The 57,671-nt window shown below is 64.8% G+C and carries 47 protein-coding genes and 3 pseudogenes; 26 read left to right on the top strand and 24 right to left on the bottom strand.

The features are described from left to right. Positions 1–9 precede the first annotated feature (9 nt). From AC5RV1_RS09530 to AC5RV1_RS09510, 5 genes and pseudogenes are all read left to right on the top strand, one after another. Positions 10–522 (top strand): hypothetical protein, encoded by a 513-nt coding sequence (locus AC5RV1_RS09530; protein ID WP_493994347.1) that lies wholly within the window; start codon positions 10–12, stop codon positions 520–522. Between the two features lie 124 nt (positions 523–646). Beyond that, complete coding sequence (locus AC5RV1_RS09525) at positions 647–2,254, top strand: multicopper oxidase family protein (RefSeq protein WP_493994346.1); 1,608 nt, start codon at positions 647–649, stop codon at positions 2,252–2,254. A gap of 104 nt (positions 2,255–2,358) precedes the next feature. Beyond that, the gene (gene lepB, locus AC5RV1_RS09520) at positions 2,359–2,811 is read left to right on the top strand and encodes a signal peptidase I (RefSeq protein WP_493994345.1); all 453 of its coding nucleotides are present in this window, start codon (positions 2,359–2,361) and stop codon (positions 2,809–2,811) included. A 66-nt stretch (positions 2,812–2,877) separates the two neighbouring features. Continuing rightward, a pseudogene (locus tag AC5RV1_RS09515) lies at positions 2,878–3,012 on the top strand (transcriptional regulator); the annotation flags it as partial. Positions 3,013–3,026: 14 nt separating this feature from the next. Continuing rightward, positions 3,027–3,307, top strand: a pseudogene (locus tag AC5RV1_RS09510) (cation transporter); the annotation flags it as partial. A gap of 161 nt (positions 3,308–3,468) precedes the next feature. On the opposite strand, the gene AC5RV1_RS09505 reads toward AC5RV1_RS09510, so the two are convergent. From AC5RV1_RS09505 to AC5RV1_RS09490, 4 genes are all read right to left on the bottom strand, one after another. Further along, on the bottom strand, positions 3,469–8,505 hold the full coding sequence (locus tag AC5RV1_RS09505; protein ID WP_493994344.1) for a peroxidase family protein: 5,037 nt from the start codon (positions 8,503–8,505) through the stop codon (positions 3,469–3,471). 202 nt (positions 8,506–8,707) lie between these two features. Further along, the gene (locus AC5RV1_RS09500) at positions 8,708–9,220 is read right to left on the bottom strand and encodes a hypothetical protein (protein WP_493994343.1); all 513 of its coding nucleotides are present in this window, start codon (positions 9,218–9,220) and stop codon (positions 8,708–8,710) included. 77 nt (positions 9,221–9,297) lie between these two features. After that, on the bottom strand, positions 9,298–9,996 hold the full coding sequence (locus tag AC5RV1_RS09495; RefSeq protein ID WP_493946936.1) for a response regulator transcription factor: 699 nt from the start codon (positions 9,994–9,996) through the stop codon (positions 9,298–9,300). Then, entirely contained in the window at positions 9,993–11,537 is a 1,545-nt protein-coding gene (locus AC5RV1_RS09490; RefSeq protein WP_493994342.1) for a sensor histidine kinase, read from the bottom strand. Before AC5RV1_RS09490 ends, AC5RV1_RS09495 begins: the two co-directional genes overlap by 4 nt. 337 nt (positions 11,538–11,874) lie before the next feature. On the opposite strand from AC5RV1_RS09490, the gene AC5RV1_RS09485 reads away from it, so the two are divergent. Both AC5RV1_RS09485 and AC5RV1_RS09480 read left to right on the top strand, forming a co-directional pair. Then, positions 11,875–13,221, top strand: coding sequence for a BTAD domain-containing putative transcriptional regulator (locus AC5RV1_RS09485; RefSeq protein WP_493994341.1), 1,347 nt, complete (start codon positions 11,875–11,877; stop codon positions 13,219–13,221). A gap of 16 nt (positions 13,222–13,237) precedes the next feature. Beyond that, complete coding sequence (locus tag AC5RV1_RS09480) at positions 13,238–14,656, top strand: sensor histidine kinase (protein WP_493994340.1); 1,419 nt, start codon at positions 13,238–13,240, stop codon at positions 14,654–14,656. Between the two features lie 632 nt (positions 14,657–15,288). Here AC5RV1_RS09480 and AC5RV1_RS09475 read toward each other — a convergent pair. From AC5RV1_RS09475 to AC5RV1_RS09465, 3 genes are all read right to left on the bottom strand, one after another. After that, the gene (locus tag AC5RV1_RS09475) at positions 15,289–17,583 is read right to left on the bottom strand and encodes a fibronectin type III domain-containing protein (RefSeq protein ID WP_493994339.1); all 2,295 of its coding nucleotides are present in this window, start codon (positions 17,581–17,583) and stop codon (positions 15,289–15,291) included. Positions 17,584–17,837: 254 nt separating this feature from the next. Then, positions 17,838–18,572 carry a YcnI family copper-binding membrane protein gene (locus AC5RV1_RS09470; RefSeq protein ID WP_493994338.1) on the bottom strand — a complete coding sequence of 245 codons (735 nt, stop codon included), beginning with the start codon at positions 18,570–18,572 and terminating at the stop codon, positions 17,838–17,840. Positions 18,573–18,661: 89 nt separating this feature from the next. Next, entirely contained in the window at positions 18,662–20,590 is a 1,929-nt protein-coding gene (locus AC5RV1_RS09465) for a bifunctional copper resistance protein CopD/cytochrome c oxidase assembly protein (RefSeq protein ID WP_493994337.1), read from the bottom strand. 162 nt (positions 20,591–20,752) lie between these two features. Between AC5RV1_RS09465 and AC5RV1_RS09460 the strand changes: the two genes are divergently transcribed. From AC5RV1_RS09460 to AC5RV1_RS09445, 4 genes and pseudogenes are all read left to right on the top strand, one after another. Then, on the top strand, positions 20,753–22,771 hold the full coding sequence (locus AC5RV1_RS09460) for a multicopper oxidase family protein (protein WP_493994336.1): 2,019 nt from the start codon (positions 20,753–20,755) through the stop codon (positions 22,769–22,771). Between the two features lie 75 nt (positions 22,772–22,846). After that, positions 22,847–23,683 carry an alpha/beta fold hydrolase gene (locus AC5RV1_RS09455; protein WP_493994335.1) on the top strand — a complete coding sequence of 279 codons (837 nt, stop codon included), beginning with the start codon at positions 22,847–22,849 and terminating at the stop codon, positions 23,681–23,683. Further along, positions 23,680–24,615: pseudogene (locus AC5RV1_RS09450) on the top strand (PAS domain-containing protein); the annotation flags it as partial. The gene AC5RV1_RS09455 and the pseudogene AC5RV1_RS09450, both read left to right, overlap by 4 nt. A gap of 39 nt (positions 24,616–24,654) precedes the next feature. Beyond that, on the top strand, positions 24,655–25,437 hold the full coding sequence (locus tag AC5RV1_RS09445; RefSeq protein ID WP_493994389.1) for a putative bifunctional diguanylate cyclase/phosphodiesterase: 783 nt from the start codon (positions 24,655–24,657) through the stop codon (positions 25,435–25,437). 157 nt (positions 25,438–25,594) lie between these two features. On the opposite strand, the gene AC5RV1_RS09440 is transcribed toward AC5RV1_RS09445, so the two are convergent. Together AC5RV1_RS09440 and AC5RV1_RS09435 are read right to left on the bottom strand one after the other, a co-directional pair. Continuing rightward, positions 25,595–25,921, bottom strand: coding sequence for a hypothetical protein (locus AC5RV1_RS09440; protein ID WP_493994334.1), 327 nt, complete (start codon positions 25,919–25,921; stop codon positions 25,595–25,597). A 242-nt stretch (positions 25,922–26,163) separates the two neighbouring features. After that, positions 26,164–26,508, bottom strand: coding sequence for a thioredoxin domain-containing protein (locus AC5RV1_RS09435; protein WP_493946924.1), 345 nt, complete (start codon positions 26,506–26,508; stop codon positions 26,164–26,166). Positions 26,509–26,642: 134 nt separating this feature from the next. Between AC5RV1_RS09435 and AC5RV1_RS09430 the strand changes: the two genes are divergently transcribed. The 3 genes from AC5RV1_RS09430 to AC5RV1_RS09420 all read left to right on the top strand — a co-directional run bounded on the left by AC5RV1_RS09430 (position 26,643) and on the right by AC5RV1_RS09420 (position 29,586). Further along, the gene (locus AC5RV1_RS09430) at positions 26,643–27,860 is read left to right on the top strand and encodes an MFS transporter (RefSeq protein ID WP_493994333.1); all 1,218 of its coding nucleotides are present in this window, start codon (positions 26,643–26,645) and stop codon (positions 27,858–27,860) included. A 20-nt stretch (positions 27,861–27,880) separates the two neighbouring features. Then, positions 27,881–28,582 carry an esterase/lipase family protein gene (locus tag AC5RV1_RS09425; protein WP_493946922.1) on the top strand — a complete coding sequence of 234 codons (702 nt, stop codon included), beginning with the start codon at positions 27,881–27,883 and terminating at the stop codon, positions 28,580–28,582. Positions 28,583–28,668: 86 nt separating this feature from the next. Beyond that, on the top strand, positions 28,669–29,586 hold the full coding sequence (locus AC5RV1_RS09420; protein WP_493994332.1) for an LssY C-terminal domain-containing protein: 918 nt from the start codon (positions 28,669–28,671) through the stop codon (positions 29,584–29,586). 51 nt (positions 29,587–29,637) lie between these two features. On the opposite strand, the gene AC5RV1_RS09415 is transcribed toward AC5RV1_RS09420, so the two are convergent. The 3 genes from AC5RV1_RS09415 to AC5RV1_RS09405 all read right to left on the bottom strand — a co-directional run bounded on the left by AC5RV1_RS09415 (position 29,638) and on the right by AC5RV1_RS09405 (position 32,382). After that, entirely contained in the window at positions 29,638–30,333 is a 696-nt protein-coding gene (locus AC5RV1_RS09415; RefSeq protein WP_493946920.1) for a class I SAM-dependent methyltransferase, read from the bottom strand. 45 nt (positions 30,334–30,378) lie between these two features. Continuing rightward, positions 30,379–31,800, bottom strand: a complete 1,422-nt coding sequence (locus AC5RV1_RS09410; protein ID WP_493994331.1) for a hypothetical protein — start codon at positions 31,798–31,800, stop codon at positions 30,379–30,381. Between the two features lie 105 nt (positions 31,801–31,905). Then, on the bottom strand, positions 31,906–32,382 hold the full coding sequence (locus AC5RV1_RS09405; protein WP_493994330.1) for a hypothetical protein: 477 nt from the start codon (positions 32,380–32,382) through the stop codon (positions 31,906–31,908). A 250-nt stretch (positions 32,383–32,632) separates the two neighbouring features. On the opposite strand from AC5RV1_RS09405, the gene AC5RV1_RS09400 reads away from it, so the two are divergent. The 4 genes from AC5RV1_RS09400 to AC5RV1_RS09385 all read left to right on the top strand — a co-directional run bounded on the left by AC5RV1_RS09400 (position 32,633) and on the right by AC5RV1_RS09385 (position 37,575). Next, a complete protein-coding gene (locus tag AC5RV1_RS09400) occupies positions 32,633–33,433 on the top strand; it encodes a carbon-nitrogen hydrolase family protein (RefSeq protein ID WP_493994329.1) in 801 nt (266 codons plus the stop codon). A 107-nt stretch (positions 33,434–33,540) separates the two neighbouring features. After that, positions 33,541–34,359, top strand: coding sequence for a gamma-glutamyl-gamma-aminobutyrate hydrolase family protein (locus AC5RV1_RS09395; RefSeq protein ID WP_493994328.1), 819 nt, complete (start codon positions 33,541–33,543; stop codon positions 34,357–34,359). A 276-nt stretch (positions 34,360–34,635) separates the two neighbouring features. Next, the gene (locus tag AC5RV1_RS09390; protein ID WP_493994327.1) at positions 34,636–35,769 is read left to right on the top strand and encodes a glutamate--cysteine ligase; all 1,134 of its coding nucleotides are present in this window, start codon (positions 34,636–34,638) and stop codon (positions 35,767–35,769) included. Between the two features lie 27 nt (positions 35,770–35,796). After that, positions 35,797–37,575, top strand: coding sequence for an N-acetylglutaminylglutamine amidotransferase (locus AC5RV1_RS09385; protein ID WP_493994326.1), 1,779 nt, complete (start codon positions 35,797–35,799; stop codon positions 37,573–37,575). A gap of 12 nt (positions 37,576–37,587) precedes the next feature. Here AC5RV1_RS09385 and AC5RV1_RS09380 read toward each other — a convergent pair whose 3' ends face one another. The 3 genes from AC5RV1_RS09380 to AC5RV1_RS09370 all read right to left on the bottom strand — a co-directional run bounded on the left by AC5RV1_RS09380 (position 37,588) and on the right by AC5RV1_RS09370 (position 39,425). Beyond that, positions 37,588–38,493, bottom strand: a complete 906-nt coding sequence (locus AC5RV1_RS09380) for a phosphatase PAP2 family protein (RefSeq protein ID WP_493946912.1) — start codon at positions 38,491–38,493, stop codon at positions 37,588–37,590. A gap of 78 nt (positions 38,494–38,571) precedes the next feature. Then, entirely contained in the window at positions 38,572–39,072 is a 501-nt protein-coding gene (locus tag AC5RV1_RS09375; protein ID WP_493994325.1) for an SRPBCC family protein, read from the bottom strand. 11 nt (positions 39,073–39,083) lie between these two features. Beyond that, a complete protein-coding gene (locus AC5RV1_RS09370; protein WP_493994324.1) occupies positions 39,084–39,425 on the bottom strand; it encodes an ArsR/SmtB family transcription factor in 342 nt (113 codons plus the stop codon). A 70-nt stretch (positions 39,426–39,495) separates the two neighbouring features. On the opposite strand from AC5RV1_RS09370, the gene AC5RV1_RS09365 reads away from it, so the two are divergent. The 3 genes from AC5RV1_RS09365 to menD all read left to right on the top strand — a co-directional run bounded on the left by AC5RV1_RS09365 (position 39,496) and on the right by menD (position 44,803). Further along, positions 39,496–40,497 carry an o-succinylbenzoate synthase gene (locus tag AC5RV1_RS09365; protein WP_493994323.1) on the top strand — a complete coding sequence of 334 codons (1,002 nt, stop codon included), beginning with the start codon at positions 39,496–39,498 and terminating at the stop codon, positions 40,495–40,497. Between the two features lie 218 nt (positions 40,498–40,715). Then, positions 40,716–42,785, top strand: coding sequence for a PhoX family protein (locus AC5RV1_RS09360; protein ID WP_493994322.1), 2,070 nt, complete (start codon positions 40,716–40,718; stop codon positions 42,783–42,785). Positions 42,786–42,973: 188 nt separating this feature from the next. Next, positions 42,974–44,803, top strand: coding sequence for a 2-succinyl-5-enolpyruvyl-6-hydroxy-3-cyclohexene-1-carboxylic-acid synthase (menD, locus tag AC5RV1_RS09355; RefSeq protein ID WP_493994321.1), 1,830 nt, complete (start codon positions 42,974–42,976; stop codon positions 44,801–44,803). Between the two features lie 27 nt (positions 44,804–44,830). Here the strand turns inward: menD and AC5RV1_RS09350 are convergent, their stop codons facing one another. The 6 genes from AC5RV1_RS09350 to AC5RV1_RS09325 all read right to left on the bottom strand — a co-directional run bounded on the left by AC5RV1_RS09350 (position 44,831) and on the right by AC5RV1_RS09325 (position 51,262). Continuing rightward, positions 44,831–45,655 (bottom strand): VOC family protein, encoded by an 825-nt coding sequence (locus AC5RV1_RS09350; protein ID WP_493994320.1) that lies wholly within the window; start codon positions 45,653–45,655, stop codon positions 44,831–44,833. Beyond that, on the bottom strand, positions 45,652–46,878 hold the full coding sequence (locus AC5RV1_RS09345; RefSeq protein ID WP_493994319.1) for an aminotransferase class I/II-fold pyridoxal phosphate-dependent enzyme: 1,227 nt from the start codon (positions 46,876–46,878) through the stop codon (positions 45,652–45,654). The genes AC5RV1_RS09350 and AC5RV1_RS09345 overlap by 4 nt, the downstream gene beginning before the upstream one ends. 254 nt (positions 46,879–47,132) lie before the next feature. Further along, positions 47,133–47,936: an amino acid ABC transporter ATP-binding protein gene (locus tag AC5RV1_RS09340; protein ID WP_256248153.1), complete on the bottom strand. Its 804-nt coding sequence runs from the start codon at positions 47,934–47,936 to the stop codon at positions 47,133–47,135. A gap of 12 nt (positions 47,937–47,948) precedes the next feature. Beyond that, entirely contained in the window at positions 47,949–48,740 is a 792-nt protein-coding gene (locus AC5RV1_RS09335) for an amino acid ABC transporter permease (protein WP_493946905.1), read from the bottom strand. A 150-nt stretch (positions 48,741–48,890) separates the two neighbouring features. Next, positions 48,891–49,694 carry an ABC transporter substrate-binding protein gene (locus AC5RV1_RS09330; protein ID WP_493946904.1) on the bottom strand — a complete coding sequence of 268 codons (804 nt, stop codon included), beginning with the start codon at positions 49,692–49,694 and terminating at the stop codon, positions 48,891–48,893. A gap of 179 nt (positions 49,695–49,873) precedes the next feature. Then, the gene (locus AC5RV1_RS09325) at positions 49,874–51,262 is read right to left on the bottom strand and encodes an isochorismate synthase (RefSeq protein WP_493994318.1); all 1,389 of its coding nucleotides are present in this window, start codon (positions 51,260–51,262) and stop codon (positions 49,874–49,876) included. A 100-nt stretch (positions 51,263–51,362) separates the two neighbouring features. On the opposite strand from AC5RV1_RS09325, the gene AC5RV1_RS09320 reads away from it, so the two are divergent. The 4 genes from AC5RV1_RS09320 (at position 51,363) to AC5RV1_RS09305 (ending at position 55,433) form a co-directional block, all read left to right on the top strand. Further along, positions 51,363–52,148, top strand: a complete 786-nt coding sequence (locus AC5RV1_RS09320; protein ID WP_493994317.1) for an alpha/beta fold hydrolase — start codon at positions 51,363–51,365, stop codon at positions 52,146–52,148. 76 nt (positions 52,149–52,224) lie between these two features. Further along, positions 52,225–53,001: a demethylmenaquinone methyltransferase gene (locus AC5RV1_RS09315; RefSeq protein WP_493947192.1), complete on the top strand. Its 777-nt coding sequence runs from the start codon at positions 52,225–52,227 to the stop codon at positions 52,999–53,001. Between the two features lie 3 nt (positions 53,002–53,004). After that, positions 53,005–54,336: a geranylgeranyl reductase family protein gene (locus AC5RV1_RS09310; protein WP_493994316.1), complete on the top strand. Its 1,332-nt coding sequence runs from the start codon at positions 53,005–53,007 to the stop codon at positions 54,334–54,336. Beyond that, on the top strand, positions 54,333–55,433 hold the full coding sequence (locus tag AC5RV1_RS09305) for a polyprenyl synthetase family protein (protein ID WP_493946900.1): 1,101 nt from the start codon (positions 54,333–54,335) through the stop codon (positions 55,431–55,433). Before AC5RV1_RS09310 ends, AC5RV1_RS09305 begins: the two co-directional genes overlap by 4 nt. A gap of 494 nt (positions 55,434–55,927) precedes the next feature. Here the strand turns inward: AC5RV1_RS09305 and AC5RV1_RS09300 are convergent, their stop codons facing one another. The 3 genes from AC5RV1_RS09300 to AC5RV1_RS09290 form a co-directional block, all read right to left on the bottom strand. Then, positions 55,928–56,098: a hypothetical protein gene (locus AC5RV1_RS09300; protein WP_493994315.1), complete on the bottom strand. Its 171-nt coding sequence runs from the start codon at positions 56,096–56,098 to the stop codon at positions 55,928–55,930. Between the two features lie 99 nt (positions 56,099–56,197). Then, positions 56,198–56,623 carry an SMI1/KNR4 family protein gene (locus tag AC5RV1_RS09295; protein WP_163161658.1) on the bottom strand — a complete coding sequence of 142 codons (426 nt, stop codon included), beginning with the start codon at positions 56,621–56,623 and terminating at the stop codon, positions 56,198–56,200. A 14-nt stretch (positions 56,624–56,637) separates the two neighbouring features. Further along, positions 56,638–57,309: a trimeric intracellular cation channel family protein gene (locus AC5RV1_RS09290; RefSeq protein WP_458781336.1), complete on the bottom strand. Its 672-nt coding sequence runs from the start codon at positions 57,307–57,309 to the stop codon at positions 56,638–56,640. A 61-nt stretch (positions 57,310–57,370) separates the two neighbouring features. Between AC5RV1_RS09290 and AC5RV1_RS09285 the strand changes: the two genes are divergently transcribed. Beyond that, positions 57,371–57,671, top strand: a 301-nt coding sequence (locus AC5RV1_RS09285) for a sirohydrochlorin chelatase (RefSeq protein ID WP_493994314.1), incomplete at its 3' end; no start/stop codon positions are given.

The following is a 57,671-nucleotide window of genomic DNA, read 5'->3' as shown; positions in this document are numbered from 1 at the left end:
ACTGCTGCTATGGCATCGACTGCATTGCTCAAGGGCACGAAGTTTCTTGTTCCGGCGGTTTTGCTCGCCCTGGCAGGGGCCCTTGTTTTCAGCATCCTCACGGCCGCCCCGCGGACGCCTCCTGCCATGCTGGGTGCGTCAGCCAGCCTCGATGGAGGACTTGCACGCATCCACGGGGTTATCCCCCTCGAAGTGGACGGCTGGACGCCACCCGCACCTTCCGCGGCGCTCGCCAATCCACCGGGGAAAGAGCTCCACCGTGTCCGCATACTGGTGGAGCTGACTGCGATGGAGCGGGACGGCCTGTCCTTTGACCCGTCCCGGTATGCCGTCTCGTCCTTGGGCTCAGGAACCTGGAAGCCGGTCTGGTTTTCTCCAGCCCCTGCGACGGCGAGCCAGGGGGAAAGCATCAACGCCACACTCGTGTTTGAACTGCCGGACCGCGCGATAGATCTGACCCTGGAGCTGCCGGGAGGGCCAGGCCTGTCCCTCGGTGCGGGACACCACCGGGGCGGCAGATAGAAGTGGCCGTCCGATTCCCGGCAACAGATCCCGTTTCAATGTTTCTCCAAGCATTGGGGAATCCTTCAGGAAATCCACAAGCTGAGTACGGAACAGTCGAGGAATCCAGCAAAGGAGACCGACCATGACAATTTCACGCCGTCAGGTTCTGTTGATCGGGGGACTCGGAGTCCTCGGAGCAGGTGGCGCCTTGTTGCCCACGGGATCGGTGGAGGCCAAGTCGGCCAGCCGTCTGAGCGACAGGGAGATGCCGCGGCCGTTCCAGGCACCTTTTGTCCAGGCTCCTATCCTCGAGCCGTATTCCACAGGCATTGATCCGGCGGACGGTTTGCCCGTGAACTACTACCGGGTGACGGAAAAGGCCGCTACCGCCAATATCCTGCCTCGCCTGACCACGCCGATTCTCGGTTATAACGGATTGTTCCCCGGGCCCACCATCAGCCTCGAGCAGGGCACAAAAGCCGTACTAAGGGTCCGCAACCAGCTCCCGGCGCAGCATGCCCTGGACGGTCACGCCCTGTCCACCTCAACCCACCTGCACGGGTCCGCGTCACTGCCGCAATATGACGGTTACGCAAGCGACATCACGCACCCGGGGTTCTACAAGGACTATCGCTTCCCCAACTTCCAGCCGGCCCGCACATTGTGGTACCACGACCACGGCGTCCACTTCACCGCCCTGAACGCCTATTCCGGCCTCGCAGCGCAGTACCACATGCACGATCCCATCGAGCGGCAGCTGCTTCCGCAGGGACGCTACGACGTTGCGCTGACCGTCAGCGATGCAATGTTTGCCGAAAACGGGTCCCTGGGCTACGACGACAACAGCCACTCCGGCCTGTGGGGTGACGTGATCCTGGTCAACGGAAAGCCTTGGCCGGTCATGAAGGTGCAGAAGCGCGTATACCGCTTCCGGATCCTGAACTGCTCCATCTCCCGCTCCCTGCGGCCGGCGCTCAGCACCGGGGATCCCTTGGTGGTGGTGGCCACGGACGGCGGCCTGATGCCGGCCGCCCAAAGCGTGGCGAACTACCGCCACGCCGGGGCGGAGCGGTATGAAGTCCTGATCGATTTCCGGAAGTACAGGACGGGGCAGCGGATTGAACTCCGGAACCTGTCCAACAAAAACAACGTGGACTACGACTTCACCAATAAGATCATGGCGTTTGATGTGACGGACGAACCGGTGGACACCTCAGACCCCACTTGGAACCGGATCCCGACCACCCTGACCGGCAGCGAAACGATGTCGCTGACCGCGGCGCAATCCGTAAAAACACGCAGGTTCCGGGTCAAACGCAACGACACCACCAATCTTTGGACCATCAACGAGGACAGTTGGCAGGACGTCATTGCCAGCGGTTACAAGAAAGTGGTTGCCGATCCCGCGCTCAACTCGGTGGAAATCTGGGAATTCGAGAACCGGTCGGGCGGCTGGTTCCACCCGCTGCACATCCACCTGGTGGATTTCCAGATCATCAGCCGCAACGGAAGGGCGCCCTTTCCCTACGAGCGGGGCCCGAAGGACGTGGTGTACATAGGTGAAGACGAGACTGTCAGGCTCCTGATGAAGTTCACCCCCCACAAGGGTGTTTACATGATGCACTGCCACAACCTGCCGCACGAAGACCACGACATGATGGTCCAATTCCGGGTGGGCCTCCGGGAGACCGACGTGGACAACAACGATCCCATGACAGCGGCCAAAGCTGAATGGGACGACGACGATTGAGCACGGCACAAGTAAAGCGCCACGGCCGGCGGAGGCTCCCGAGGCGCCGGCTGCCATGGCCGAAGGTGCGGCTCATAAGAGGACGCCGGCATCGGCTCCTTGCGGTGGCGCTGATTTCTCTCCTGGTCATTCTGGCGGTCCGCACGTGGCTCGTGGAACCTTTCACCGTGTCGTCGGACAGCATGGAGCCCACCATTCCCTCGGGCGCCGTCGTTCTCCTGTACAAGCCGGCCGCGGCGGCAGGCTGGATTAAGAACGGCGTAGTGGTCGCATTCACCAGTCCCGATGACGGACACACTGCCATCAAGCGCGTCATTGCGGGGGAGGGGCAGACTGTTGCCATCCGCGACGCGGAACTGTACGTCGACGACGTGGCCGTTCCAGAGCCCTTTATCGATCACAGCCGTATCGACGCAACATACTTCGGCCCCCTGAAGGTGCCCGCCGGAAGCGTGTTTGTGCTGGGCGATAACCGCGGTGTGTCCATCGATTCCAGGGACTTCGGGGCTGTGCCCTTGACGGCGATCCACGGCACCCTGCTGAGCGGTCAGAAATAGGTTCAAGGCTCCCTGGGCCTCAGTTCAGGATTGCCTGTACACCGGCGGATGTATCGTCCGAGGCATGCCGTCCCCGACGGACGTCGTACGCGGTATGAACTCGCCGATGCCCGGCTGGGCCATGCAATCAATGATCTGATTGGCGTGGTCCTCGCCGTCCATCCGGCCTGCTGCGCTCCGGACGGGACGTGCTTCGCATGACCGCCCTGCTGCAAGCTCCTTCTGCCGAGCGCCGCGCTGTCCTGTCCCGCAGGATCCGGCCATCTCCTTCTTCGCCCTGGCCGCGGTCGTGGACGTCGACGCCGTCCGGTCCCTGACCGGTGGAGGCGAAGCACAGCACTCCACCCCTGGGATTGTCATCGCAGCGTTGAGCTTGGTGATCATGCCGGTTCTGTCCTGGGCACAGCGCCGGGCGGGCCGCGAGTTGGGTTCCCGCACCGCCGTCGCTGATTCCAAGTACACCTTGCTGTTTACCTACCTCTCGGCGGTCCTGCTGCCGGTTCCTGCTGTTCCGGGTGCCAAGCATCAAGAAGACTTCCACGGGCTTGATCTGGCCCATGAGGACATTGCGCAAGCCAAAGGGTGGCCTACCCCCCTGACTGGGGGTAGGCCACCCTTTGGCATATGGCAGCACGCTGATGGCGTACTTTCGGTTACTCAGGCATTGGTGGAAGTCCTGGCCTCCTCGGACAGTGCTTTCCTGGCGTTAGCCCGGAAGCGGAACAGTTTGAACGCCAGCAGGGCGCAGGCAGCCAGGAGGCCACCTGTGGTGATGGCAAGGGTCGCGCTGCCCGGATCCGTGACGAGGTACTCGGCCAAGGCCGCCAAGGTGACTGCCGTAGCGGTACCGAGGGGCCCCCCGAAGAGTCCTGCTGCGGGTACCTGTGCCAGCGGTTGATCCGCTACGGGTCCTGCTTCCGCCGGCCCCGCCACATCCTCGTTGAAGGCACGGCGCTCGTCTTCCGTGGCACCGGGGACAACAGGTTCGCTCAGTTCGGAGAACTGGGGTTCGCTGCCGCCGTCGGCGGGGGCAACCTGGAATTGGTAAGCGGCCCCGTTCTCCAGGCCACGAACAACCACTCTCGTGGCACCGGGTTCTGAAGTCAGGATCTCTCCGAACTGGGCCCCCGTGGAATTAACGGTCCGGACCAAGAAGCCGCCGGTTACTGGGGCCGACACCGGCACTTGGGCTGGGTCGACTGGTGCCGGGTTGGCAGGTGCCTGGTCCACTGGTGCCGGGTTCGCAGGTGCCTGGTCCACGGGTGCGGGGTTGGCAGGTGCGGGGTTTGCAGGTGCCTGGTCCACTGGGGCAGTGTCCGGAACAGGCTGGGTGCCCGGCGTCGGCGGGACAACCACGATGACCTCGCCATCGCCCGGGATGACTTCATCGATCCCGTCATCGACTTCTTCGCCGGCGCCGTCTTCGACTTCATCCACGTCATCCTCAACCTCATCCACCTCGTCCTCACCGTCGTCGACTCCGTCGGTTCCGTCGCCGAAGACGAGCTGTTCGATGTTGCGCAGGGTGTCGGTGCCGTCATCGCCGTTGATGTGCTGGACGGTGGTGACAGCTCCGGGCGAGCCCATGGTGCCGTCTCCGCCGGTTGTGGTGATGGTGTAGTTGAATTCGAAGTCCGAGAAGGCCGCGGTATCGGTTCCTTCGGAGGATGCCAGGATTTCCCGGACGACGATGATGTTGCCGGGGTCGACGCTGCCTGCGAATACCGCCTGCTGGAGGGTCGGGCCGGTCAGTGTACCGTCGGAATTGCGCTGGTACTGGGCGTTCATTCCCGTGGCGCTGCCGATCTCAGTGGCCGCGTTGTTGGGGTCCGTACGGACGCTCAGGCGGACGTTGAGGTACCGGTCGCCGTCGATGATGTCATCGCCGCCGCGGCCCTCGATGAGGTCGTTGCCGCCGCCGCCCAGCAGGATGTTGCCTTCGCCCCATACCTGGGGGCCGCTCAGCACGGGGCATTCCTTGGACGCCGATGCGTTGATGACATCAGCAAGGGGAGTCGGCAGTGATGTGATGAGCTGGCCGAGTCCGGTGATGCGGTCAACACCTGCCTGGTCCAGGGCATCGCAGCCGATGAAGCCTCCGCCACCCATTTCCTTGGGAATGCTGTCGTCGCCCCGCAGCTTGTCGTCGAAGGGACCGCCGGAGAGCGCCTCGACTTCGTTGTACCGGTCGCGGACGCCCACCTGCAGGATGTCCAGCGGTTCGATCGGAAGTTCCAGGTCTGCGTCCTGCGGCTGGGGATCGTAGACGCCGATTTCCCAGTCGTAGCCGGATGCGCCGGCCACTTTCTCCACGCCGGGTCCGGCGATGCCGATGTCGTCCCCGCCTTCCATGTCGTAGTCGTCATCGCCGCCCTGGCCCACAAGGACATCGTTGCCGGGCTTCTGTGAGTCGTCCAGGAAGAACAGGTTGCTCGAGTCGCCGATCAGCAGGTCGGGGCCGTCGCCGCCTTCTGCCCAGTCGTTCCCGCCACCGCCGAATACGGCGTCCAGCCCTTCACCGGCGATCACAAAGTCGTCGTCTTCGCCGGAGAAGGTCTCGTTGGAGTTCGCGCCTCCGTTGATGAAGTCCTTTCCGTCGCCGCCGAGGAGGAGGTCCAGGCCCGGGCCGCCGTCGATCGCGTCGTTGTCCGGTCCGCCCTTCAAGATGTCGTCTCCGGCTGAGTCGGTGATGATGTCGTTTCCGTCGCCGCCCAGGACTGTATCGGCGCCGTCGTTGCCTTCGATGACGTCCTTGCCCAGGCCGCCCCACATGGTGTCGTTGTCCACGCCGCCATGGATGCGGTCGGCGTTGACGGATCCGTTGTACACGGCCTGGCCGTTGATGCCGGCCGGGTCCACCGAGTTGGAAGCCCGGTACTTGATGGTGCCGTCGGGCATCCGGATCAGCAGCGCGGATTCGTTGCACTCCGAGGCGGGGTCGTCGGCGACGGCGTTGCCTGTGGAGGCGAAGCCCTGCACCGTTCCGTTGAGGTTCTTCAGCTCGAACTTGCAGTCAGCCGTGGCGAACGCATCGGCCTTCAGTGCCTGGGCGTTGGTGTTGCGCATCATCATCTCCGCGAAGGAGTTTCCTTCAAGCTGCGCCATCAGGTTCATGCCGGGCGTGCGGGCCAGGTAGTACAGCCGGTCACCGTTCTGCAGATCCGTCATCTGGCTTTCGAAAACGTAGTTGAAGGTGCTGCCGAGGAGTCCGCCGAACAGGTTGGTCCGTTCAGCGAGGCCACCCATCCACAGGTCGATGTCATCCAGTCCCGTGATCGATGAGTTTCCCTTGTTGGCCCAGGCATCCGTGCTGTTCATGAAGGCCACGGCGTCCTCGGGAGCAACCTCGCCGGCCAGCGCGTCCGGACTCACGATCAGCCTGGCTGCTTTGCGCTTGGCCTCCAGCGTGGTGGCTTCCAGGATGGAGGGGTGCTTGCCGTAGGCGGCCACGAAATTGACCAGGGACTTGGGGTGCTTGATGTTTTCGCCGAAGTCGATCCAGTTGGTGTACGGCTTCAGCTGGCCATCGTTGGTTGCACCGTGAATTTCCCGGCGCAGGTTGTTCAGCGTGGGCAGGCCTTCCGACCGGGCCCGGGTCAGGTTGATCGCCGCGAGGTCCATGGGCAGTCCCAGCAGCTTGTTCCGGAGCGTATCGGTGACGAACTCGTCCAGTTCGCTGCCCACCTGGTCCGACATTCCCATGATGATGCTGCCGGCAGCTTCCTCCGAAGTCAGGGGGCCGGCGGGACCGCCGTCTGTGTAGGCGGGCGGATTCAGGAAGCCCTCGAGGAGGGACACGTCATTCTGGGAGCCCCTGACGTCGTCGGACGTTCCAAACATGTTGTCCGTGCCCGGGCTGTCCTCGTTGCGGCGGGAAATGGTTTCCGTGAGCATCGAGTGGCCAAAGCGGTACACGGCGTGGGCGAATTCGGCGCTGACCGCCGGGTTGATGTCCGTCTGGGAGAAGGCGAAAGGCTCGAAAATGTTGAGGGCAGGCTGGATCTTCCGGGCGAACTCCTCAAACACCAGGTGCTGGTATTGCATTTCCGTGACGAACCGTGCGGCCTGGAAGAGCCGTTCGCCGTTCCAGCCCTCGGCGCCTTCAGCCAGCTTCCACTCTGGGAGGGCGGCAGCGCCCCTCGCCGAGGTGTCGTTGCTGAGGACCCGCTTGATGTCCGCGACAAGGCGGTCGTGTTCTGAGTGGAACACCTGATGGATGGCGGTCAACCCGATGTTCTCGTTAACCCTGCCGTCGCCGGCGATGAAGTGCGCGTTGAGCATCTCGTCGTCGTAGGTGCCGGGGGCCTGGCGCATGAAATCGGCGGAAGCGGTCTTGTCCGCGTCCGGGGCCGGGGCGGCCGGCGGTGTGGCCGGATTGTGGTCTGCGTCCTGGGGTGACGGGTCGGCGTTGTGCGCGATGTCTGTCAGGAAAGGAGTGCTGAAGTACAGCACGTCCTGGGGCACGAGCGTTCCCCGCCCCTCGTCCGCGGTGCGGTCGGCTTCTACCAGGCCGGACTTGGTAACAAACTGCGGAAGCCCGTTTTTCGGCCCGGGAATGAACTTGCCGTAGGCGTCGGCGGCGAGCATCGGGACATGCAAAGCGTCCTTGTCCAGCAGCTGGATGCCCAGCAACTCCCGGGCCTGCTTCTTGGTGTCAGCCCAGGTGGCCATGCCGCCCGCCATGGGGGTACCTTCCGCACCGCCGAGCATCTTGCCCGTCGACACCGGCCGCCCCGAGGCGTTGTTGGCGTACTCGCGCAGGAACACCTGGTGCGAGGAGTGCGATGAGTAGGTTTGGCTCTGGTCCACCCACGGCGAATTGGTGTTCAGGGCATCCTGGACATCGTCTGCCGTTCCCAGGACACCGTCCTGGCCGGGCTGGTTCTGGCCGCGGGTCAGGACCATAAAGCGCATCCTCGGATTGAGGTCATCGGCGTTGCCGAAGACATGGTCCGGTCCTGCGATCAGCGGGTCATCAGCCTTGAGCGGCACATAGACCGTGCCGCCGCCCTTGACGGTCTGGTCGATGCCGTGGTCAAAGAACTGGCCGAAGAGGGTGAACAGAGAGTTGTAGGGCGGTGACAGTCCGACGTCGGTAGTCACGTTGGGGATGAAGAGCGTGTTGTGCGAGGGGACGCAGCCGTCGGGCTCGGCTGCGACCGGGGGAGTCGCCTCAGGGTCAGGGTCCGTGGTGCAGGGCACCACGCCCTCGTTGCCCTGCGTCCGGGCCGGGAAGCCGGCCGCGGCGACAGCGGCCGGGTTGGTGGACGTCTGATCGGCGATCAGGTTGCTGATGGTGCGCGGCCGCGAATCGAAGACGCTTCCCGATTTCTGGGTGTAGCTCGTGGCCATGGGCGGTCCGCCGAAGGACCCGCTCTCGGCGGCACCGAAGGACTTGGATCCCAGCCTCGGGAACACCTGGTCCGATGCGCCGAAGGTCTCCTGGCCGGGCTGAAGGTTGTTGCAGCTTCCGTCAACCGTGCGCAGCCCGTGGGACAGCAGGGGGCTGGCAAGCTGGTTCGGTCCGGTACCCACGAGTGCTCCGCAAGGGCCGGTTTCTGACGTGGTGTTGGCTACGTGCGCTTCGGCGATCTTGATCTGCTTCAGGATAAAGGACAAGTCGGCAGGCGTTACGGTGAAGCCGGCGCCGACCGGTGCCTGCACTGCGTTGGCGGCGATGGGCGGCAAGCCCATGGACGCGGCCAAAGCCACTGCCCCCGATGCGGCCAGGAACCGGAGGCGTGGGCGAGTGCCGGTTTTTTGTGTTGGTTTACGCGATGACGCCTTCATCCTGCAATCTGCTCCCCATGTAGGGCCAACTCCCCAGTAGAGTCGGCGAAACAAGGCAATGCTGCAGGGGCGTCCTAGGGAAAACCTTGGTGCGGACCGTCAGGGGCTACCGGTCGCCGCCTTTATCGTCGCCTGGCTCGTCATCGGAATCGTTGTCGTCCCTGAGCCCGCCTTTGTCGTCGCCGGGCGGGTCGTCAGAAAGGTTGTCGTCCCTGAGGCCGCCTTTGTCGTCGCCGGGCGGGTCGTCGGAAACGTTGTCGTCCCTGAGGCCGCCTTTGTCGTCGCCGGGCGGGTCGTCAGAAAGGTTGTCGTCCCTGAGCCCGCCCTTATCGTCGAACTGATCGTGGGTGGGGCTGTCAGATGGCACCGCTGCGAAAGTTTGCGGTTCTGCAGTGACGAGCTGCGTTTCCGGGGTTGCCTGGTCGGGGATCGCGGTGATGCTGGCGGTGGGGGTTGAAGTGGGAAGCAGGTCCGCCGAATCCTCGGTTGTGGCGGTGACGGGCGTCACCACCACGCCCGGAGAGACTTCGGCGGGCGGGCCGGCGTTGGCCTGGCCCCAGACCGTGAGGCTCGCAGCACCTACTACAGCTGCGATGGGAAGATACCAGAATTTCTTCATCGGATCGCCTTTCTTGGTTGTGTTCCCACCCTGCCGGGCCGCGGTGAGAGGGGGATGAGACTTTTATGAGAGACCTCTCATGAACGGGATTGAGGCTGGGAAGGGGCAGCGGGGACGGCCACAAAGCGGTAACCGGCTCCCCGAACAGACAGGAATCTTCCGGGGCCGAGCTTGTTGCGCAGGTATCCCACGTAGACATCCACCACGTTGGAGGACCCGTCAAAGTCGTATCCCCACACCCGGCTCAGCAGCTGTTCGCGGCTGAGCAGCCTGCCCTCGTTCTCCAGGAACGCCCGGGCCATGGCGAACTCCCGGGCGGACAACGGCACCGTGCGGCCGCCCACCTTGGCACTGCGAAGGTCGACATCCAGGGTTACGTCGCCGGAGGTTGGGTCTGGTGCCCCTTGGGCCCCCGGGATATCCCTTAGCCGCAGGCGGATCCGCGAGAGCAGCTCCTCGAAACGGAAGGGTTTGGTCATGTAGTCGTCCGCACCGCCGTCGAGCGCTGCGAGGGTGTCCTGAAGAGAATCCTTGGCCGTCAGGACAATCACCGGAACCGTGCACTTCAGGGCCCGTAAGGCCTGCAGCACAGCTAACCCGTCCATTCTGGGCATGCCGATGTCCAGAATGAGCAGGTCAAACTCCCCGGAGCTGCCGTAGTCCAGGGCCCGGATGCCATCTTCCACCGATGTGGTGGTGAAACCCGCTGCCGTAAGCCCCTTGGTGATGAAGCTGGCGATCCGTGGCTCGTCGTCGGCGATCAATATCCGTGTCATGCGGTTCCTCCTGGAAGTGAGAGCACAAAGCGGCTGCCTTCATTTACCCGCGAAATCACCTGAAGTGTTCCGCTGTGTGCTTCGGCGATGGCTTTGACGATCGGTAGCCCCAGGCCCGACCCTTCTTTGCCCCGTGATACCCCGGCCCTGGCAAAACGGTCGAAGATCCGTTCCTGGTCCACGGGGCTGATTCCACAACCCGAGTCAGCCACCCAAATTTCGATATCGCCAGGGGACTGTTCCTGATGTCCATTCGGTGCCGCACCCCCAGAAGTGCCCGTCCACGCTGCGCCAAGGGAGATAACGTCATGCCGCCGTGTGGCCTGCACTGCATTGGCTGCCAGCTGTTCCACCGCCTGGGTGAGACGGTTGCGGTCTGCACGAAATTGGCCGCCCGGCATGCTTTCGATCTGCCACCGTCGGTCCGCCAGGACCTTGATCCTGTCCATGGCGGCTTCAAGGAAGGAATCGGCGTCGATCCAGTCCAACCTGATGAAGTCCGGGCGCCCGCTTCGGGCCAGCATCAGGAGCTCATCCACCAGGGATTGCATCCGGTCCAGTTCCTCCAGGAGCAGCACCTGGGTTTCGCTGACATCCCTGGGGTCTCCTGCCTGCAGGAGCTGCAGATGGCCGCCGATGATCGTCAAGGGTGTCCGAAGTTCATGGCTGGCATCATCCACAAACTGACGCTGGTCCGCGATACCTGTTTCCAGCCGGTCCAACATCCGGTTGAAATCCGTGGCCAGCTGCGAAACGTCGTCATCACCGGAGGGGACGAGGACGCGGGTGCTCAAGTCCTCGAACGTGATGGACTCAGTGGCCTGGCGCAACCGCCGGACAGGAACAAACAGACGGCCGGTTACCGCGAAACCCACGGCGCCCGCCAGCAGCAGCGTGGCCAGCGACGCCCCGGCGAAGGTGCCGAAGGACGCGATCATCTGCTCCCGCTGCCGCCCTATTTCATTTGCCGCCACCAGCAACCCGCCGGGGCTTCCGTCGCCCAGCGATACCGAGGTGATGGCCAGGCGCACCGTCCGCCCGTCCAGCGACATGTCATGGAAGACTGTGCTGTTCTCAACATGTTCGGCCCGCACTGTTTCGAGCACCTGGGGAGTAGCGAGACGGCTGGGCTGCTTTGCGGCGGGCAAGAACGTCTTGCCGCCGTTGACGGTGGCCATTACCGATTCGTATCTGCCGGGCGCGTCACCCTGGAGGAAAACGGTGAACAGCCCATCGAGTGAAGTAAATGGCCCTCCGCCCGGAACACCCTGTTCCACAATGTTTTGAAGCCTGGCGGACTGCAGCAGGAGCTCTTCGTTAACACGGCTGTTGACGTTGTGTAAGTCGAGGGCGAGCGTGGTGACGCCGGTGACCAGCAGGCCGGCTGCCAGGAAAGCCAAGACCGTGACCAGGACCCGGACACGGACAGTACGCAGTTCCGCCCGTACGCCGGACCAGGCCTGCCTCAGCGGCGTAGTGGGTACTCTAACGGAGACTTTGTGCATCTCCGCGGTCCGCGATGTCATCTGATGTCCCGTCACATTGGCTGCCTTATCAGGGTTTGTACCTGTTCTGTACAAATTAGGTAGGCCGGCTTGGGGAAATCTTCGGCGCCGAAATTACTGCTTACGCGGTGATACCTAGGGTTTTCCCAATTTTCGACGCCGCTCATCAATTTTGGGTTCACCAGCGGAAACGTTTCCCGCCATGCTGCGTAGCCCGGCCTAACCGTTGATTCCCAGCGGACGGTGTCTGCGTAAAGGCTTCAGGACCAAGTAGTGGGCGGCTACGAAAGTGAGTAATGAACACTGTTGTTCGTCTTTTCCCGTGCCTCTTCAATAAGGACCACGCACCACCGAACAACCTGGGGGAATCCACGTGATTACTTTGGAACTGCCAAACAACACCGTCCAGACTGGCCTTGTTCCGGAAGTGCCGCCGACGACGCCGGCGCTTTCGATTTCGGTTTTCGGCCCGTTGACGATCCGCCGCGGCGACATCGAGCTGAGCGCCAACGACCTTGGCGGACCCAAGCCCCGCCAGGTCCTGGAAATTCTCCTGATGAACTTTGGCACGGCAGTGTCGAAGTCCAGGCTGATGGATTTGCTGTGGGGCGGCAACCACCCGGCTGTTGCACTGCCCACCCTTGAAAGCTATGTCAGCGTCCTCCGGCGCAACCTGCAGCCCGGCACCGGGCGAACCGGTCCCCTGCGGACGGTCACCGGCGGCTATGCCATCGACCGGTCATTGGTGGAACTGGATCTGGACCGGTTCGAAACACTGACCAAAAGGGCCTCCCAGGCAGAGCCTCGCGCGGCGCTCGCACTGCTGACAGAAGCACTGGACCTGGCTTCAGCCCCACTGCTCGGGGACGAGTTGCTGCCGGCTTGGGCAGAAGAGGAGCGCGCCGCGCACGCAGCGCAGGTGGGTCTTGCCCGCGTCCTGGCCGCAGAAACCGCGCTCTCCCTTGGGGAGGTAAGTAAGGCTATTGCTTGGGGTGGCGCGGCGGTGAAGGAGGACCCCCTCAACGAGCGGGCATGGACGGCGTTGATTCTTGGGCTTGAGCAGAATGGCGAGAGCACGGAAGCCTTGCGCGCTTACGATCGCTGCCGCAGGATCATTGACCAGGAATTGGGCTGCGCCCCGGGGCCGGCGCTGAGGGAGGCGCAAACCAGGCTCTTGAGGAGCACCGCGGCAACATGCCCGCCGGCGGAGCACGTTGGCCCCATCCAGGTGGTCACGGAAAGCCGTCCCGTTGCGAGGGTGACCCCGCAGGAAACGGGACGCCTGCGGATCCTGATCGTTGATGACCACACCACATTTTCCGATCTTTTGGCAGGGGCGCTGGACCGTGAGCCGGACCTGCAGAGTGTAGGAGCGGCGAAGTCCGTGGCATCTGCGGTGACGATGTTCCGGGACCTCGGGCCCGACGTCGTCATTATGGATTTGTACCTTCCTGACGGTTCCGGGCTCAAGGCCGCAGAGTGCATCCTTTCGGAAGCGCCCGAAACCCGGATCGTTATGCTGACGGGCAACCCGTCGCAGGAAGCCCTGCGCGAGGCCGCCCGGATGGGTATCTGCGGATTCCTCCCGAAGGACGGAGCCTTGGGGGTCATGCTCGACACCCTGAGGCACGCCCATTCCGGCAGCATGATTGTGAATCCTTCCCTCGTGGCAAAATGGGGCGGCACCGTCTCGCCGGCTGCTGGGTCCTCGGCAAATTGACCCGGCAGATCTCACTGTGAGCAGAATTTTTGCGGGGAAGCCCGCCCACGCCGCCCCTTTTGACCAAGGCGTCGCGGAGCGGCGCGAGGTGAGGGCTGCTGTTGCGCGATTCCTCATTGCCGGCTTTGCTGCGCTCGTCCTGGTTGCCGTCCCCGTTTCCTTCTGGGTCCAGGCCGAAGCGGAACGGCACGCCTTGGCTAACGCCAGGGACATCACCCAGCGCCTGGCCGATAACGTGGTTGGGCCGCTGATTACTGACCAGCTCCTTGCCCGTGACCCCGCGGCGCTGGAATTGCTCGACCAGCGGCTTGCGCCGTGGCTGGCTGAGAGCGGCGTGACCAGGATTAAGGTGTGGGACGAGCACGGCCGCGTAGTCTATTCCGATATCGAATCGCTTATTGGGCAGGATTTCGAGCAGGAGGAATGGGCACGCGAGCTCCTTGAAGGCGGCCCGGCGACTGCAACCTTTGAATCCCAGACTGAGGCAGAAAACGAGTTTGAGGCGGACATTGGCGAACTCGTGGAGGTGTATGCACGCTCCGCATCCGCAAGCGGAGCCCCGATGATCTTCGAAACGTACAGTTCCGGTGACGGAGTCCGCCGCGAACAGCAGGCAGTCCTGATGGGCATGGTCCCGCCCATGGCGCTGTCATTGGCCGTACTTCAGCTGACGCAACTGGTTCCGGCGGTCCGCCTGGCCCGGAGGATGCAGGTCCATCAGGCGGCGCGCAACGCAATGCTGCGGTGTGCCATCGAGGCATCGGACCAGGAGCGCCGGCAAATCGCCAGCGAACTCCACGATGAGGTGATCCAGGATTTGTCCGGACTGGCTTATGCCCTGGAGTCAGAGGAGCGCCGCGGCCCCGTGGAGCTACAGCCCGTTTTTGTAAATGCCCGGACCATGCTCCAGAACAATATCCGCACCCTCCGGGCCATGACCTCCGAACTTTATCCCCCCGACCTCGAGGAGCTAGGGCTCAAGGCGTCCCTCGTGAGGCTGGAGGCGCCCCTTGTGGAGCGGGGAATACATCTGACTGTTGAGATTCCGGACAAGCTCGTGCTGGACCGGGACCGGGCTGTTCTGCTCTACCGGGTGGCCCGCGAAGCCTTGGTGAATGTGGGCAAGCATTCCGCAGCGCAGTCGGTTGGCATTCGGGTTTGGCAGGCCGGCCAGCGCACCCAGATCACGGTGTCCGACGACGGCGTGGGCTTCAACCCGACGGAACCCCGCACCGAGGGCCATCTTGGCCTGCGGATCCTTGGCGACACCATTCAGCAGGCCGGGGGCACCTTTGAGGTACGCTCGACGCCGGGGGCCGGAACTTCCGTTACCGCCACCTTCGGTGTGGCTGTGCCTGCCGTCAGCTTCGCCGGCAGGCACGCTGCCGCAGCCTCACGGCAGAAGTCTTCCGTACCAAGTGCCGTGCAGGCGTAGTTCTCGTTGAGGGTGTAACAGATTGGTGTGAATTAAGGGGCGGGGGCCTCCGGTACCGAGTGGGCGGTCACGCTCATCCCGGGCAAGGAGGCCCTCGTTTCCTGCGTTGAACCGGCTGCAACTGCAGGCCTGACACCCCTTGGGTGTTCAAGGAAGGCAGCTGCCCGCGTCCCAGAGCATAGGAGCCATCAGCAAACGGCTCGTACCGCTGTCCGTGGTCCTGGTGCTCACCCGTGATCCGATTCCCCGACATTATCGGTGCAGCCGGCTACTGGGCGCATCCCGAGCCTTGCCACCCTTTCTCCAGCCTCGCAGCTGGCCTATCAGGAGCAACGCCGACAAGACTGTCAACATTCGTGGCGTTCCCCGCACAGGGGACAGTACGACTCCCGCGATCACCAACTGCTGAGGCTGCGGAGATTCGCCGGCACTTTCACAGCAGCCTCGAGACGCACGACGGCCGGTTCCCTTGAGCTACGACGACGGCAGGTTACCTTCCTGGGAAAGGCAACTTGCCGTCGTCGGACGTTTCCTGGTGGCCCAGCCAGTGGCGCGACTGTCGCGGGGCGCGCCAAGGCCCGGTGGCTTCCGGTATGTTACCGAGAGCCACCGGGCCAGGGTGGGGCTTTTGTCTACCTGTTGGTGACCGACAGTGGTCCGGCAGTGCCTCCCACGGTCGACTCAATCCAGACAGAGCCTGGGTTGGTGGTGCCGGCGGCATTGTCGCGCAGCCGCAGGCTCCAGGTGCCGCCGGTGGCCGGCGCGACTGCCGCCGCGACGTTTACCCGGCTCAGCACCGTGCCAGTAGGACCACCAACCCTGATGGTGATGGTGGCGCCAGGAACGCTGCCGCTCCCGCTGACCCTCATGTCGCCGGGCTTCCACGTGGCCGAGGCGATGGTGACCTTGTCCGGAACGGGTGTCACCTTGACCTCATCCGTCCGGACCGTCATGCCGACGGTGACCGTCAGTTTGAAGGTGAGCGGGTTGTTGGTCATCGTGGAGTTGTAGAGGGGCAAGCTGAAGGTTGGCTTCGGTGTAGTGGCCCCGTTCAGGGTGACCGTGTCCTTGGCGCTGTTATCTGCGGTCAGAATCTGTTCCCACTTGTATGTGGCGCCGGCGGCCTGGGTGGTGGAACCGGTGCCGTCCAGAGTGACAGTGGTTGCCGTGGTGCGACGCGCGACGTTCTGATCCGGTCCGGCATTCGCGACAACGGCACCCTGAACGGTGACAGGAGCGCTCTTGGCCGATGGGGCTCCGGCGCCGTTGGTGTTGCTGGCCGTGACGGTGAACGTGTACTCGGTGTCGCCGTTCAGCCCGTCGTAGACCAGCGAAGTGACGTCCCCGGCCACCTTCTTGGGAGTTCCGAAGGCTGCGTCGCCGGTGTAGGCCTGGACCGAGTATCCGGTGATGGTGAGTCCTTCAGCTCCGGCGTCGGGTGCCGTCCAGGAAACTTCCGCCGTTCCCAGCCCTGCCTTCGGCGCGCTGGCGATCACCGGAGCGGCCGGGACGGGATCGTTGGTGATCGTGAACGCGAAGGTCTGGTTTTGGGATACGTTGCCCGAGGGATCAATGGCGGCCACCGTGAAGGTGGTGTTTTCGGTGACCTTGATGGGGCTCTTGTAAACGGTTGCGTTGGGGCCGCTGACGCCGGCGGCGACAGGGTCTGTTCCGTCAGTTGTGTAGTAGATGTCACTGCCCGGTTCGCTGGCCGATAGCGTCAGTTCCTGCGCCGTTTTGAAGGTATTGGGTTCGGGCGAGGCAGACACGGTCGGGGCAGTGGTATCCGTATCCGCAAAGGCGTGGGGAGCCGGGAACGTCTCACCGACGCTGCTGACGGATACCACGTGAACGTCGTATTCCACGTTCGGTGAGAGGCCCTTGATGGTGGTGCTGGCGGCCTTCGGGTCACTGATGCGCACACCGGATTCCAGCCGCTCGTTGCCCGTCCCAGTTTGGGCGACAGCGCTGACGCGGTAACCGGTGATTGCCGGCGTTCCGGGGACAGCCACGGCCGGGGTCCAGTTCACTTTGATATCGCCACTAACCTTGGCCGCTTTTATGTTGGTAGGCCCTGCAGGCCCGGAGCCCAGGGGACCATTCGGGCAGCCGCCCATTCCCGGTCCGCCAAGCTCGCCATACTCGGCGATGGTCAGGCCCTGCCGGTTGTCGTCGGCATCGCTCTCTTCCCAGGCCATAGAGCGCGCACCGCCAGCTGCTGCCGCAATTTCGGCGGCCTGCGTTTCGTCGAATTCGTAGGTGGCGGTGAAGGTGTTGGGGCCGTCCAAGCCAAATTCCAGCGTTGAAGTGTAGCCGTCGTCCCCTCCCGGTGCTCCGGCAACTGCCCGGGCGTCGCGGCGCCCCACGCTGGTGTCCTTCAGGGCGGGCTCGACAATGCGTTGTTCCATCTGGTCCTTGTTGACGCTGCCGGCCACATGACCCTTAACGATCACGGTGTTGCCGTTGCGGATGGAGGGAGCATTGACGTAGGTGTCCTGGACGGTTGTGGTTCCTGCCTCGGTGGTGCCGAATTTGATGGTCACCTTGTCGCCGGGCTTGATGTCGGGGGTGACCTTCACGTCAGTCCCGTCGCCCCAGCAGACTCCGCCCGGGTGGTTGATCTCAAAGGCCACGTCCCCGGCCGCGACCACGCTCTTCGCGGAGCCGACAATCCCGATTCCGGGGCGGTGGACCTCCACTGTGGCGGTCTGGCCGACCCTGTCTTGGTAGCCCTCAATCGTGACGAAGTCCCGGTCGGGGAAGACCACCACGTTGTTCGGGAATGCCGGGACGGCGGCGTTGGCGGTGGGGATGGCGAGCAGGGATGTGGCACAGAGTACGGCCGAGACCGACCCAATAATGCCGGCCCTTCCAAAACTATGGACGCGGACTCCCCGCTCTCCTGGTCCGTGTAGTGCAGATTTCATAAGAACCTCACTGATCCTGGGTGCGCAAGGGGTTCACGCACAGTCACAACGTAGGAAGTGCACCTTGTGGAAACGCTGGCTGCAGTCCTGCTGAACAGGACGCATACACCAGCCGAGGGGCAGGGCGGCTTGCTTTTCCCAAGGAACGGAAGCGGCTCCTAGGGATTCCCTAGGAGCCGGCAGCCGGGCGGTCACAAGCCCCTGCCGCCGCTGTCCCACGGTTGGTGCGACGACGCCGGGCAGGGGCTTGGCAATCAGATCTTCCTGGTTCGTCCCGAGCGGAAGAACGCGGCAATGCCTGCGGCGAGTCCCAACAGCCCGGCCGCCAAGGCCGCCCAGACCGGCCCGGGCATGGGTGCATCCGGGTTCACTGCCGCTACCGGCTCAGTGGCTTGCGTTGTCCCAGCGGTGCCGCCGTGGCCGTGTTGTGCCGCCGCGGCGGCAGTTGTCACAAACGATGGGGCGGGGTCCTCGGGTTCGCCTTGGCCCTCTACCACCGGATCATCCCAGTTCCGGACGGTGCCGTCGGAGTAGGACTGCGCCACCGGCAGCATTACGGTGGTACCGGCCGTCGGAAGCCGCCCGACATAGACGGAGAACATCTGGTATTGATCGATAGTCAACTGACTCGATGCGTCGATGGCGGTCCAGGACACGGACAAGGGCGCCTCGGTGATGGTGGCACCGTTCACGGTTACCGGCTGGGGCAACGTTCCTCTGACCACCTCGGCGGTCCAGCCCGGAACGGGCTTTACCCGGACCGATGTGAACGGAGTGGCCGTTGGCAGATCCACCTTGATTTTCGTGGTTGTGGCGGTCTCCGACTCGCTGGGAACCCTAAAGGTCACCTGCGTGGAGGCTCCTTCCGCGGGGGCGTCCGGTGTTACGGTCACGTGGGCAGTGGCCGCACCGGGGCCAAAAGTCATAAGAGTGGCCGTGGCTGCCCCAATGGCAGCTACTTTGAGGGCATTCGTCGTCTTGGTTCTCATGGAAAAGTCCTTTGCTGGTGCTGCCGGGACTGTCCCGGAAATATCTGTAAGTCGGTCCCTGAGCGAGGGCGCCAATGAGCCGCAACCGCTCATGCCGTGGGAGTGGCAAGTTCTTCACGTTCATCCGCAGATTCCCGGGCTGTGCCGGCCGCATGCCTTACATGCTGGTTCTGTGCACCCTGGCCACCGCGGTTGCCGGCCATCGCGGCTGTTATGGCGAGCGTTATGGCGGCGATAGACCACATGATGGTGCCGCCCAGCTCCGGGGCGGCAGCCGCTGCCAGGCCCCAGGGTTGGCCTACCGAGGTGTACCAGGGCATTTCCATTGCCGGTGCCTGCTCCGTCAGTTTCCACCCGCCGAATGCGTAGACGCCGGCCATTCCTGCCAGGACGAACAGCCGCTGGCTTGCGGCGTTGCCGGTGCCGGGGTCCGGGGCGCCGGTAAGCGTGGCGGTGGCCAGAGAGCCGGCGAGCAGGGCGAGCAGGGTCATGGTGCTGTAGCCGATCTGGCCCACGGCTGCCCATTCGAGCAGGGGGGTGTAGTAGATGACGAGCAAGGACGCAACGAGGATAAAGATGCCCAACACCGGATCCCGCCGTAGCGCCGCAAGCACCGGTTGTACGCACCGTTCCAGGAATTCCTTGACCCCGGCGCTCCCGTCTGTTCTGGCCCTGATGGCAAGCTTGGCCAGGGTCAGCGGGGCGGCCGGGACGATCAGCAACGGTACGACGGCGGTGAGCATCATCTGGGTCAGGACGTGCGCGTTAAAGAGGTAGCCCTGATAGAGGTGCACGCCCCCGTTAGTTACAACGAACAGCACTGCCATGCCCGCCAGCCACGCCGCTGTTCGCTGCGCGGGCCAGGGCCGCCCGCCTGCCCGGAGCCGCCGCACCCCGGCCAGGTACGCGAAGACGGCGAAACCGCAGGCCAGGCTCCACAACGGGTCAGGAGCCCAGCCCGAAAGGTACTCCCAAAGGCCCGGCTCGGGCAGCCCGGCGGCGAAGTCCGCGGCAAACGTCTTCCCGGACCCGGCGGCCTTGGGTGGTTCTGTCCGGGCAAGCGCCGCGGCCATCCCCGAAGCGGAACCCATGACTGCGAGTTCGACGGCGGCGAGGGCAGCGAAGTGCCTGCCACCCCGCGCCGGGTGCTTATCAATCCGGCCCAGCAACCAGCGCCGGTGCAGCACCCCGAACAGCCCGAGCATGATGAAGACTCCGGCCTTGGCCAGGACAATGACACCGTAGGGGCTCAGGAGGGCCTCGACCGTACTGATTCTGGTGAGGGCGCCCAGGATTCCTGAGACTGCGAGGGCGATGAAGCTGATCAACGCCAGCGTGGAGTACCGCCGTACGGTCACGCCCAGCTGGCCCGCCGGCAGCGCCGGCCTCAACACCACCAGTGCCAGCAGGCCGCCCAGCCACACCGCTGCGGCGCCCGCGTGCACGAACAGGGTGATGGTGCTGTCCGCATGGTCGGTGCCGCCGGCAGCATGGGATTTCATGACCAGCGGCAACAGCCCTGCGAAAGCCGCGGCGGCGGTGACGGCAAGAAGGCGCGGGCTCCTGAGCCGGAAGCACGAACAAGCTACGGCGGCGGCTATCAGCGTGCTCAGGGCACCCGCGCGGCCAGCATCAATCCTGGCCAGGTACATCCAAAAGGCCTCATCGAGTCCGGCCGTAGGCGCCCTGTTGGCAAGGAGCAGGAAGCTTGCGGACGTGTGGACCGCGGCGGCCCCGCCCCAAACCACCGCCGACCATCCGGCAAGCTGAAGTGCCCGGTGATAGGCGGTCCCGCCGTGGGGGAGTGCGAAGGCTGCCAGGACCAGTGCACCGATGGTGCCGGCGCTGGCGAGGTTGAACAGCATCTTCGCTGCAGGCAGCCCCCAGGTCACGGCCGGGCCCGCCCGGTCCAGCAGTCCCGGGTCCGCGCCGCCGCCGTAGATGTACGCCCAGACCAGCGACAGCATCCCGGCCGCCAGCAGCGCCGGCAATGCCACTACCCGTGTTCTCAGCGACATCGCGCCCCTTCCGCCGCTCTACTGGCCCTGATCCCGTTTGCACGGCAACGCGGCCTCTTTCGTCATGCCAGCTTGGCGTGACCCGCTTGGGAAATCCTTGGCGTCACCGGGCCCCCGGATTTCCCCAATGTTTTCGCAATGTGCTCCCGCCACTGTGTGTGCATGTCAATTTCACGCCGGCAGGCACTGCAAATAGGTGGTATCGGAATCATTGGCGCCTTTGGGCTTGCCGTCCCGCTGCGATCGGTGGAGGCAAAGTCAGCAAGCCAGCTGGCTGCCGGCAACATGCCCAGGCCCTACCAGCGGGCTCTGACTATCCCGTCGGTGCTTCAACCCACACAAACCACTGTGGATGCCGACGGCCATACCAGGCACCACTACCGCATTGAGCAGAGGCTCAGCTCGGCGAATATCGTGCCGGGACTGAGCACGCCCATCCTTGGCTACAACGGCACGTTCCCGGGACCAACCATCAAGGTGAATCAGGGCGAACGCATCACCATGATGATGGACAACGTCCTGCCGCTGCTCCATCCGCAGTGGGGGTACCGGCTCGATACGTCCACCCACCTGCACGGTGCGGCCTCATTGCCGCAGTTCGACGGGTACGCCAACGATCTGACGGGACTCGGCTACTGCAAGGACTACGAGTACGGCAACTTCCAGCCGGCGCGGACCCTCTGGTACCACGACCATGCCGCCCACAACACGTCACAAAGTGTCTACTCCGGGCTGGCGGGCCATTACCACCTGCACGACGAGGTTGAACGAAGCCTGCTTCCCCAGGGCAAGTTCGACGTGCCATTGACCGTTTCCGACGCCATGTTCGCAGCCAACGGCTCCCTCGCATATGACGACAACACTCACTCCGGCCTCTGGGGTGATGTCATCCTGGTAAACGGCGCGCCGTGGCCGGTCATGAAGGTCCAGCGGCGGATCTACCGCTTCCGCATCCTCAACGCTTCCATTTCCCGCTCCTACCGTTTCTCCCTCAGCACCGGGGACCCCGTGACCATGGTCGCCACGGACGGCGGCCTGATGCCCACAGCACAGCAGGTGACGTCGTGGCGGCACAGCAGTGCTGAGCGCTACGAGATCCTCATCGACTTCTCCAAGTACCCGGCTGGAAAACGCGTGGAACTGCGCAACTTGTCTAACGACAACAACATTGACTACGACAACACCGGTAGGGTCATGGCTTTTGATGTAACGGATGAACCGGTGGATACGTCCGGGCCGGCCGCAAAGGTAATGCCGAAACTGCTCGCACCAAGCACCCCCATGAGCCTGACGCCGTCCCAGTCCGTTAGTAACCGGCACATGCGTGTGAAACGGGACAACGACATCTGGACCTTCGGCGGCATGACGTGGGACGAAGTGGTGGAGAGCGGCTACCGGAAAGTACTGGCAGACCCGGACCTGAACGACGTTGAAATCTGGACAATCGAAAACAGCTCAGGGGGATGGTTCCACCCGGTCCACATCCACTTGGTCGACTTCCAAATCCTCAGCCGCAACGGGAGAGCACCCTTCAACTACGAACGCGGGCCAAAGGATACCGTCTACGTGGGCGAGGGCGAGACGGTCCGGCTGCTCATGAAATTTGAGCACCACCGCGGCCGGTACATGATCCACTGCCACAACCTCCCGCACGAGGATCACGACATGATGGCCCAGTTCAGCGTGGGCATCGACACAAACGATCCCGACCCCAACCACCCCATCGACGCCTCGAAGCCGCATCCGATCAACCAAACCGTACCGGTGGAGGAACCCACGGACGAGCCGACAACGGAAACGCCGGAACCAAGCACCAGCGCCACCGCGACTGCGGAGCCAACGGATTCGGCCACCACCGCGGAGGCAACACCGACGGCGACAGCAACCCCGACGGCGCAGACCGACGTCCTCACCATCACCACCGCGCGGCACCGCCTTAACAAGGACCTGGACGTCACGGGAACCTCCAGGATCGGCGGGGCCGTCCCGACCGGTTCGGCCTCGGTGAAGGTCTATGACGTCACGCCCGGACGTGCCGAAACCCTGCTGGGCACCGTCTCCATCAACTCCCTTGGCGGCTGGTCCCTGGTGGCCAAGCCTGGCCCGCGTCAACAGGTCACATCGGTCAGGGCCGTATCCAGCCGTGGGGGAACGGCCACGAGCCAGGTGCGCAGGGACTGAAGTCTAGGATTCCGCATCCCCCCGCCGCTAGTATCTGAGGCAGGACAAGGTCACCCTAGGCAGGGGTCAGCAAGAATGGTCGAAGCAGCAACGGCAGCGGTTTCCACGGTGATACACCGGAACAACGTCACGGTGTCCGGGCGGGCTGATGGGCCGGTGATGATGTTTGCCCACGGCTACGGCTGCGACCAGGATATGTGGCGCAGGCTCCTGCCATACTTCGCCGACGATTACCGGCTGGTGCTTTTTGACCACGTCGGTGCGGGCCATTCTGACGCCAACGCCTATGACCGGGAAAAGTACGGGTCCCTGGATGGCTACGCGGCGGACCTTCTGGAGATCTGCGCATGCCTGGACCTGAAGGACGTCATTCTTGTGGCCCACAGCGTCAGCGCGATGATGGCGGTGATCGCTGCAACGCAGGAACCGGAGCGGTTCTCCCGGCTCATCCTTGTTGCCCCGTCGCCGCGCTACACCAACGACCCTGCGGAGGGCTATGTGGGCGGGTTTTCACAGGACGACATCGAGGGCCTGCTCGCGTCCCTGGACAGCAACTATTTCGCCTGGGCTGAAGCGCTGGCTCCGATGGCAATGGCCAACCCGGAGACTCCGGAGCTGGCCGAGGAACTGCGGAGCAGCTTCTGCCGGACCAACCCGTCCATTGCCAGGCATTTTGCCCGGGTCACTTTCCTCTCAGACACTCGGCAGGTGCTCGGGAAAGTGCCAACGGACAGCCTGATCCTGCAGTGTTCCGACGATCTGCTCGCGCCGCCGGAGGTAGGCACGTACGTGCACGAGCACCTGGTTCGCAGTTCCCTGGTGCACCTGCAGGCCACGGGCCACTGCCCGCACGTCAGTGCACCGCAGGCTACGGCCGACGCCATCCTGCAATATCTCGCTTCCAGTCCGTGACAGACACCCCGGGTCCGGACCCGGCCCACCTCGAAGCGCTGTTCAACCAGGCACCATGCGGCTACCTGGTGACGGACGACGGCGGCCGCATCACCGCGGTCAACGACACCTTCGTGAGCTGGACGGGTCACAGCCGCTCTGACTTGCTAGGATCCACCCTGCAGTCCCTCATGCCTGTGGGAGACCAGATCCTGTATTCGACCCACTGCATCCCACAGCTGGGGATAACGGGCGCCGTGTCCGAGATTGCGGTCGAAATTATCGGCGACGACGGCCAGCGCCGGGCGGCACTGCTCTCGGCGTCGCGGTCCCCGGCCTCGGTCGAGGAACCCGCCGCCGTCCGGGTGGTTATCTTCAGCGCCCACGAACGCCGGATGTACGAGAAGGAACTCGTTGCAGCCCTTCGCGCGGCGGAGGAATCCGAGGCCCGGCGTGCCGAGGCTGAAAAGGAACTGCACTACCTCGCGCTGCACGATGCCCTCACCGGCCTGCCCAACAGGGCCGGGCTGAAGGCGGCACTGGACCAACTTCCCACCGGCGGCACTGCCGGAACGCGCAGGCCGGCGGTCCTCTTCATAGACCTCGACCATTTCAAGGCCGTCAATGACAGCCTGGGGCACGCCGCGGGGGACGAGCTGCTGATCTCCGTCGCGCAGCGCCTGACGTCGCTGGCCGCAGGATCACACACTGTGTCCCGGCTTTAGGGGGACGAGTTCGTTGTGGTGGGCGCCTTTGCCGGCCCGAAGGAAGCCACCGCCCTCGCTGCCGGGCTTCTGGAGGTCCTCCGGACACCGATGCAGATCGAAGGCCTGGAAATCGTCACCTCCGCGAGCATAGGAGTGGCAGTGGCCGAGGATGACGGTGAATCCCTTGAAGACCTCATCCGCCGCGCCGATATCGCGATGTACCGGGCCAAGGAGCTGGGACGCAGCCGCTGGGAGCTGCATGAGCCGGCGGAGACGGATCCCACGGTGGACCGGCTGCGCGCGTTGGGCGAGCTTCGGCGTGGAATCAGGGAAGGCGCCCTCCGCGTGCACTACCAGCCCCAAATTGACCTGCGCACCGGGCGCACGCGGGGGGTGGAGGCGCTGGTCAGGTGGCAGCACCCCACGCGCGGCTTGCTCCCGCCGTCGGAGTTCATCACCATGGCCGAGGAATCCGGACTGGTGCGGCCGCTGGGCGCATGGGTCCTGGGCGAAACGCTGAAGCAGGCAGACAACTGGCGGCGGCAGGGCCGCCCCGGCGCCCTTGAGTTCGCCGTTAACCTTTCTGCCCGCCAGCTCAACGACCCCGAACTGGTCCCGATGGTGGAAGCCGGCCTCCGGCTGCGGGGCATCGACCCCGCGCTCCTGCTGCTGGAAATAACCGAGACAGCCCTCATGGCCGATCCCAGCGCCGCACTCGCATCGCTCACGGCCCTCAAGAACCTGGGCGTAGGGCTGGCTGTTGACGACTTCGGTACGGGCTACTCAAGCCTGACGTACCTGAAGAAATTTCCCATCGACGAACTGAAAATCGACAGGTCCTTCATCAACGGCCTGGGCTCGGACTCCGGAGATTCGGCCATTGTGGGCAGCTGCATCGACCTGGCGCATGCGGTGGGCATCCGGGCAGTCGCCGAAGGCGTGGAAACGTCCGGCCAGGTCCATATGCTCAAGGCCATGGGCTGCGACCTCGCGCAGGGGTACCACTTCGCCCGGCCGCTTCCGGCCGGCCTCCTTGAGGAATGGCTGGACGCAAACGGCGGCGGCTAACCGTTCCCGGTGCGGGTGTTCCCTCAAACCAAGAGTGCAGCTACCCGTCTATTCGGATACAGCTGCACTCAAAGTTTGTGGAAACCAGGAAGAAAAGAGTCTGTGGCTGGCACTCTGGCCCGATTGTGGGCGCTTCGGGTGCCTTGCCTGGAAGCTTCTAGGCGGCGATCAGTCCACGCCTTGCGGGCGCGTGCTCCCGGCGCGGTGCCAGGACGCTGATGGTGCAAGGTGCCTGCTGCGGATCGATCCTGGCCGGCAGGTGGTGCGTTTCGGAAGCGGTATGAAGCATTTCGAGGGCTTCTGCATCGACCATCGCGTGGCTGATGTCCAGCTTCAGGTCCAGGCCTTCCCTTAGGGCATTGGCCCGCTTAACTACTACATAAAGTGCGTTCACGCTGTGAACGGTGATGTGCCCCTTTGCAATCACCAGAGCTTTGGCGTGGTCGAGATCTACACGGACAACGATGTTGAGCTTTGAATTCAAGTTGTAAAACCTTCCCCGGCATTGGCTGCGACGCTGCAGCTTCTTGCTTTGGCCTGTTTCTTAAGCCTCATCCAGAGTAAGGGGCAAATGTGACCCACGCAACAGTTACGTATTTATTACACCGATTGGGATGCTGATCCTGTGACGCTCCGTGGCCCGCGTTGCTGGAAGCCGCACGCACGCCGGAACGACGGACAGCTGAAGCCGCCGCCCGCCGTCGAACTTTCCGACCAGGAACTGGCTCAGCCCACAGCTTCAGGAAGCCGCCCGGTTAAGACTGACACCGGCGCCGAGGACCAGCGCTCGCGCTCGGGCTCATAGGAGATGACCACGGAGGTGTCCCTGTCCCGCGCCTCCTCCATCGCGAGCAGCAGGGCGTCCTCAATGTGCCGCGCGTATTCGAGCCGCTCGGCCAAGGATCCCTGAAGCTCGCCGTCGTCGATCAGGACATGGCCTTTGCCGTCCACGATGACCTTCAGCGAATACCCCTGGTCCTCGTGGAGGGATCCCCGCGTAGTTGAAATCTCGGTGACCCTGTCTGCCCGGACCAGCCCGTTGCCGAGCGTACGGATCCACACTTCACCCATGGAAAAACCTCCCCTTTGGCAGTGGGCGCGAATCAGCACCCCATAAGGCAAACGGTAGTCCTTCGCAAGGGTTTTGTGACCCCCAAATGTTTGTCTTTCATTTCCCTGCTGCCGGCCACCCTAGGATAAATCTGATGACTTCCCCGGACGACCCCCAACCGTTCAGCCTGAGCGCCATCGCGGTGGCCGCTTTTGGCCCCACCCTGCTCTTCGGGATCGGCCAGGGAGCGATTCTTCCGGTGGTGGCGCTGACCGCCCGCGACCTTGGCGCGTCCGTTGCAGTCGCGGCGCTGATCGTCACGCTGATTGGACTGGGCTCGTGGTTTTTCAACCTGCCCGCATCGCTGGTCACGCTCAAATTCGGCGAACGCTGGGCCATCGTGGGCGCCGCCGTTGCGGCCGCACTGGCGCTGGCTGCAGCCGGTTTATCCTCCCTCATCCCCAACGGACTGTGGCTGCTCGCGGTGGCGATGGCCGTCGTCGGTATGTCCGGCGCGGTCTTCGGGCTGGCCCGGCAGAAGTACCTCACCGAGGCCGTTCCCGTGGCGTTCCGGGCACGGGCGCTGTCCACCCTGGGCGGTGTGAACCGGATTGGCGTCTTCATTGGCCCGTTCCTGGGCGCTTTGGTGATGCAGTTTTCCGGCATCGGTGGGGCTTACTGGGTGGGTGTGGTGGCGATGGCCGCCGCCGCGCTGCTGTCCCTCACCATCCCGGACCTTGAGTTGGCGGACACGCGCGACGACGGGAGTGCCGGCCCGGAGCCCACCCTCCGCAGTGTGGCGGTTTCCCATGCAGGCGTCTTCCTGAGCGTGGGCGCCGGGATACTGCTGCTCAGCGCGCTGCGCTCGTCCCGCCAGGTGGTCATCCCGCTATGGGCCGACCACCTGGGCCTGGACGCGACCTCGGCCTCCCTGATTTACGGCCTCTCCGGGGCGATCGACATGCTGGTTTTCTATCCGGCCGGCAAGCTCATGGACCGGAAGGGCCGACAGTTTGTGGCCGTCCCCTCCACCCTGCTGATGGGCGCTGCACTGCTGCTGATTCCGCTCACAGGGTCCTTTGTGGGGTTGCTCCTTGCGGCGCTCTTGATCGGATTCGGCAACGGGATCAGCTCGGGGCTGGTGATGACGCTGGGTGCGGACTTCTCGCCAGACCGTGGGCGTGGCCAGTTCCTGGGGCTCTGGCGGTTTATGGCCGACGCCGGTTCCACCGGCGGGCCTGTCCTCCTCTCCGGGGTGACGGCTTTGGCATCCCTGGGGGCGGGGATCTCAGCCACGGGCATACTCGGGTTCGCGGCGGCGGCCGTGTTCGCCGTCGTCATTCCCAAGCTGAAGCACCGGCGGAACTACTGACGGGGCGCTATCCTCAACAGATGAGTGAAACGGGAACGCCCACTCGAATCAGCGCGCTGCAAAAAGGCGCGTGGTGGCTGCATGACTACCTTTATGCCGGCGTATGGCAGGTCCGCGGCATGCTCTCCCGCGTCCAGCCCGGCTCGTTCCACCAAGGCCACCGCGCTCCCGTGGTGATCATCCCCGGCGTGTACGAAAACTGGCAGTTTATGCTGCCCCTCATCCAGTGCATCCATGACGCCGGACATCCTGTTCACGTGGTGACCGTGCTGCAGCGGAACAGCCTGGACGTGCCCGCTGCCGCCAGGCTCGTGGCCCAGCACCTGGAGGAAGCGGGCTTGCGGGACGCCGCCATTGTGGCGCACAGCAAGGGCGGGCTTATTGGGAAGTATGCGATGCTGAACCTCGATCCGGAGCAGCGGATCGACCGGATGATCGCCGTGTGCACGCCGTTTTCCGGGTCGCGCTACGCCAAGTACATGCTGCTGCCCAGCCTGCGCATCTTCTCCCCGCGTAACGCCCTGACCCTCCAGCTGGCCAGGGAGGAGACCATCAACAGCCGCATCACCTCCATCTATGGGCCGTTCGATCCGCATATTCCCGAGGGCAGCGTGCTGCCGGGCGCCACCAATATTCAGCTGTCTGTCGCCGGGCACTTCCGGATCCTCGGGGATTCCGAAACGTCGCGGATCATCGTGGAGCAGTTGAACCTTCCGGCGTGACGCTTCGCTTCCGCCAACGGTTGGGATGCAGTCTTCCGGCTGCACCTTAGGCTGGTCATGAGTTGGCGACCGAAAGGAGAAGCACTGTGACGTCCACTGGTGACGCCGGCCGCAAGCGGGCCGTCCCGGAAGAGCCGGACCACTCGCGTTCCAGCAGTGCTGTGGAGCGCCGGCAAAGCAGGTGGGCAACAGTCCTCGCTGTCCTGCAGCGGCTGCTGTACCTGGTGGTGACCATAGCCGTGGGCTGGGCTGTCTACTACTTCCTGCTCGCCCGGCTTTCGCGCGGGCCAGAACAGGCCTGGGTGTTCCTGCCGGTCTGGCTGATCCTGGCCTACGCACTGCTGCCGCGTATCCACAAGATCCTCAGCAGCCTGTACATCCCGGACTACTTCATCGGGCGGACCAGGACGGGCGACGGCGTACTGGGGGATCCCGTGAACCTTGCCGTAGTGGGACCCAAGGAGGAGTTGCGCCAGGCGATGCGGACGGCGGGGTGGGTGGAAGCCGATCCCATTACCCTGGCCACCGCCTGGCGCACCCTGACCTCGACGGTCCTGGGGCGCAGCTACCCGCAAGCCCCGGTGAGCTCGCTTTATGTGTTCGGCAACAAGCAGGACCTTGCGTTCCAGCGGGAAATCGACGGGAATCCGCGTAAACGCCACCACGTCCGGTTCTGGAAATGCCCTGCCGGCTGGATGTTGCCCGGCGGACTGTCAGTGGACTGGGTGGGGGCGGGGACCTACGACCGCAGCGTGGGGTTGTCCCTGTTCACCTTCCAGATCACGCACAAGATCGCCGACCGGACGGACGAGGAACGCGACTTCATCATCGAGACCCTCCGCTCAGCCAACGCAGTTGAGTCCGTGCACGTCATCCTCAACTACTCCAGCGGATACCACCACAGGAACGGCGGCGGCGACGCCATCCGCACCGACGGGCACCTTCCGATCATCGACCTGCACCCGCCGGATCGGCTGCGGAGGGCGGGTTCCCCGGCCTCCTAGACCGTCGCATTGCCGGAGTTGGCTTCATGGACTCCGTGGGCGCGGGGCACGTCAACGGCCGCTGGGGCCGCCTGCGCGGGTGGCTGTGCCCAGGATATGCGCGACGGGAGGGGCCAACGGACCTGCCGAGAAGTCGAACCGCCGGCTGGCCTGCACCGTGAATCCCGCCGCGGTGATGGCCCGGAGCGTGTCCCGGTTGGGGTGGCAGCCGCCGGCCATCCGCTGCCAGGCCGGGGTGAGCAGGTCTTCGGCGGCGGCCAGCAGGCGGTTGTGGGAACGGACGTGCTCGTAAAAAGCGAGTGTCCCTCCGGGGCGCAGGACCCGGCGGATTTCAGCGAGTGCAGTGGCCTGGTCAGCCACGCTGCACAGGACGAGGCTGGCCACCACGGCGTCCGTGCCGGCATCGTCCGCGGGAATCTGTTCGGCGGCGCCGGCCCGAACCGTTATGGGCACCCGCGCGGAGGACGCACTGGCCAGGGCGAGGTTTCGGAGATAGTCGTCCGGTTCGATGGCCAGGACCTGGGTCACCGTTTCCGGGTAGAGCGCGAAGGACGAGCCGTTACCCGCGCCGATTTCGATGACGGTCCCGCTGAGGCGTGAAAGGATGGCTCGCCGGTGTTCCGTGCCGCCGCGGCGGTTCATCTCCTCCACGGCCCGCGCGTACGCCCGGGCGAAGCGGGGGTGCTGCAGGTCCGGCGGTCCGCTCTCGCCGGAGGGTCCTTGTTCCTGCCTGCTGGCGCCGGTCATTACAGTCCTTTTTCCGCCTGGTCCTAGCGATCCTAGCCTGCGTTGCTAGTCCGCGTTGAAGGGGTTGCTCGTGTCCGTGGCGAGCGTACCGCTGCTGGCCGTCAGGACGCACCCAGAAGCTTTACCGGCAATTTCGAGGTCGGTGAAAACGGCGAGGCCTGATGACGCTGCCCGCGTAAGCGTGCCCTTGATGGTGCAGTTGGACTGAAGCATGACCTGCGCGGAGCTATCAACCCGGTTGCCGAAGGCGTCCAGGACATGGACGATCACCGGCGGCGTGATGGGCGTGTTCTTGAAGACGACGGCGGGAATGGCATCAAACGTGAGGCGCCCCGGGGCTGCGGCGGTGATGGTCGCGGTCACCGGGGCGGGAGCCGCCAGGCCTTGAGAAGCTGCAGTGATGGCCGCGGTGCCAGCTGTGGTGTCCCCGTAAAAGAACGACGCCGACGAGGACCCGGCGGGGATGGTCACAGTGGAGACCTTGGCGCCGTTTGCCGTGGCAGAAAAGATGGTGGCTCCGGCGGAGCTGGTGGCGAGCGAGACGCTGGAAGTTTCGGCAGTAACGGCGTTGCCGTAAGCATCCTGGCGTTGAAGGGTCACCGGGCCAAGGGTTGCCGCACTTGAGGCCGGGCCCGTCAGGGCTGCGCCGCTGGTGACTATCAGCTTGCTGGCTGCGGCCGGAACAACCGTGAACGCGCTGCTAACGGCGCCGGCGTAACCAGGGCTGGAAGCGATCAGCGTGTAGCCCTCGCCTGCCTTGTTGGTTGAGAGGCCGCTGAACGTGGCTGTGCCCCACCCATCGGTGGTGGCGGTGACCGTTCCGGACAGCGTCCCGGCAGCCGGATTGGCGCCAAGGCTGATGGTGACCGGGACTCCCCGTTCCCACACCTCAAGCCCGAAGATGGTCCGCAATTGCACGCTGAAAGATGCAATCGGCGAGCCGGCAGTCACGGTGGCGGACGGCTGCGAGTCGAAGGAGAGGTCACGAAGGCTGGTCACCGTCACGTTTCCGCTGACGGGGCCTGCTGCTGTCCAGGAACGGTGGACGGCCGTTACCTGATAACGGTGCGTGCCCTCCGGGACTGATGCGTCCGTGCACAATGTGCCTGCGATCGGAGCGGCCGGGCTGGAGCCGCAAGCGGCCACGGCCGTGGAACCGGTGATGCGGGTGACGAAGTAGCCCGTCGGAACCACCGCGCCGCTGGACCCTGTCCAGCTGACGGCAACGTTGGAGTTGCTGCTTGCCGGCACCGAAACGTTGGTGGGCGGAAGCAGCGTGGCGACTGACGCCGTCGTACTTCCGGATCCGGAAGCCCGCCAGTGCGCTGTAGCGGGAGCAGCGCCTGCGAAAGCAGCAATAAAAAGGATCACGACGGCCAGCACTCCGGCCCGCAGGAGCCAGTTAAACCAAACCAGCTCCCGGCGAAGCCGGGGGGTGGCTTCGGGGGAGCTGGCGTTTGTGGGCACGGGGACCTTCCGGAAAAAATCGAGCTTGATAGCGGTCAGGCGGACTTCATCACCATTGGGCTACGAAGCTGATGGACTGCTTCAGGAAGTGACTCCTTGCCCTCTTCAGCTGGCCGTGAAGTGCAGGGGCACCGTGGCGCCCTTGCAACCGTCCTGGTTGACGCCGGGGCGGTCGACCATCTGAAGCGATACGGTGCCGGATACCGTGCCATTGGCCGGGATCTCGGTTGCGGTGAAGCTGGGCGTGCCTACAGCGAAGTCCAGGGCAGAACACCCGGAGACCTCGGTCCAAGCGGAACCATTGGCGCCGGCGACAGTCACAACAACGTTGGTCAGCTTCTGGACGCCGGCATCAGCGGGATTTTTCACGGTGAACGTGAAAGTCTGGACTGGACCGTTGGGGGAGAGCGGATCGCCGGCAACGGTGCTGGTGATGGTGAAGTTCTTGGAGGTGCCGGCCTTGGTAGTGGTGTCGTGCGAGCCCGTGGCCGTCCAGTAGGCGAAAGCTGCACCGCCGCCGATAGCTACCAGCGCGGCAGTGGTGCCGATGATGCGCTTCTTACGTCCAGCAACCTTGCTCATGTCATACCCCTAAAACTTTTGCGGTAACCGCAGAGACCCTGTGAGCCTGTGCGGCTCCGATAGGAATAGCTTGGTGGAGCTGGATCAAATTACTCATGGGTAATTCGTCAAGGTTTTGTCAAGTGTTCCTCGGCGTTTGCGCAGGTCAGCGGCGCATAGGCCGGGAACGTACCACTGGGCCTATTCGCGCAGACCGGGGTGTGCGAACCTTTGGTGAAGGGAGCCGTTTCGCCGTGGCAGGAGGGCCGAAGTGAGAATTGCGTGCGGGCAGTTCAGTGCCGGCAGCGAACCGCAGCGGAACCTGGTGCAGATACAACAGTTGATGGAAACTGCCGCCCTGAACAACGCGGACCTGCTGGTGCTTCCCGAGTCCAGCCTGTACGCCGGCACCGAACCCCCAAGTGTCCTCGCGGAAGTCGCAGAGCCCTTGGACGGCCCATTCATCAGCGGGATCGCAGTGCTCGCAAGAGGACTCCACCTGCCCGTGGTGGTAGGAACCGCCGAGACGAACCCCGGCGGCCTTCCGTTCAACACCCTGGTGGCCCTTGACTCGGAGGGCTCAGTTCAAGGCACGTACCGCAAGGTGCATCTTTACGATGCCTTTGGCTACCGCGAAAGCGACGGAACCAGCCAGGGCGCCATCACCGAGCCGTCCCTGCTCTCCTTCGGGCAGCTGCGCCTGGGCATGCTGACCTGCTACGACCTCAGGTTTCCGGAAAGCGCCCGCTACCTGGTGGACGCCGGGGCGAACGTCCTGCTGCTGCCGGCCATGTGGATCGTCGGCCCGGGGAAAGAAGACCACTTCAACACCTTGGTGCGTGCCCGTGCCATCGAGAACACCACCTACGTGGTGACGGCCAACCAGAGCGGGCCGCTGGCCACTGCCTACTCGATCGTGGTTGACCCCTTCGGGGTGGTAATCGCCAACGCCGGCGAGGCACCCGGGGTCATTTTTGCCGAGCTCGAACCCGAACGGATCGCGGCAGTCAGGACCCGTGTGCCGTCCCTGCGCAACCGCCGCTTCACAGTGGTACCCCGGGACCTTCGCTAAGCCCGGAAGTGTGACCTTCTTGACACCTGCATTTGACCTGCACGAAACATGCAGTGCCTTCCGCCACCATAAAATTGGAGGCAGAGAAATTTCCCGGAAGGACCACTGTGCAGACCACCGACGCCGCGATGAAACCCATCATCGGACTCACCACGTACCTGGAGCAGGCTGGGACCGATGGTTGCGGCACGGTCAGGGCGGCATTCCTGCCCGAGACGTACCTGAATCCCATCATCGCCGCGGGCGGTGTGCCCATCCTGCTGCCTCCCCAGCCTGTCATGGCAGGCATGATCGAACTGCTTGTGGGCAGGCTCGACGGTCTGGTGGTTCCCGGGGGCTGGGACGTGGACCCGTCCCTCTACGGCCAGGAAGCCCACCCGGAAACCGATGCCCCACGCCCAGAGCGTGATGCCTGGGAGCGGGCCCTGATCCAAGAGGCGATCCGCCAGGACGTTCCGCTGCTGTGCATCTGCCGCGGTGAGCAATTGCTGAACGTCACGCTGGGCGGCAGCCTCCACCAGCACCTGCCCGACGTCATCGGGAACGGCCAGTACCAGCCCGGCGGCTACAACTTCAACAGGATCCCGGTGGAAATCAAGCCCGGCTCCCGGCTTGAGCAGCTGATCGGCGCGAACCCCGGACCAGTGCCGGTCTCCCACCACCAGGCGGTGGACAAGCTCGGCGAGGGCCTTGTTGCTGCAGCCTGGAGCGAGGACCAAGTGGTGGAAGCCATCGAATACCCCGCGAGCACCTTCACCATGGGCATCCAGTGGCACCCGGAGGAGCTGCCCGAGGACTTCGGCCTTTTCCATGGTTTCGTCGAAGCAGCCCGGGGGAAGTTCCTGTCCCGCCTCCTGCCGGCCAAGCGGGCGTCGGCGGTCACTGCGGAGATCAATGCCAGCCTCGCGGGGCCGCCGCTCGTCTGAGCGTAATAGCTATCCGCAGGTGGCCAAGTGCTCCTGAAAAAGGCCAAGGGGACGCCCCGAAGCAGCGCGCAATAGGCCGTGTTTCGGGGCGTTTTCACGTGTTTTTCCTTGCGGACAGGAAATAAGCATGCTTAGTATGTTCTGACACTGAGGTTAAGCCAAACGCTTCATGGTCCTATCCAGGGAGTCATAGATGGCTGGTTTCCGTAACGTTTTTCCTCCTGCCCATGGACGAGTCCCACATAGGGGAGTTGCCGGCCCAAAGGGGCAGCGCTGATGCGCCGCCTGGGTGTGGAGGAAGAGTTCCTCATCGTCGACAACGCGAGCGGGCATGCCGTCCCACTGGGCGAAGTGCTGGACCGCCTGAGTGACGATGACGGGCTCAGCAGTGAAATGAAGCAGGAACAGATCGAAGCCTGTACGCTGCCAAGGATCCGCCTGGATGAGTTGGCGCAGGACCTCACGGCCCGGCGGGTGAGCGCGGATTCCACCGCCCGCGCAGTGGGAGCACGCTCCGTTGCCCTTGCCACATCGCCTTTTCCGGTGCGTTCCACTGCCGCGCCGGGCGAGCGGATCGAGCGCCTGATGCAAAAGTTCGGCGTGACGGCGGCTGAGCAGCTGACCTGCGGCTGCCACGTCCACGTGGAGATCGACTCGGACGAGGAAGGCGTTGCCATCCTGGACCGGATCCGGATCTGGCTCCCGGTCCTGATGGCCCTCACAGCGAATTCCCCTTTCTGCAACGGTGTGGACACCGGCTATGCAAGCTACCGCTCCCAGGCCTGGAACAGGTGGCCCACCGCTGGTCCCAGCGAAATCTTCGGCTCCGCTGAGGGTTACCACGCCCACATCCAGGACATGCTCCGCTCGGGCGTTCCCCTGGACCTGGCTCAGATCTACCTCGACGCCAGGCTTAGCCACCATCACCCCACCGTGGAAATCCGGGTGGCGGATGTGTGCCTGTTCGCCGACGACGCCGTCCTGCTCGCCGCCCTGGTGCGCGGCCTGGCGGAGACAGCCGCCAGGCAGTGGCGCGCGGGCGTGCCCCCGGTGCCTGCCTCTGCAGTACAGCTTCGGCTCGCCTCCTGGCAGGCGGGCCGGTTTGGGCTCGACGGCGAACTGGTGGATCCGCTGACAGGCCAGCCCCGTGCCGCCTTCGAAGTGGTCATGTCCCTGCTGGACTTCATCCAGCCGGTGTTGAAGGAGCAGGGCGAGTTCGACGTTGTGGAATCCCTGCTGTTCCAGGTCCTGACCAGGGGCACCGGTGCTGCAAGGCAGCGGCAGGCCTACGCCAAAGCGGGCAGCCTTAGCGACGTCATCGCCGACGCCGTCCATGCGAGCAGCCTGCCCGCAACAATGCTTCGGAAGCTGAATGATTCGCCGCTGCTGGCGAGCGACCAGAGTTTTTAGGCAAGGATCAGGAACGAGGACCCTGAAATGTGCGGAATAGCCGGCGAAATCGCCTTCAACGGGAGAAAGGCCTCCCAGGAGTCGGTTCTGAAGATGATGGGGGCAATGACGTCGCGGGGGCCTGACGGGCGGGGGACCTGGGAGTCGGGCTGGGTGGCACTGGGGCATCAGCGCCTCAGCATCATTGACCTTTCCGAGGCAGGGGCGCAACCAATGCTGGACGACGGCGGTCTGGCCGTTACGTTCAACGGCTGCATCTACAACTACAAGGAACTGCGCCGGGAACTGGAGCGGGAATTCACCTTCCGGTCCAACAGCGACACCGAGGTGATCCTGAAGGCCTACCGGAAGTGGGGCGACGACTTTGTCCACCACCTGGTGGGGATGTTCGCGGTGGCTCTTTACGATCCGCAGCGGCAGGAAGTCCTGCTGGTCAGGGACCGGCTGGGCATCAAACCGGTGTACGTCTGCGAGCTTGCGGGAAGGTTGCGCTTCGCTTCCAGCCTGCCCGCGCTGGTGGCTTCGGGCGGAATGGATACGTCCATTGACGAGACAGCCTTGCACCACTACCTGAGCTGGCACTCGATCGTCCCCGCGCCGCGGACCATCCTGCGCGGCATCCAGAAGCTGCCGGCCGCCACCATCCGAACCATCCGTGCCGACGGAACCTGGCATGACCGCGAGTACTGGAAACCCGGCTATACGCGCCGCGCGGAGCACGCGGACTGGTCCGCGGGGGACTGGCAGGAAGCCGTCCGCGGTTCCCTTCAAACGGCAGTACGACGCCGGATGGTGGCCGACGTGCCGGTGGGCGTCCTTCTCTCCGGGGGCCTGGACTCCAGCCTCCTCGTTGCCCTGCTCGCCGGGGAGGGCCAGCACGGACTGTCCACGTTCAGCATCGGGTTTGACGGCGCCGGCGGGGACTCCGGGAACGAGTTCGCCTACTCGGACCTCATTGCGCGGGAGTTCGGTACGCAGCATGAGCAACTGCACATCAGCACCTCCGAGTTCGCGCCGTCCATCGATGGGGCCATGGGGGCGATGTCCGAACCGATGGCCAGCCACGACGTGACGGCGTTCCACCTGCTGTGCCGGACTGTCGCCGAGCATCTGAAGGTGGTGCAGTGTGGCCAGGGCGCCGATGAGGTCTTTGGCGGGTACGGATACCACCAGCCGCTTGCTTCTGTGGGCCCTTCGGAGGCGTTGTCCACGTTCACCTCAAGTTTCGTGGACCACAGCCATGAAGAACTCCTGAACATCCTGGAGCCCGAGTGGTACTGCGCCACCGATGTGAGCAACCGGGTCCTGGCCGCCAACCTGGACGCACCCGGTGCGGACACCGCCCTGGACGCGGTGCTCCGGCTGGACACCCACCTGCTGATGGTGGACGATCCCGTCAAGCGGCTGGACAACATGAGCATGGCCTGGGGCATCGAGGCCCGGGTGCCGTTCCTGGACCATGAACTGGTGGAGCTCGCCGCGTCCTGCCCGCCGGAACTCAAGGCATCGCAGGGCGGAAAGGGCATTTTGAAGGACCTGGGCCGGCAGATGCTGCCCGCAGCCGTGGTGGACCGGCCCAAGGGGTACTTCCCGGTCCCTGCCCTCCGGCACCTTGAGGAACCGTTCATCTCCATCGTCCGCGAGGCGCTCCACGCACCGGAGGCCAAGCAGCGGGGACTGTTCCAGCCGGCCTATATCGACGGCCTCCTGGCAGACCCCAACACCCAACGGACAGCCGTCAACAGCAACGTCCTCTGGCAGTTGGCGCTGCTGGAGATGTGGCTCCAGCACCACGGGGTGGGCTAACGCCAGGTGACGTCAGCGCCTGGGCGAGTCCCGCCGTCGTGCGGCATAGGCGAACAGGGCGGTGGTGGCAACGGTGGCCAGATACCCGGCGATCACGATCAGCGAGATCCCGGCCCAGAAATAGTTGGTGGTGCTGACCTCCTGCCAGGGACTGGGCGCGATCCGGACCAGCGAATACATCGCCACCGCAGCCGACGCCAGCCCGATCAGTACCGGCAGCGTGAGCCAGATCCGGGCCGACCCGATGTGCCCGCCGAAGCCGTCCCACGCATTCCACGCCCCGCGGCGGATGATGAGCCAGCCTGCCGGAATCATGAAAGCGCCCACCAGCAGGAACGCCGCCACCACGTCGGCCGGCCGGTGCCACTGGTTGATCAGCGTGGAGACGCCCGAGGCAATCGCGAATGTGCCGCCCACAAAACCGGCCATCGGGCGCCACCGGGGCGAGGCCATCAGGAACACCGCGGCCGCCGCCGACGCCGCCAGGGTGGTGTGCCCGGACGGCAGCGAATTCAGCTCCAGCGTCACCACGCCCTTGTCCGGCCGGGCCGGAAGCACATCCTTCAGGACCTGGGTGGCAATATTCGCGCCGATGCAGGCAGTCACCGCAATGCCGGCTTCCGTCCAGTGCTTCCGGATCACCGTGACAAAGAGCACCACGACGGCGGCCATCACCAGTGAGATGGTGGGCAGCAGATCCAGGAACCTGGTGGTCGCCTTGCCCGCCGGCCCGTGGATATCGACGGCCTCCACCAGCGCGGACTCGTCGATGAACTGGCCCGTAGTGGTCTGGACGAAGTAGTAGTACGTGGCGACGAGCCCTGCAACGCAGGCCAGCGTGGCCAGCACGAAAAAGAAACCCGAGCCCGGAGCGGGGCGTGCTGGGGTCCTGGTCTGTGCCTGCCGTTGAGAAGTCATCACTTCAAGGTTGTCACAGAAAGCTGGGATCCCGCCGCATGTGCCGGGGATGCCGGGTGAGCCCGGCCCCGGCGGCATTTACCCCAGGTTCCGGGTAAGTTCCTCGATCAGTTCGAACTGCTCGCGCACGCCGCCCTCCATGCCGGACTGGGCAATCATGTCCCGCACGTCCTTGCTGCCTGCGTCGGTGCGGATGCTGACCAGGGTGGCGCCGCCGTCGGCATCGCTGAAGGTGACGGTGTTGACCACGGACCCTTCCTCGCTGTCCGGCGACGCACCTGGCGACTCCATGACCTCCGTGTGCACGATCCGTTCGTTGGGGACGATCTCGCGGTACGTTCCGTGGAAGGCCACCTCGAACCCACCGTGCGCCACCATCACGTAGCGCCATGCGCCGCCCACCCGGAAGTCCATCTCGGCCGTGGTCATCTCGCCCCGCCGCCCGGGCCACCAGCGCTTGACCAGTTCAGGTGTGGTCCAGGCCCTGTACACGAGGTGCCGGGGCGCGCCGACGGTCCGTGTGATGAGGATCTCCCGGTCGCTGGGAAAGGTCACGTCCATGGTGCTTGTCTGTGTCATTGTCCTGATCCTTAGTCTTGCGTGTCTTCCTGTGTGAGGTCGGCGAGCACGTCGTCCAGCAGTTCGAAGCGCTCGCCCCAGAGGTGCTGGTAGCTGGAGATCCAGTCATGGATGGGCTTCAGCGCCTGGGGGTTGAGCCGGTACAGCCGCTGCCGGCCCTCATCCCGCACGTCCACCGCCCCTACCTCCCGCAGCACCCGCAAGTGCCGCGAGACCTGGGGCTGGGCCAGGCCGAGGAGTTCCACCAGCTCGTTCACCGGGCGCTCACCATGAGTGAGGGCGTCCAGGATTTCCCGACGCCGGGGTTCGGCTACCGCGTTGAAAGTGTCCGTAGTCGTCGCTGCCCGTGCCATGCGCTCATTATATATCCATATGGATATATAATGGAAGGGTTTGCCGCCTCCCGCTTGTACAGTTGGGTCCATGCTTACGGACCCGCGCCCCCTGCCTGCCGTGCAGGAGCTGCTGGCCGGCGCCCACGTGGTGAGCCTCCCCATGCGCGTGAAGTTCCGCGGCATCATGGCGCGCGAGTCCCTGCTGCTGCAGGGTCCAGCCGGTTGGGGAGAGTTCTGCCCCTTCCCCGAGTACGGCGACGCCGAGGCCTCCCGGTGGCTTGCCGCCGCGATCGAGGCCGCCTGGACAGGGTTTCCCACTCCGCTGCGTCCGGTGATTCCCGTCAACGCAACCGTTCCAGCCGTTCCGGCTGACCGGGTTCCGGAGGTCCTTGCGCGCTTTGGCAGGGTGGACGCCGTGAAGGTCAAGGTTGCCGAGCGCGGCCAGACGCTCGACGACGACGCCGCCCGCCTCGCCGCGGTCCGCTCCGCCCTTCCGGATGCAGCCATCCGGGTGGACGCCAATGGGGGCTGGGATGTTCCGGCCGCTGTCGAGGCGCTCACGCGGCTGGCCGCCGTCGGGCTTGAATACGCCGAACAGCCGGTGCCGACCATTGACGGGCTGGCCGAGGTTCGGCGTGCCTTGCGGGCCGCCGGAACACCCGTGCTGATCGCGGCGGACGAGAGTGTCCGTAAGGAATCAGACCCCCTGCGCGTGGCGCGTGCCGGCGCGGCCGACCTCATCGTGGTCAAGGTGGCGCCGCTCGGGGGAGTACGCCGCGCCCTGGACATCGTGGCGCAGGCCGGGCTTCCCGCCGTCGTGAGCTCAGCGCTGGACACCTCCGTGGGGATCCGCGCTGGCCTTGCCCTGGCCGCGGCGCTTCCGGAACTGCCTTACGCGTGCGGGCTTGGTACCGTGTCCCTGTTCGAATCCGACATCACCATGGACCCGCTCGTGGCCGACGACGGCGCCATCCGCCTCCGCGACGTCGCCGCCGACGCCGGGCTGCTCGAGCAGTATGCGGCTTCGCCAGAGCGCCGGGACTGGTGGCTGGCCCGGCTCCGCCGTGTCCACGCCCTCCTCACCGCCTAGACGCTCCATCACCTTCCGCGCCTTTCTTGTCGACGCTCCATCACCTTCCGGGCCTTTTCCGCGGACGCTCCATCACCTTCCGCGCCCTTTTTGTCGACGTTCCATCACATCCCTGCAGGTCACGAGCGGTTAACCAGAGCTTCACCTTATTGACTACTGCGCGTAGAAACCGGCTGACAGGGTGAGGGAACCGCATCGATTTTCCCTGGAAGGCCCCCATGTCTGAAACGACTGCCCGCAAGTTCACCCTGCTGCCGATGCTCGGCCATACCAAGGGCAAGCGCAGTGCCGTCACCTGCGCGCTGAAGTGCGACAACGCCTGCGCCGGCGACGTCTGCAACACCAGCTCCAACAGCTATTTCCGCGACATCGCCTCTGCGACAATGTCCCGCCGCGCCGCCTTGGGCTTCGGCGCCGCCGGTGCGCTCGCCGTCGTACTCGGCAGTGCCGTCACTTCGCCTGAATCCGCCAGCGCTGCGGGCCTCTCGAAGGCTGCCAAGGAAGGCTTCGGGAAGTCCAAGCTGGAGTTCACGGCCATCCCCTCGATCGATGCCGCCGTGGACGCAGTCACCGTCCCCGAAGGCTTCACCTGGCAGCCGGTGATCCGTTGGGGGGACCCCATCTTTAAGGACGCGCCGGAGTTCGACCTCAACAACCAGACGGCCGCTGCGCAGGAAAAGCAGTTTGGCTACAACAACGACTACACGGACATCCTGGAGATCCCGGGCAGCAAGGGCCGCCGCGCGGTGCTCTTCTCCAACCACGAGTACACCAACGAGAACATCATGTTCCCGGCCACCATGCCTGCGGACCAGATGCGTGCTGTGGGGGCAGCCGCGCACGGGCTCACCGTGGTGGAGCTGGAGCGCCAGAACAAGAACAAACCGTGGACCTACGTCAAGGGTGCGCCGCTGAATCGCCGGTACCTTAACAACACTGTCTACGAGCTGACCGGCCCGGCCGCCGGCTCGTCGCTGGTCAAGACTGTTGACGATAAGGACGGCCGCTTCATCAAGGGCACCCTGGGCAACTGCGCCGGCGGAACCACCCCCTGGGGCACCATCCTCTCCGGCGAAGAGAACTTCAACGGCTACTTCGTCTCCCCGGGCACCTCCGCCGAGGACAAGCGCTACGGCCTGACCAACAAGGCCACCGCCCGCAAGTGGGAGCTGGACGAGAAGCGCTGGGACACCCGCAACGCCGGCTATGAGAATGAAGCCAACCGCTTCGGCTGGATCGTGGAGGTTGACCCGTTCGATCCCGATTCCACCCCCAAGAAGCACTCCTCGCTGGGCCGCTTCAAGCACGAGGGCGCCAACGTGATCGTGGCCAAGTCCGGGCATGTCGTGGCCTACTCCGGCGACGACGAGCGCTTCGACTACCTCTACAAGTTCGTCTCGAAGGACAAGTACCGCGAGGGCGACCGCAAGCACAACATGACACTGCTGTCCGCGGGCAACCTGTACGTCGCCAGGTTCACGGGCAACTCGCCAACCGCTGAAATCAGTGGCACCGGTGCAGTGCCCTCAGATGGTGCGTTCGACGGTATCGGCGAGTGGCTGCCGCTGGTGGTGGACGGCAAGTCAGCAGTGCCGGGCATGTCCGTGGAGCAGGTGCTGGTGTACACCCGCCTCGCCGCCGACAAGGTTGGCCCCACCAAGATGGACCGTTGCGAGGACGTGGAGCCCAGCCTGCACACCGGCAAGGTCTACGTGGCGTGCACCAACAACTCCAACCGCGGCACGGGTTCCAACGAGGGCGCCACCGAGGTCAACCCGCGCAACCAGAACCGCGACGGCCACATCGTGGAGATCACTGAAACTGGGGACCAGACCTCCACCACGTTCACCTGGAACCTGCTGATGGTCTGCGGCGACCCGGCCCAGGGCGACGTCACCTACTTCTCCGGCTTCCCGGTGGACAAGGTCTCGCCCATCTCGTGCCCGGACAACCTCGCGTTCGACTCCGTGGGCAACCTCTGGATCTCCACCGACGGTGCCCCCTCCGGCATCGGCCGGGCGGACGGCCTGTTCAAGGTCACCCTGGACGGCGCCGAGCGCGGAAGGGTGGAACAGTTCCTCGCCGTCCCGCGCGACGGCGAAACGTGTGGCCCCATCATCCACGACGAGGAGCGCACCGTGTTCGTCGCAGTGCAGCACCCGGGCGAGGACGGATCGTTCGACTCGCAAGTCTCCTTCTTCCCGGACTACGTTGCGGCAGGCACGACGCCGGCCCCGGGCCAAGCACGTGCGCCGCGCCCGTCCGTGATCCAGGTGTTCCGCGGCTAGGTTCGTCCCGGTGTAGGGTCTGTCGGAATCCAACGCTCTCTCACTTAACGCGGGTAATTCCAAAACGCTCTATCACTCTTTTCAGGAGAGTGATAGAGCGTTCCGGCTTCAGGCGCATCGAGTGATAGAGCGTTCCGGCTTTAGGCGCATCGAGTGATAGAGCGTCGGGCGTTTTGGTGCGGGAAGTGATGGCGCGTCGGGGGTGGCAGACTGGTTTGGTGACTTCGCACAACGATTCCGCCCCCGACGCCCCCCGCCAGGACGCTTCCCCCATCGGCTCCCCGCAAGCGGGCACCTTCCCCGCAGACTCTTCCGGTGCCGCCCCTGAGTTAAGTGCCGTCGCGGCCGCGCGGATCGCCGTCGGGGTCCTGGTCGACGGCGGTGTGCAGCACGTGGTGGTGTCGCCCGGGTCCCGGTCCGCTCCCATGGCCTACGCGCTGGCTGAGGCATCGGCGGAGGGCAGGGTGGAGCTGCTGGTCCGCATCGACGAGCGTTCCGCCGGCTTCACTGCGCTGGGCCTGGCCCTGTCCACCGGCTCGCCCGCCGCCGTCCTCACGACGTCCGGGACCGCCGTCGGGAATCTCCTTCCCGCGGTGATGGAGGCAAACCATGCGGCCGTCCCGCTCATCGTCCTGTCCGCTGACCGGCCGGACGAGCTGCGCGGCACAGGCGCCAACCAGACCACCATCCAGCCCGACATCTTCGGGGAACAGGTGCGCTTCGCCGTCGACGTCCCCGCAGGCACCGACCCCGAACGCGCCATCCGGACCGGCCTGTCGGCGGCCACCGGTGCGTTCCCCGACCTGGCCCCCGGCCCGGTCCAGCTCAACCTGGCGTTCCGCGATCCGCTGGTTCCCGAGGCCGGCGCGACGTTGCCGGCGGCGGCAGAACGGCCGCGATACCGGCTCGCCAGCGAGCCGCTCGTGATGAACCTGCCGCCTGCATCCGAGAACCTGCCCGAGCGCCGCACGGTGGTACTCGCAGGGCACGACGCCGGGCCGGTCGCCGAGGCCTTCGCCCGCGCGCACGGCCTGCCGCTGCTGGCCGAGCCGTCCTCCAACGCCCGCTTCGGGCCGAACGCCGTGGGCCCGTACCGGCTTCTGCTGGAGCACTTTGGAGCCGGGGCAGCAGCGCCAATTGAGCGGGTGGTCCTGTTCGGCCGGCCGACTCTGTCCCGGCCGGTCGCAGCCCTGCTGGCCCGCGCGGACGTTCAAGCCGCTCTCTACCAGCCGGTTCCGGTGGCCTGGTACGAGCCCGGCCGGCGCACCGAGCTGCCCCTGGAAAGCCTTGCGGACCTGGCAGATTTTGCCGGCCGCGGGCCATCCACATGGCTGGATACCTGGCTGCTTGCCGGATCGGCCGCCCAGCACGCGCTGGATCGTATCCTCGCTGAGGGAGCGCCGGCCACCGGTCCGGCCGTCGGGTCGCTGGTGTGGGAACATTCCCGGGGCCAGCTGCTGCTGGGCTCCTCCAACGGAATCCGCGACGTGGACTTGGCCGGCCTGCCCGCTCCTGAACCTGCCGCCACCGTTTATGCGAACCGCGGCCTCGCCGGGATCGACGGCACCATCTCCACAGCCACCGGGGTTGCACTCGGCGCGCGGCAGGAAACCACCGTCCTGCTGGGCGATGTCACCTTCCTGCACGACGCCGGCGGCCTGCTCCTGGGCACCGGGGAGGAGGAGCCGCACTTGCGGATCGTTGTGCTCAACGACGCCGGCGGGGCCATCTTCGACCTGCTGGAGCACGGCGCCGTGCGTGAGGCGGGAACGTATGGTGACGCCGTCGAGCGCCTCTTCGGCACCCCCCATACAGTGGACATTGCGGCACTTGCTGCAGCGTACGGCGTCGGGCATTGCTCGGTAAGTACGACGGCGGCACTCGCCGAGGCGCTCACGCAGCCGATCGAGGGCCGCAGCATTGTTGAAGTCCGCACGGACCGGCACGGCCTGCGCGCGCTTCACAGCCGGATCAAAGAGGCCGTCGCCGCTGCAGTCGGGGGAGTGCTGGCGCGCTAGCCGAAGAATAGCGATCTGACGGATCGCTTAGCCTGTCGGTGGCGTGAACTGGCTGGCGCTGAACCTTGCTCCCTGCGGGTCCCGGATCAATGCCTCGCGCGTCCACCCGGTGTCGTACTGCCGAAGGATTCCGGCCCCCAGCCGGATTGCGTCAGCAACAGCCTGGTCCCGGTCGGCAACGGCGAACGTCACGTGCCAGTGCGGCGGTTCATCGGCGGCCGTTGCTACGACCCAGGCGATCGCGTCATCGAAGCCGGGTGGGGCGGCGATTTCTGAGTGCTGGGTCCTGATGTCCGGGTAGATGGTCGCCTCAAGGTGGTCGCCATAACCCGGCCGGCGAACCATCAGCCCGAAGCCGACATCGTCCACCTGCCAGCCGAACGCGTCCTCGTAGAACGCAATGCCCCCGCTGGGGTCAGCCGTATGCAGGTCGCTAAAATTCCAGGCCCCCGGCTGATTGACCACCTGCGCCCCCAGTCGCCGCTTCGGCTGCCAGATGCGGAATTCGACCCCTTCCGGATCGGTCAGCAACGCTCCGCGGCCGCCTTCTCCCGCGTCTGCCGGTGGGGCCAGCACTTTGGCGCCGGCGGTCACCAGCCGCCGGACTGCAGCGTCGGCGTCATCGACTGCTATGTAGGTGTTCCACGCCGTTCCCTCCGCGCTGCTTGCTATCCCGGCGACGTCACGGCCGCCCAGCTTTGCTATCAGATACCTGCCTGGTGCCCCCGAAGGCATCACGTCTTCAAATGTCCAGCCGAAGAGGCCGCCGTAGAACTCAGCAGCCGCGTCTACGTCCGGCTGCTCTGTGTCGACCCAGCACGGTACACCATGGGGGTAGGTCCGTTCGCTCATGTCCCGCTCCTGTCCATGCTTTCCTTCATCGCCGCTTCGAATGCAGGAAGGCTCCGTTCGATCATGTCCTCGTTGGCCGTAAGGGAAACCCGGAAGAAGCCCGGCGTCTCAAACAGTACGCCCGGGAAAACGAAGACATTCCGGCGGACGAGTGACTCGGTGAACGCCTCGTCGTCCGGAATGGGGGAGGTGGCAAACAGGTAGAACGTGCCTTCAGGCCGATGGACGCGATAACCCATGCCGCCCAGCGCCTCCATGAGCCGGTCCCGGCGCCGCTGCAACTGGCCCACGTCGATGCTGAACTTCTCCAGTTCCGGAAGCGCGTGCTGCAGCAGCGCATTCGGGTACACCCACCCCATCGCCACCTGCAGGCCGGTGATCGCGGGGCGCATCTCCTCCCGCTGCGGCATGGTGGGCGGCAGCGCCAGATAGCCCACCCGCTGGCCCGGCGAGAGGTGGGTTTTGCCATAGGAATAGGCCAGCAGCGTGTGCGCATAGAACTCCACGGGACTGTGGAAGCGGAGGCCATCGAACACAATCCGGTTGTAGGCCTCGTCCGAGACCAGGTAGATCCGCCTGCCGATCCTTACCGAGGCCGCCTCCAACATGTCCGCCAGCCGGAGCAGCAGTTCGGGAGGATAGATCCGCCCCGTGGGATTGTTGGGAGAATTGATGATCACAACCCTGGTGCGCTCCGTGATGGCAGACTCAATCGCATCCAAATCCAGGTCGAACGTTGCCGTGCTGACCTTTACCTTCACCGGGACGAGACCTGCTTCAAGGATCAGCGGCTCGTACAGGAACCACGGCGGCAGGCTGAAAATGACTTCATCGCCGGGATCGCTGACCGTCTTCAGGGCCAAGGCGATGGCAGCAAAACCTCCGGTGGTCAGATAGATGTCCTCCGTCCGGAACGGCACGTCCAGCAGTCGCTGAAGGGATTCCGCGGCCGCCTCCCGGGCAGTTTCGCCGTTGGTCTGGTACGCGAACCACTGGTCGTGCTGTGGGGTAACGGCATCCCGCAACGTATTGACGTACCGGTCGGGCGGCATCTGGTGCGGGTTGCCGAAAGTGAAATCACAAACATCCGACTGGCCTTTCCGGCGCAGGCTGGCCGCCGTGAGATAGGCATCAACGCGTTGGAAAGAGGGGATGGATGCCAGCCGCGCAGCGCGATCAGATACCGCGGAGGTGGCCCGGGACGGGATTGTAGGTTCTGTCATGCCGGCGCTCCTCGATTGGCCGGCCCTGGTGGGCCTGCACGTCCGATGGGCAGCACGCTGCTGAGCCAGGGCTGTAGTGGGACCTATTGTGTGCCGCGGCACGGCGGAAGTAAATGCCCGGGCAAGAGGCGCGTGCCGCCGTCGTACGCCTTCCCAGAGTGGCGACGCGCAGCTACCCCTTGACGCAGAAATTCCCTGGCGCTGCGGTTGTATCCGCAGCCCCAGGGAATGTACGTATCACAACTGGAAGAGGGTTACTCCTCGATATCGATGTGCGTGGGATCGAGCACGCGGCGCAGGAACTCCTTGGTGCGGGCCTGGGTGGGGGCAGAAATGACCTGCTCGGCCACGCCTTCCTCCACCACAATGCCGCCGTCCATAAACACCACGCGGTCGGCCACTTCACGGGCAAAGCCCATCTCGTGGGTGACCACCAGCATGGTCATGCCCTCCTTGGCGAGGTTCCGCATCACGGAGAGGACATCGCCCACGGTCTCAGGGTCCAGGGCAGAGGTGGGCTCATCGAAGAGCATCAGCTCCGGGTCCATGCTCAGCGCGCGGGCAATGGCCACACGCTGCTGCTGGCCGCCGGAGAGCTGGTCCGGGAAACGGTCCGAGAGGTGCCCCAGTCCCACTCGCTCCAGGTTGTGCATGGACACCTTGTCCGCCTCCGCCTGGGACCGCTTGAGGACCTTCGTCTGGGCGATGGAGCAGTTGCGCTTGGCGTCCAAATGCGGGAACAGGTTGAACTGCTGGAACACCATGCCCACCTTGCGGCGCATCTTGTCGATGTCCACATCGGGATCGGTGGCCTCGAAGCCGCCCACGTGGATGCTGCCCTGGTTGGGCTGCTCCAGCAGGTTCACGCAGCGCAGGAGGGTGGACTTGCCGGAGCCGGACGGCCCGATCAGGCACACCACTTCGCCGGGAGCCACGTCCAGGCTGATGCCTTTCAGGACCTCATTGGATCCGTAGGACTTGCGCAGGTCCTTGATCTCCACGCCGGCGGCGTGGACGGTTGCCGTGCCACCGCGGGAATTGTTTACGACGTCGTTCATGGTCTTCGCTGCCTATCGGTTTGACCGCGCGGTGCGGCTTTCGAACTTCCGGGCCAGGAAGCTCAGGGGGATGGTGATCACCAGGTAGAAGGCTCCGGCCACCAGGAGCGGGGTGAGGCCCGCGCCGAGGCTGGAGATGCCGTCGCGGCCGAACTTGGTGAGCTCGTACTGGGAGGCGGTGAGGCCCAGGACGTAGATCAGCGAGGAGTCCTTGGTCAGCAGGATGACCTCGTTGGTCAGGGGCGGCAGGACGATCTTGAACGCCTGCGGGATGACGATAGTGACCATGGCCCGCCACTGCGGCATGCCCAGGGAGCGGGCTGCTTCGAGCTGGCCCTTCGGTACCGCCTGCAGGCCGGCACGGAGGGTTTCGGCGATGTAGGCCGAGGCCACCATGCCGAGCGAAACCATCACGATCACGGTGATGTTCCACGAGACGCCGAACGCCAGCGGGACGCCGTAGCCGAAGGCGATGAAGACCAGGAGTGCCGGGATGCCGCGGAAAAACTCGATGTAGCCGGTGGCGATCCAGCGGTACAGCGGGAAGCTGGAGAGCTTCATCAGGGCCAGCAGCAGGCCGCCGGAGAGGCCCACGATAAAGCCGAGGAAGGTGTAGATCAGGGTGTTCACCAGGCCGGTCATGAAGATGCCGGGGAACATGGGGCCGATCTTGCCGAAGTTGAAGACGCTGTTGCCGATGGTCTCCCAGTCGGTGGCCAGGATCAGCGCGGCGATGGCCACAACAAAGATTCCGGCCTGGACATACAGGCTTACTTTGGCTCGCTGACGTGCGGTCATTGCCATGGGTTGCTCACATTCGTTGTGCGTGGCAGAGGCCCCGGACGGACTGCGGTACAGCTCGTCCGGGGCCCCGGCTGCGTAGTTCTCAGGGCCGTGACGGAACCAAGGCGGGGGAGCCTCAGGCCTGCACGGCGACTACTTGGCGGTGGTTGGCTACTTGGCGGCTTCGCCGAACCAGGTGGTCTTGAACTTCTCAAGGGAGCCGTCGTCGGTCAGGCGCTTGAGGGTCCCGTTAACCTTCTCAGCCATGGCGGTGTTGCCCTTCTTGATGGAAATGCCCAGCTGCTCGCCGGTGGCAAATTCCTCAACGCTCTTGAACTTGGGCTGGTCCTTGATGGCGTAGCCCAAAACGGACTGGTTGCCCAGGGCTGCGTCGATGGTGCCGGCCTCAAGGGCCTGCACCAGGAGGCCCGTGTCCTCGAACTGCTGGGCATCGAGGCCCTGCTCCTGTGCGTAGTCGGCGCCGGTGGTGGCCTGCTGGACGCCCACCTTCTTGCCCTTGGCATCGGCCAGGCTGTTGACGCCGGAATCTTCGCTGGCTACCAGGGCCAGATCGTCATCCAGGTAAGGGGTGGAGAAGTCCATGACCGACTTGCGGGTATCCGTGATGGAGATGGAGGAGATGCCCAGGTCGCACTGGGTCAGGGCGGTGCCGGTCTCGATGGCCTCGAAGGAGCTGTCCACGATGCTCAGTTCGGCGCCGAAGTCCTTGGCGAGTTCCTTGGCGATGTCGACGTCGAAGCCCACCGTCTGGCCGTCCTTCTCAAATTCGAACGGCTCGTAGGGGATATCCGAGCAGACCGTGAGCTTGCCGGAGTTGATGAGCTGAATGCCGCCTTCGGAAGCTGCCGGAGTGGAGCTTCCGCCGCCGCAGGCCGTGAGGGTGAGGGCGCCGGCGGCGAACAGTGCTGCTGCCTTGGCGGTGATCTTGGCCGTGGCCAGGGACTTGAGCTGCATGTTTCTTACCTTTTGTTGCAGGAGTATGCGGTACTAAATCGGTTCATAGTGTAGCGCCGTTTAGGAGATGTGCATCACAGGAAACTTGTTTTCACTATTGGATAACTAAGTTACAGCTGTTTTCAAGCCTAGGGGAAGGGCCAGTGTCTTGAATGCCGGACATCCTGCCCAAGAGGAACCTAGTTGCTGATTCCCAACGACTCCAGCATCGGCCGGAACTTGGCCCAGGTCTCGGCGAGCTCAGCTTCCGGCAGCGAGCCATCGACTACGCCGCAGCCGGCATATAGCCGCACCGTGTCGTGGGACTCAATGACGGCGCCGCGCAGGGCGATGCCCCATTCTCCGTTTCCGGCAGCGTCCAGCCATCCCACCGGCCCGGCGTAGGGCCCGCGGTCCAGGTGCTCCAGCTTGCGGATCAGCGCCCCGGCGACTTGGGTGGGGGTTCCGCAGACGGCAGCAGTGGGGTGCAGGGCATTGATCAGCGCCAGGCAGGTTGGGACGTGCCCCTCCACCTCGGTCAGCTCCGCCTTGACGTCCGACGCCAGGTGCCAGACATTGGGCAGCTCCAGGATGAACGGTTCGTCGTGGGCGTTCATGGCTTCCGAGAACGGCGCCAGTTGGGACGTCAGTGACTGGATGGCGATTTCGTGCTCGTGCCGCTGCTTCTCCGATCCCGCCAGCACACGGGTGGCGTAATCCATGGGAAGGCCGTCCTCCCCGTGCGCATCACGGCGGTCCAAAGTGCCGGCCAGCACGCGTGCCTGCGCAGTACGCCCCTCCACCTGGATCAGCATCTCGGGCGTGGCACCCACCAGCCCGTCCACTCCGTAGGTCCAGCATTCGCGGTACCGCCTGGCGAGCTCGCCCAGCACCTTGGCAGCGTTCACGCCGGAGGGAACAGTGGCCACAACGTCCCGCGCCAGCACCAGCTTCTCCAACGCGCCCGTCCGGATCTCGGCCACTCCCGCGGCCACGGCGGCCATCCAGTCCTTCTCGCTCAGCGAGCCTGTGTGCAGGGTTGCGCCGGCTGCCAGGGGCAGGGGACGTACGACGGCGCCGCCCGCCTTGGCATGGGCGGTACCCGGGGTGCCGTTCCCGGCGAAGTCCGCTGCCGCCGTCGTGCTTCCACCATCGGAACCGCTACCCAGCCAGCGGTCGAGCGCGGCGAGGGCCCCCGCCTCGGTGAGGGGGCCGTCGTCGAATGTCAGCTGGGTGACCCAGACCTGTCCATCGCGGACGCCCACCACAATCTCGGGCACGATCAGCCGGGACTCGTGGGCTGAAGTCTTTGAGAAGGCGAAGGAGCCAAAAGCGACGGGACCGGTGCCGGGGAGTTCCACGGAGTCGGTGATTTCGGCCTCGATTACCAGGTGGCGCCACCAGATATCGGCCTCGAGGAAGCGTTCCGGGCCGGTGGCGGTGAAGCGGGCGATCTCGCCGAAACCCACCAGTCCGGCCTCGCGGCGTGTCCAGCAGAGGACATCGTCCCGGACCAGAAACGACGGCAGCCCCCCGGCGAATTTTTGGCTATCAAGGGGGACTGTCAAGGTGCGGAACGTGCTCGTCATGATTGCTCCACGGTACCCCTTTTTACCCCCCGTAAAGGGTACTTAGGGGTACTTTGGGCCGCCCATACCCCAGAAACCGCGCCGGGCGTAGCCTTCAGCCATGGACTCAGACGTCCGCATCCTGAACCTTCGCACCGGGATTCTGGTGCCGTGCCTGGTTCACGGCGAGCTCACAGCGAAGCCGTTGCTGCTGCTGCACGCGTGGGGTGAATCGAGCCGCAGCTTCGACCGGCTGATCCCGCTCCTCGCCAATTTCCGGATTCTCGCCCCCGACCTGCGCGGCCAGGGTGAGGCGGACAAACCAGCTGATGGCTACTCCCTTCAGGAACAGGCTGAGGACGTTGCAGCGATCCTCGACGCCCTGCAGTTGACGTCCGCTTCCATCCTGGGATCCTCCAGCGGCGGCTACATCGCCCAGCAGCTGGCCGTAAGTCATCCCGAACGGGTGGACGCTCTGGTCCTGGTTGGCGCGCCGCTGACCCTTAACCGCAGGCCGGTGTTCGCTGACGAGGTGGAAGCCCTCACCGAGCCGATCGACGAGGACTGGGTGCGGCAGTCCCTCCTGTGGTTCCAGCTGGGCAGGCCGGTTCCGCAGTGGTACCTGGAGGACCGCGTGCGTGACGGACTCAAAATGCCCGTACACGTGTGGAAGTCCGCGCTGGCAGGGCTTCACCAGGCCACACCGCCCCTGGACCTGGGGGTTATCCGCGCGCCCACCCTCATCCTGCGGGGTGAACAGGACGGTCTCCTGCCGCAGGCCGACCACGAAGTACTTGCTGCCCGCATCCAGGGTTCCGTGCTGAAGGTCTATCCGGGCGCCGGCCACGTGGTCCTGTGGGAGGATCCGGAGCAGGTGGCGAAGGACACCAACGCGTTCCTGGGCTAGCCCAGCCGGCCACCCCGGGGAACCCCTGGGGCAGGGCTTGGTCGGGACCCTCCTGAACATTTGAGACAATGACATGGTGAACCGAGCATCCTTGGATAAGCGTCCGGACGAAGTAGCCACGATGTTTGACGACGTCGCCCCCAAATACGACGTCGTCAACGATGTCCTGTCCCTGGGGCAGACCCGCCGCTGGCGCAAGATCGTTGTGGACGCGATGGAAACCACCAAGGGTCAGCGAGTCCTGGACCTTGCCGCCGGAACGGGCACGTCCAGCGAGCCGTATGCCGATGCCGGCATAGACGTCGTGGCGTGCGACTTCTCCCTCGGAATGCTCAAGGTAGGCAAGCGCCGCCGGCCGGACATCGACTTCATCGCCGGGGACGCCACCAACCTGCCGTTCGCCGACAACACCTTTGACGCCACCACCATCTCCTTCGGCCTGCGCAACGTCAACGAGCCGAAGAAGGCGCTGCAGGAGATGCTCCGCGTCACCAAGCCCGGCGGACGACTGGTCATCGCCGAGTTCTCGCAGCCCGTCGTCCCGCTGTGGCGCACCATGTACACCGAATACCTCATGCGCGCACTGCCTGCCATCGCCGTTAAGGTCGCCTCCAACCCGGACGCCTACGTTTACCTCGCCGAGTCCATCCGCGCATGGCCGGACCAGGACCACCTTGCTGCCTGGCTGGAGGAATCGGGCTGGGAGAAAGTCACCTACCGGAACCTCACCGGCGGCATCGTGGCGGTCCACCGTGCGTTCAAGGCCCCCGAGTCAACGGCCGGCGGCGCTGCTGCCGCGATCGCCGCGCACAAAGGCCCCGTGGCCAAGCTGCGCCGCAACATCACCCGCTGACCTGTGCGGGTACTGATAGTCGGCGCGGGGCCGGCCGGTTCCACTGCCGCGTACTACCTGGCCAAGGCAGGCATCGGCGTCACAGTTTTGGAGAAGACGAGCTTCCCGCGCGAGAAGGTTTGCGGCGACGGCCTCACTCCCCGAGCCGTCCGCGAAATCCAGAAACTTGGCCTGCCGCACCCTGAAGATGACGGCTGGCGCCGCAACAAGGGCCTGCGCCTGATCGCCGGGGGCCGGACCATCGAGCTGCCGTGGCCCGAGGTTTCCGACTTTCCGCAGTACGGCCTTATCCGCACCCGGCTGGGTTTCGACGAGGAACTGGCCCGCCACGCCCAGGCCGCGGGCGCCGAAATCCTTGAGCGGCACAGCGTTACTGAAGCCCTTCGAAACGACGACGGCCGCGTCACCGGCGTCCGCGCCGCCATCCTTGACGAGGCCGGACGCAAGACGGGGGAGACGCGCGAGTTCAGTGCCGACGTCGTACTCGCCGCCGACGGAAACTCCACCCGCACGGCCGTATCCCTCGGCATTCAAAAGCGCGACGACCGCCCCCTCGGCGTGGCCGTCCGCACCTACTTCACCAGCCCGCGCACCGACGATGACTGGATGGAAGGCTGGCTGGAGCTCCCCGGCCGCGACGGCAAGCTGCTGCCGGGCTACGGCTGGGTGTTCGGCGTCGGCGACGGCACCTCCAACGTTGGCCTCGGCATTCTGAACTCCTCCAAGGAATTCGGCAAGCTCGATTACAAGCAGGTCCTCCGCGAGTGGACCGCCGGCATGCCGGCAGAGTGGGGCTTCACACCGGAAAACCAGGTGGGCGAAATCCGCGGCGCCGCGCTGCCCATGGGCTTCAACCGCACCCCGCACTACTCGCCCGGCCTGCTCCTGCTCGGTGATGCCGGCGGAATGGTCTCCCCGTTCAACGGCGAGGGCATCTCCTACGCCATGGAGTCCGCCCGGTTCGCGGCCGAGTTCATCATTGACGCCTCCTCCCGCGCTGCGTCCTCGGGCGGAACGTACGACGCCGACGCGCACCTCTCGCGGTATGCGGAGTATGTGCGGGACCAGTGGGGATCGCACTTCACCCTGGGCCGCGCGTTCGCCGCGCTGATCGGCAAGCCTGCGGTCATGAAGCTCGCGCTGCGCACCGGCATGCCCATCCCGGTGCTGATGCGGTTCGTGGTCCGGCTTTTGGCCAACCTCACGGACCCCTCCGCGAAGGGCTTCGAGGACCGGGTGATCCGGGTCCTGGAGTCGCTGGTTCCGGCCACATCCAATACCCAGTCGGTTTCGAATCAGCGGTATCCGCAACAAAAAGTTAGGGTTAACCAGTGAACAACCCCGCAGACCACAGCTGGACGCACGCCGGACACGGCCTGCCGGACTCCGAACCCAGCCTCAACACCACCGCCATCGCAACGGGTTTGCAGCTGCCCGCGGGCTTTGCCGCCATCGCCGGGGACGACGAGCTGGGGCCGGCCATCACCAACAACCTGGCCCGCGTGGAGAAGAAGCTCCGCGAGGCGATTGCGAACTCGGATCCGCTGGCGGACGCAACGTCGCGCCACCTTGTGGAAGCCGGCGGCAAGCGCATCCGGCCTTTGCTCACCCTGCTGTGCGCCCACCTCGGTGACGCATCGCTTCCGGCCGTGGTGCAGGCCGCCGTCGTTGTTGAACTGACCCACCTCGCAACCCTGTACCACGACGACGTGATGGACTCAGCCCCGTTCCGCCGCGGTGCGCCCACGGCCCACGAAGTATGGGGCAACTCGGTGGCGGTCCTGACCGGCGACCTGATCTTTGCCCGGGCCTCGATCCTGGTTTCCGAACTCGGTTCGCGGGCGCTGGGAATCCAGGCCCGTACCTTCGAGCGGTTGTGCCTGGGCCAGCTGCACGAAACCGTGGGGCCGCGTCCGGACGAGGATCCCGTGGAGCACTACCTTTCCGTCATTGCGGACAAGACCGGCTCCCTGGTTGCGGCATCCGGCCAGCTTGGGGCGATTTTTGCCGAAGCCGATCCTGCCTACGAGTCGGTCCTCGTGGAGTACGGCGAGAAGGTGGGCGTGGCATTCCAGCTTGCCGACGATGTCATCGACGTCACCGGCATCAAGGTCAAGTCAGGCAAGTCACCGGGGACGGACCTGCGCGAAGGCGTTCCCACTCTGCCGGTGTTGCTCCTGCGACGGGCGGCCGCGGAGGGTGACAGCTCCGCCGTCGAACTTCTCAAACTCATCGATGGTGACCTGACCTCCGATGAAGCCTTGGCCGAGGCGGTGGCGGCGCTGCGCGAGCACCCGGTGACTGCGGAGTCATGGGTTGTGGCGCGCGAGTGGGCTAACGAGGCTATTGCCGCGCTTGCCCCGCTCCCTGAAGGTGTGGTTAAGGAATCGCTGTCCAACTTCGCGCTGGCTGTGGTGGACCGCGCCAGTTAAGCCTTGTCCTTTGTGGAAGCCCGGCTCCGTGGATGGTGCCGGGCTTCTTCCTTTAGGGCGACAACGCCTGGTCCCGGTGGTGCAGGGTTAGCCCGCTAAAACGGGATAGCCCCGGTCCGCAGCAACGATACGAGTCATACGTTGCCGTGAACCGAGGCTATCTCTCCGTTCGCATCAGACCCGCCGGAGGCGTTTAGCGGATCCGTGAATAGTGTATGACAGCTTTGTCACAAGATGCAAGTCCTCTGTTACTGCGGGTGTCATAGATTTTCCGCGCTGGAATTCCCTGCTCCTGACCTGAGTGCGTGACTTGTAGATGCGGCCGGCAATGTTCTTGCGAAGTGGCGGGGCCGGGATCAGTCGGTTCGCCAAAAGGCACGCAATCCGGTTCGAGCAACTCCCGACAATGAGTCCGCTTCTTGTCCACATAGCCCTGGCTGGCCCCTCGCAGCACGTTTTTCCTAGCGACACTCTGAATTGGTGGACATCACTGACTACTTCAATCGGCATGGCGGAGTTGCTCGTGCCAGCCAGTTGAAGAGCGCGGGCTTTACCCGGATACCCAGGGCGGACTCGTTGCTTGAGGTTCTGGCCAGCGCCGTAACAACCGCAGCATCATCGATGGCTACTTGGTCCTGCGCTACTACTACGACGATGTTGTCCACGCACCAGAGGTCATGGTCGCCGAGGTGCAGGCAGTGCTGAAACTATGGCCTATAAATCACGCACTTTGGTCACGGCAGGCCTGGCGGCGGGAGGAAACCTCAGCCTTCTTCATCCTCGAAGGCCCATTCGAACATGTCGAACACGAACTCCGAGAACGTGCCTTCTTCGGACTTCCACTGGCCGCGGGCGTTGTTGCGGCGGTACACAATGGGGTCAGGGACGCTGAGGTCGCCTACACGGAAGCCCCAGGTGTATTCCTCTTCTTCATCCTCGAGGAACATGAGGAACCCTTCGTCGTCGACTTCGAGCTCGTCGGGATCCCAGAAGTAGTGGTAGGCCTCCATCAGGTCCTCGCAGCCGCCGATGGCCAGGTAGAACTCGCGGAGGACCAGGGGAATCTGGAATTGGTGGTCGGCCAGGGCCTTGTCCAGCTCCTCGGGAGACAGCCCGTCCTCTTCCTGCCATTCGTCCTCGAGATACTTCGGAACAAGCGCACGGAATTTCTCGAGGAACATGTCAGTCATGGTTCATATCCTAGCTAATCGCGAGCACGCGATTCGCCGCTGTCAACCCCTGCGCGGTGCCACCCGTTGACTGCCAGCGGGATGTACCAGGAGCGCCGCCAGGCAACCACCCGGAAGGCAAAAACGAGGGCGGCCACCACGCAAGCCGTCACCGCATTAAAGGATCCGGTGACCCACAGCACCGCGGTCAGGGCGGCCCCGCTGAAGGCAGGCAGGGCGTAAAGGTCCCGGGAGTTGAACAACTGCGGCACCTCGTTTGCAGTGATGTCGCGCAACAACCCGCCGCCCACCGCTGTGGTGACACCCAGCAGGACGGCCGCCACAGGATTGACGCCGAAAGAGAGCGCCTTCAGAGTGCCCGTGATGCAGAACAGGGCCAGCCCGCCGGCGTCGAACAGGACCAGCAGCGACGTGAAGCGCTCCACGCTGGAAAACAGGAAGTACACCAGGAACGTGGCCAGCATCGGCGGGACGAGATAGGCGGGATTGCTGAAGGCCGCGGGGGGCGTTGCACCAAGGATGATGTCGCGGATGACGCCGCCGCCCAGGGACACGAGGGAGGCCAGCAGGAGCGAACCCACAATGTCGAACTGCTTCCGGGCGGCCAGGAGGGATCCCGAGACAGCGAAGAAGAAGACACCCACCAGGTCCAGCCACACCAGGGCGATGTCAAAAGGGAATGTCATTGAGCGTCCCGGCGGTTCTAAAGAGGGCGGACAGGGCGGCTCCAACGTTACGCTAGCCCCTATGAACAGCCCCATCATGATCGCCTGCGCCCATGGGACATCCAGCACACAAGGCGCCGCCGAGGTGAACGCCCTGCGCGACGCCATTGCAGCGCTCCGCCCGGGCCTCGACGTCCGCGAAGCCTACGTGGATGTCCAGCAGCCGGACCTGGTGGACGTCATGGCGGGCCTGCCCGAGGGGGAGTCCGCGGTGGTGGTGCCGCTGCTGCTCAGTGTTGGCTACCACGTGAAGGTGGACATCGCGCGGGCCGTCAAGAGCCGTCCCGGCAGTGCGGCCGCCGCCCCGCTCGGACCGGATCCGC

The sequence above is a fragment of the Arthrobacter sp. Hb9-2 genome, assembly GCF_059091165.1.
The sequence above is the reverse complement of the archived record's forward strand: the minus strand, read 5'-3'. Positions and strand labels throughout refer to the sequence as shown.

Excerpts from the sequence above, each read along its gene's own strand:
- AC5RV1_RS09530 (WP_493994347.1), top strand. The coding sequence starts at position 10 with ATGGCATCGACTGCATTGCTCAAGGGCACGAAGTTTCTTGTTCCGGCG.
- AC5RV1_RS09525 (WP_493994346.1), top strand. The coding sequence starts at position 647 with ATGACAATTTCACGCCGTCAGGTTCTGTTGATCGGGGGACTCGGAGTC.
- AC5RV1_RS09505 (WP_493994344.1), bottom strand. The coding sequence starts at position 8,505 with ATGGGCTTGCCGCCCATCGCCGCCAACGCAGTGCAGGCACCGGTCGGC.
- AC5RV1_RS09500 (WP_493994343.1), bottom strand. The coding sequence starts at position 9,220 with ATGAAGAAATTCTGGTATCTTCCCATCGCAGCTGTAGTAGGTGCTGCG.
- AC5RV1_RS09495 (WP_493946936.1), bottom strand. The coding sequence starts at position 9,996 with ATGACACGGATATTGATCGCCGACGACGAGCCACGGATCGCCAGCTTC.
- AC5RV1_RS09475 (WP_493994339.1), bottom strand. The coding sequence starts at position 17,583 with ATGAAATCTGCACTACACGGACCAGGAGAGCGGGGAGTCCGCGTCCAT.
- AC5RV1_RS09470 (WP_493994338.1), bottom strand. The coding sequence starts at position 18,572 with ATGAGAACCAAGACGACGAATGCCCTCAAAGTAGCTGCCATTGGGGCA.
- AC5RV1_RS09465 (WP_493994337.1), bottom strand. The coding sequence starts at position 20,590 with ATGTCGCTGAGAACACGGGTAGTGGCATTGCCGGCGCTGCTGGCGGCC.
- AC5RV1_RS09460 (WP_493994336.1), top strand. The coding sequence starts at position 20,753 with ATGTCAATTTCACGCCGGCAGGCACTGCAAATAGGTGGTATCGGAATC.
- AC5RV1_RS09455 (WP_493994335.1), top strand. The coding sequence starts at position 22,847 with ATGGTCGAAGCAGCAACGGCAGCGGTTTCCACGGTGATACACCGGAAC.
- AC5RV1_RS09435 (WP_493946924.1), bottom strand. The coding sequence starts at position 26,508 with ATGGGTGAAGTGTGGATCCGTACGCTCGGCAACGGGCTGGTCCGGGCA.
- AC5RV1_RS09430 (WP_493994333.1), top strand. The coding sequence starts at position 26,643 with ATGACTTCCCCGGACGACCCCCAACCGTTCAGCCTGAGCGCCATCGCG.
- AC5RV1_RS09425 (WP_493946922.1), top strand. The coding sequence starts at position 27,881 with ATGAGTGAAACGGGAACGCCCACTCGAATCAGCGCGCTGCAAAAAGGC.
- AC5RV1_RS09415 (WP_493946920.1), bottom strand. The coding sequence starts at position 30,333 with ATGACCGGCGCCAGCAGGCAGGAACAAGGACCCTCCGGCGAGAGCGGA.
- AC5RV1_RS09405 (WP_493994330.1), bottom strand. The coding sequence starts at position 32,382 with ATGAGCAAGGTTGCTGGACGTAAGAAGCGCATCATCGGCACCACTGCC.
- AC5RV1_RS09390 (WP_493994327.1), top strand. The coding sequence starts at position 34,636 with ATGCGCCGCCTGGGTGTGGAGGAAGAGTTCCTCATCGTCGACAACGCG.
- AC5RV1_RS09385 (WP_493994326.1), top strand. The coding sequence starts at position 35,797 with ATGTGCGGAATAGCCGGCGAAATCGCCTTCAACGGGAGAAAGGCCTCC.
- AC5RV1_RS09380 (WP_493946912.1), bottom strand. The coding sequence starts at position 38,493 with ATGACTTCTCAACGGCAGGCACAGACCAGGACCCCAGCACGCCCCGCT.
- AC5RV1_RS09375 (WP_493994325.1), bottom strand. The coding sequence starts at position 39,072 with ATGACACAGACAAGCACCATGGACGTGACCTTTCCCAGCGACCGGGAG.
- AC5RV1_RS09370 (WP_493994324.1), bottom strand. The coding sequence starts at position 39,425 with ATGGCACGGGCAGCGACGACTACGGACACTTTCAACGCGGTAGCCGAA.
- AC5RV1_RS09365 (WP_493994323.1), top strand. The coding sequence starts at position 39,496 with ATGCTTACGGACCCGCGCCCCCTGCCTGCCGTGCAGGAGCTGCTGGCC.
- AC5RV1_RS09360 (WP_493994322.1), top strand. The coding sequence starts at position 40,716 with ATGTCTGAAACGACTGCCCGCAAGTTCACCCTGCTGCCGATGCTCGGC.
- menD (WP_493994321.1), top strand. The coding sequence starts at position 42,974 with ATGGCGCGTCGGGGGTGGCAGACTGGTTTGGTGACTTCGCACAACGAT.
- AC5RV1_RS09350 (WP_493994320.1), bottom strand. The coding sequence starts at position 45,655 with ATGAGCGAACGGACCTACCCCCATGGTGTACCGTGCTGGGTCGACACA.
- AC5RV1_RS09345 (WP_493994319.1), bottom strand. The coding sequence starts at position 46,878 with ATGACAGAACCTACAATCCCGTCCCGGGCCACCTCCGCGGTATCTGAT.
- AC5RV1_RS09340 (WP_256248153.1), bottom strand. The coding sequence starts at position 47,936 with ATGAACGACGTCGTAAACAATTCCCGCGGTGGCACGGCAACCGTCCAC.
- AC5RV1_RS09335 (WP_493946905.1), bottom strand. The coding sequence starts at position 48,740 with ATGGCAATGACCGCACGTCAGCGAGCCAAAGTAAGCCTGTATGTCCAG.
- AC5RV1_RS09330 (WP_493946904.1), bottom strand. The coding sequence starts at position 49,694 with ATGCAGCTCAAGTCCCTGGCCACGGCCAAGATCACCGCCAAGGCAGCA.
- AC5RV1_RS09325 (WP_493994318.1), bottom strand. The coding sequence starts at position 51,262 with ATGACGAGCACGTTCCGCACCTTGACAGTCCCCCTTGATAGCCAAAAA.
- AC5RV1_RS09320 (WP_493994317.1), top strand. The coding sequence starts at position 51,363 with ATGGACTCAGACGTCCGCATCCTGAACCTTCGCACCGGGATTCTGGTG.
- AC5RV1_RS09295 (WP_163161658.1), bottom strand. The coding sequence starts at position 56,623 with ATGACTGACATGTTCCTCGAGAAATTCCGTGCGCTTGTTCCGAAGTAT.
- AC5RV1_RS09290 (WP_458781336.1), bottom strand. The coding sequence starts at position 57,309 with ATGACATTCCCTTTTGACATCGCCCTGGTGTGGCTGGACCTGGTGGGT.